Here is a 56,020-nt window from a genome sequence, read left to right as displayed (position 1 = left end):
CCGGCGCCTGCTGGACGATCCGGCACTGGCCGATGCCGCCGTCGACGTCGTCCGCGTCGACACCGTCGAGGGCTACCGGATCTGGTCGCGGACGTACGACGATCCCAACTCGGCGTTCTCCTACGACGAGCCGATCATCGAGGAGATCGTCGGCACGTTGCCGGTGGGCCTCGCCCTGGACGCCGCGTGCGGCACGGGCAGGTTCGCCGCGGCCCTGGCCGGTCGCGGCCACCAGATCATCGGCGTCGACAGCTCGCCCGACATGCTCGCCCGCGCTCGCGAGCGGGTGCCGGAGGGCGACTTCCGGCTCGGCCGGGCACGCCCGTGGAGAGCGTCCCAGGACCCTCCGTCCCGCCCAGGACGGGACGGAGGACCGGACCGTCGCACGCCTACGGCAGGCCGTCGAGCCCGCCGGCGAGGGAGCGCAGGGCCACGGGCGGGGGGCGTTCGCAGGTGCTCGCGATGGTCACCGCCGTGCCGGAGCGCGCCGCGTCCAGCAGCGACTCCATGACGTCGAGCACGTGGAAGGCCAGCGATCCGCCCGCGCGCGGCTCCGCGCCGCCGGCCGCGTGCAGGCGGGTCGACGCGAGGTCCGCCAGTCCCACGCCGCGCCCGGCCTCGACGTAGCCGGCCGCCGCCGGCAGCTCCCGCCAGCCCTCCTCCCCCAGCACCGACGCAAGGACGGCGCCGTCGAAGTGGTTCGGGTCGGGTACGACGAGCGAGCCCTTCTCCCCGTGCACCTCGATGTTGGGCGACCTGGTCGCGACCCCGTCGAAGCTCATCACGAGCGTGGACAGCGCCCCTGACGCGTGCACGAGCACCCCGGTGACGTGGGTGTCGACGCTGACCGGAATCTCCTCGCCCTGGCGGGGGCCCGAGCCGATCGTGCGTTTGGCCCGGGTGCGCCCGGCGGCGCCGACGACGGTCACGACCGGCCCGAGCAGCGTCACCAGGCAGGTGACGTAGTAGGGGCCCATGTCGAGCAGCGGGCCGCCGCCGGGGGCGTAGTAAAAGTCGGGGTTGGGGTGCCAGCGCTCGTGGCCCGGCGTCATCATCGTCGCGGTGGCCGCGACGGGCCGCCCGATCAGGCCGTCGTCGATCGCCTTGCGCGCGGTCTGCGTGCCCGTCCCTAACACCGTGTCGGGCGCGCAGCCGACGCGCACCCCGGCCTCGCCGGCCGCCTGCAGCACCCGCGCGGCGTCGGCCACGTTCGCGGCCAGGGGCTTCTCGCAGTAGACGTCCTTGCCGGCGGCGATGGCCTGCAACGCGACCTCGGCGTGGGCTGCCGGGACGGTCAGGTTGAGCACGACGTCCACGCGCGGGTCGGCCATCAGCTCGGCCACGCTCAGCACGTCGGTGCCGGGGTAGGGCCGTACCGCCTCCCGCGCCCTGTCGAGGTCGAGGTCGGCCACCGCGACCAGCCGCACCTGCGGCAGCCGTTCGATGGTGCGGAAATACTGGGCGGAGATCGCGCCGCACCCGACGACGCCCACGTTCACCGGCTCGCCCACACCATGCCCCTTTCGATGACCGTGCGTACGCTGTCGTGCTGGAGCACGTCGACGCTGTGCCCCGGGGTCGCGACGAAGATCCGGCCGTTGCCCCACCGCCGGGTCCAGATGGCGGGCGAGGTCACCTCGCGGTGCCACGGGTCCCACGGGCGCACCCGCTGCGTGGTCGTGGCCAGCACGTCGACGTAGTCGTCGGTCAGCACCCAGTACTGCTCGGTGACGAGGTCGAAGTCGGCGATGCCCTCGGTGATGGGGTGGCCGGCCGCCTCGGGCGACATGTTCACGGTGTACGGGACGAAGTAGTGCTCCTGCGTGCCCGCGTCCTCCGCGTCCGGGCCCTTGCCCGGATGGCAGGCGAACTGCCCGCCGATGAGGTGCAGGTAGTCGGAGGAGTTACGGAAGGAGTCGGCGATGCCGCCGTGCCAGCCCGCCATCCCGGTGCCGGCGCGGATCGCGGCCTCCAGCCCCTGCAACTCGGCCCGCTCGATCGTGCCCATGGTGTAGCACTGCACGACGAGGTCGACGCCGGACATGAACGCGGGGTCCGCGTACGGTGCGGGAGAGTCCGCCTTGACCACCTCGAACCCCTGCTTCTCCAGGAAGGGCACGAAGAGGTCCGTGGCCTCGACGGGGGCGTGCCCCTCCCAGCCTCCCCGCACCACAAGGGCTTTCCTGCCGTTCTCACCTGTCATGCCATCACCCATCGTTCTGTGGTCAACGACTCCGATGGTCGCATCCCGCCCCGCGTTCCAGGAGGCCGGGCCGGTGAAAGGATCGTGACCTCAGCTGAGTGAAAGGCACATGAGATGGCTCCGAACATCGCTACCGCACGCCGCGTCGAGCTGCCCGAGCTGCTCGAGTTCCTCCGCCCCAGGCATCACGGCCTGCTGTCCACCACCCGCGCCGACGGGCGGCCGCAGCTCTCGCCGGTCTCCTGCGGCGTCGACGCGGGCGGCACGATCGTGGTCTCCACCTATCCCGACCGGGCCAAGGCGCGCAACGCCCGCCGTGACGAGCGGGCGTCGATCTGCGTGCTGTCCGACGACTGGAACGGCCCGTACGTCCAGGTGGACGGCCGCGCCGAGGTGCTCGACATGCCGGAAGCCCTGGAGGCGCTGGTCGAGTACTACCGGTGCATCGCCGGCGAGCATCCCGACTGGGACGAGTACCGGGCGGCCATGCGGCGCCAGGACAAGTCGCTGATCCGCCTGCACATCGAGCGCTGGGGGCCCATCGCGACCGGCGGGTTCCCCGCGCGCCTGGTGTCCGGGGACTGAGACCCGGACGTCCTGACGGTCGGGCGGCGGCGCCCGATCCCCTGCCCACGGCGCGCGAGGCCACGACCTGTCGTCGGAAATGTCCGCGTAGGTCCCTTGACATCCGCAATTGGGCGAGTTAGCGTCCTCGAAACCTGAAATTAACGTTCACGTGAACGTTCATCCTCCCAGGTAATTGTCGACGAGAAGGACGCCCCCTTGAGCGTGGACACCTCCCGTGTTCCGGCCGATGACCTCCGGCGCGCGCTGATCGCAGCAGACCCCAAACTCTCCAAGTTCAACCCGCTCCCCCGCATACTCGCCTTCGACGAGTTCACCACAGGAACGCACGGCTGGTGCGAACTCATCGGAAACCACGACGGCCACGGAAATCTCGACACGGTCGACGTGCACATGCGCGACTTCCGCCCGCCGCAGCTCAGCGCGTGCGATTTCTTCGACATCGGCACGCACGCCGCGATGAGCGGGAATTACGCGCTCAAGGTCGCCACCCGGCCGGTGACCGGCCACACCGCGGTGGCGATCCGCCGGCTGACCATGGCCAGGCGCGGGGTGGTGCAGTTCGAGACGTACTTCACCTACAAGAGCGAGGCGGCCACCGCCGAGTCCTCGCTCGGCAACAGCTTCGGCGACATCGAGTGGGACGGCAACCTGCACCCGTCCGAGGCTCAGTTCGGGGCGTTCACCGTGGCCACGGACCTGTGCGACGGCGAGGGCATCCGCTATCACTGCGTCGCCCGCTACCAGAACACCGACCTGGACCACAACTTCACCAGGCGCTGGATGTACCCCGTGGTGCCCGAGCCGACGCCCAGGGAGAACCTGCACAACCAGGAGAACCTGTCGCCCACCGAGGACTTCACCGCGCCGAACCCCGAGGACTGGCGCCCGCTCGACGAGGAGCCGCAGTTCCTCTGCTACAACGAGGTGCCGACCAAGGTCAACTGGCACTATCTGCGCTGGCAGTTCGACACCAGGACGCGGACGAACATCGAGTTGCAGGTCAATGACCGGATCATGGACATGCGCCAGGTCCCGGTGCCCGCCTATCCCGACAAGTACGACGGCCTCGAGAACCTGCTCAATTTCTACGTGAGCGTGCGCACCCATTCCCCGGTGCGCAACTTCCTTTTCCTTGATTCCGCACTGATTTCCGTGGATTGGTGAACACCGGCATGAGGCACGCTCTTACCGCCGTTCTTGAGCGCAACACCACTTTCACCGCAGATTTCGTGACCGAGCCGTACGAAGCCGGGTGGGCCGCGGAGGCGCGCTGGTTCGTACGGACCCTGGCCCTGGAGGGCGACACGCCCGCCCTGCGGCTGACCGCCCAGATCTCCCCCGACGGGCTGCACTGGTGCGACGACGACGGGAGCACCGAGCAGGTCGCCACGGAACCAGGGCTGGTGTCCATGCGGGTGCGCGAGTTCGGCCACTGGTTGCGCCTGCGGGCCACGCTGACCGGCGGCGACCCGAAGGCCAAGGTCCTGATCTACCTGGCACTCAAGAGCTGAGAGGAGTTCGACATGACGGCAACGGAGGGAGTGGGCAGGCGGCGGTTCCTGGCCCTCCTGGGAGCCGGGGCCGCCGGCGCCTCCCTCCCCGCCCTCGTCACCGGGTGCGCCCCCGGCGGCAAGGAGACGGGACCCGCCGCAGGAGGGAACCGGCCGCTCAGCGCCGCGTTCTACCAGGCGATCAACGACCTGGACCCGCACGGCCCGAGCGCCGTGGACGAGGCGTCGCTGCTGGCCAACCGGCAGATCTACGACACGCTCGTCGCCTGGGACGGCCAGAAGGCGGCGCCGAGCCTGGCCACGTCGTGGCGCCAGCCCGACGACACGACGTGGGAGTTCACCCTCCGCGACGGCGTCGTCTTCCACGACGGCGGCAAGCTGACCTCGGCCGACGTCAAGGCGTCGCTGGAGCGGCTGGCCGCCTCCGACGGCCCGCAGAAGCCGCTGTGGTCCACGGTGGACACGATCAAGGCCCCCGACCCGCGCACCATCACGATCACCACGAAGGAGCCCGCCGGCACCCTGCTGGTGAACCTGGCCCTCGCCTTCATCCTGCCCGCCGCCCAGATCGGCAAGGGCGACCTGTCGCGCAACGCGATCGGCAGCGGCCCCTTCGCCGTCGAGTCGTTCACGCCCTCGTCGCAGCTGGTGCTCAAGCCCGCGCCCGGCTACTGGGGCGGGGCGTCCAAACTGGCCGGCCTGCGCCTGCCGTACATCCCCGAGTCCTCCACGCGCATGACGTCGCTGCAGAACGGCGAGGTGGACGTCACCTGGATCATCCCGCCCGACGAGCTCGAACGGCTGCGCGGCGTCGACGGCGTGAAGATCGAGAGCAAGCCGGGCGTCAACTACTTCCTCACCTGGTTCAACTGCGGCAGGAAACCCTTCTCCGACCCGCGCGTGCGCCGCGCGCTGCTCCACGCGCTCGACGTCAAGACCATCGTCTCCAGCCTGTACGGCGACGCCGCCGCCGTCATGGACGCCCCGATCCCGTCCGCCGTCTTCGGTCACGCCCCCCAGAAGCCCTACGCGTACGACCCCGACCTGGCCAGGCGCGAGCTGGCCGAGGCCGGTCACGGCTCGGGGATCCGTACCTCGATGATGTGGTTCAAGGACACCGGGCCCCTCGCCACCGAGCTGGCCCAGTCGATCATCTCGGCCTGGGCCAAGGTCGGCGTGGTCGTCGAGCCGCAGCAGATCGAGAAGGCGGCCTGGCTCAAGCGGCTCACGGCGCTCGACTGGGACATCGAGCTCCAGGTCAACACCGTGACCACCGGAGACGCCGACTACACCCTCGGCCGGCTCTACACCAGCGAGGCCAACCGCATGGGCTATGCGAACAAGGAGCTCGACGGCATCCTCGCCAGGGCCAAGGCCACCTCCGACCAGGACGAGCGAAAGTCGCTGTACAGCCGGGCATGCGAGATCATCTGGCGTGACGCGGTCGGCGTCTTCCCCGCGGCGCTGGCCGCCACGTACGGGCTGCGCTCCTCCGTCGCGGGCTTCGTCCCCGCGGCCAACAGCCAGCCCGAGTTCCGCACGGTGTCGGCCACCGGGTGACCCGTGCGAGACCAGACCCCAGCCCGGGAGCGCCATGCGTGAGGCACGCCGTACGACACTGAAGGACATCGCCGAGAGCCTCGGCGTCTCCGTGAACACCGTCTCCAGAGCCCTCGCCGACAAGGACAGCGTCGGCCTGGAGACGCGCCAGCGGGTGAAGGCCGAGGCCGAGCGGCTGGGCTACGTGCCCAACTCCACGGCCAGGTCGCTGGTCCTCGGCTCCGCGAGCACGCTCGGCATGGTGATCACCAATCCGTCCAACCCGTTCTACGCCCAGCTCATCAGCGGGATGGAGCAGCACTGCCGGCGGCACGGCTACTCCTTACTGCTGATGGCGACGGAGGAGAGCCTGGCCAACGAGCGGCGCGCGGCCGAGGAGCTGCTGCGGCGCGGCGTGGACGGGGTGCTCGTGGTGACGGTGCAGGAGGGGGCCGAGCACTGGCGGCGCTTCCGCGCGGCCGGCGTCCCGCTGGTCCTGATCAACCGGGACGTGCCCGAGCTGAACGCCGACCTGGTGGGCGTCGACCACGTCAAGGGCGGCTACGAGGCCGCCAGGCACGCCGTCGCCCAGGGCGCCAGGAAGATCTACTTCCTGGAGGAGGATCTGGGCGTCTCGGCGGTCGACGACCGCGTCGAGGGTTACCGGCGGGCCATGGCCGACAGCGGCCTGCCCGTCGAACCCGACACCATGATCAGGGTGCCGACCCGGCGGCTGGAGCAGAGCGCGATGCCGTGGGACCCGAGCGAGGCGTACCGGCTGGCCAGGGAGGTCGTGCGGTCCGCGCAGCGCCCGATGGCGTTCGTGGCCGGCAACGACTATTTCGCGCTCGGCGTCTACCGGGTCGCCGACGAGGCCGGGCTGCGGATCCCCGACGACATCCTGGTCGTCGGCTACGGCGGCCACCCGTTCGCCCCCTACGTGATCCCCTCGCTCACCACCGTGGAGCTGCCCGCCGCGGACATCGCCGTGTCGGCCGTCGACCGCATGTTGCGGCGGCTCGGCGCGGCGGCGGGGACGCCGGAGCAGGTCCTGTTCCCGCCCCGGCTGGTCGTGCGGGCGTCGAGCGGCGGTGGTGGCACATGACCGCCTACCTCGGACGTCGGCTCGCCCAGGCGCTGCTCCAGATCTGGGGCGCGATCACGATCGTCTTCGTCGCCCTGCGCGTGCTGCCCGGCGACCCGGCCGAGCTGATCCTCGGCAGCCAGGCCACGCCCGAGGCGCTGGAGGAGCTGCGCGGCAGCCTCGGGCTCGACGAGCCCCTGCTCGTCCAGTACGCCGCCCACATGCGGGACGTCGTCGCCCTCGACTTCGGCCACTCCTGGCGGCAGAGCGTCAGTGCCCTGGACGCCTGCCTGGAGCGTCTCGGCTCGACCCTGTCCCTGTCGGCGTGGGCGATGGTGATCACCATCGTGCTGGGCTTCGCGGCCGGCACGTTCGCCGCCCGCCGCGCGAACACCTGGGCCGACCACCTGGTCTCGGTGTCGTCGCTGGTCGGCCAGGCGCTGCCGCCGTTCTGGATCGGCATCATGCTCTCGCTCATCTTCGCGCGCTGGTTGCAGATCCTGCCCAGCACGGCCGACGGCACCATGGTCAGCCTGCTGCTGCCCGCGTTCACGCTGGCGCTGCCGTTCGTGGGCTGGCTGGGCCGGCTCGTACGCACCGGGATCCTCGAGGAGATGAACCAGGACTACGTCCGCACGGCCCACGCCAAGGGCCTGAGCCCGCGGGTGGTCTTCTCCATCCACGTGCTGCGCAACACCCTGGTGCCGGTGGTGACCATGCTGGGCCTGCTCATGGGCTACTTCATCGCGAACGGCGTCATCGTCGAGGTGATCTTCGCCTGGCCCGGGATCGGGTCGCTGCTGATCGACTCGATCACCTTCCGCGACTACGCCGTGGTCGAGGCCGTCCTGACCGTGATCACGGTCTGCTACATCCTGCTCAACCTGCTGGTCGACGTGCTCTACGTGTATCTCGACCCCAGGATCCAGTTGGAGAACGCCTGATGACAGTGAACGTGCGAGGCGCGACGCTCGCCGGCCGGCTGGCCGGGCTGCCCCTGCGCGCGCACCTGGCGCTCGGGACCGTGCTGCTGTTCGTGCTGGCCGGACTGCTCGGGCCGCTGCTGGCGCCGTACGACGCGGCCCGCACCAGCCCGGTCGACCGGCTGCTGCCGCCGGGCACCCGGCTGTCCGACGGCGCGATGGCGTGGCTCGGCACCGACCAGGTCGGGCAGGACCTCCTGGCCGAGGTGCTGGCCGGGATGCGCACCTCGCTGACCGTGGCGCTGGTGACCGTGGCCGTCGGCGGAACGGTCGGGCTGCTGCTCGGCCTGCTCGCGGGCTACTTCGGCGGCTGGGCCGACGGGATCATCTCCAGGGTCGGCGACATCCAGCTCGCCTTCCCCAGCCTGCTGCTGGCCATCCTGCTGGCCGGGGTCCTGGGCCCCAGCATGGTGAACGTGATCATCGCCCTGGCGGTCACCCGATGGGTGATCTTCGCCAGGGTGGTGCGCGGCTCGGCGCTCGCCGTGCGCGACCGGGAGTTCGTGGACTCGGCGCGGGTGATGGGCGCCTCCCACGCGCGCATCCTCGCCGGCTACATCCTGCCGTCGTGCCTGCCTCCGCTGATGGTCGCGGCCACCGTGCAGGTCGGCCTGACCATGGTCGCCGAGGCGTCGCTGAGCTTCCTCGGCCTCGGCGTGCCCGCCGGGCAGGCGTCCTGGGGCTCGACGATCGCCGAGGGCCGCGACTACCTCGCCTCGGCCTGGTGGATCGCCGCCGTGCCGGGCGCCGCACTGGCGCTCGTCGTGGTCAGCATCGGCGTCCTCGGCGACCTGCTGCGCGACGCCTCCGACCCGATGACGGAGCTGTGACGATGAGTGAGAGGGCGAACGGATCCGCGGCACCGCTGCTGAAGGTCGAGGACCTGGCCGTGGAGTTCGACACGCCGGCGGGGCCGCTGCGGGCCGTGCGCGGGGTGTCCTTCGAGGTCGGCGAGTGCGAGACGCTCGCGATCGTCGGCGAGTCCGGCAGCGGCAAGAGCGTGACCGCGCAGGCGCTGATGGGGCTGGTGCCGCAGGCGGCGCGCATCGCGGGAGGGCGCGTCTCGATCGAGGGCCGCGACGTCGCCGGGCTGTCCGGCCGCGAGTGGCAGGCGCTGCGGGGCGAGCGCATCTCCATGATCTTCCAGGATCCGCTGAGCGCGCTGAACCCGTCGCTGACGGTGGGTTACCAGATCGCGGAGATGTTCCGCAGGCACCGCGGCACCGGCCGGGCGGAGGCCCGCCGCCGGGCGGCGGAGCTGATGGCGCAGGTGGGCATCCCCGATGCCGAGCGGCGGCTGGACGACCATCCGCACCGCTTCTCCGGCGGCATGCGGCAGCGGGTGATGATCGCGATGGCGCTGGCGCTCGACCCGCGGCTGCTCATCGCCGACGAGCCCACCACGGCGCTGGACGTGACCGTCCAGGCGCAGATCCTGCGGCTGCTCCGGCAGCGGCAGCGGGCCGAGCGGCTCGGCATGGTCCTCATCAGCCACGACCTCGGCGTGGTCGCGCGGGCGGCCGACCGGGTGGCCGTCATGTACGCGGGCCGCATCGTCGAGACCGGCACCGTGGCCGAGGTGTACGAGCGGCCCGCCCACCCGTACACGCTGGGCCTGATGCGGGCGGTGCCCGACCCCCGCGACCTCGGCGCCCCGCTGGAGGCGATCGAGGGCCGGCCGCCCGACCTGGCCGCGCGGCCCGCCGGCTGCGCCTTCCACCCGCGCTGCCCGTTCGCCAGGGACGTCTGCCGCACGGACGACCCCGCCCCGCGCGAGCTCCGCGCTGGGCGGGCCAGTGCCTGCCACTTCGCGGAGGAGGTGATCGCGCATGGCCGAAGCTGAACCCCTGCTGGAGCTGTCCGACCTGGTGACGAGCTACCGCCTGCGGCCGGGGATCGGCCGGCCCGGGGGCGAGGTGCGGGCCGTGGCCGGCGTGAGCCTGACCGTCGGCGCGGGCGAGACCGTCGGGCTGGTCGGCGAGTCCGGGTGCGGCAAGTCCACGATCGCGCGGACCATCGTCGGCCTGGTGCGCCCGTCCGGCGGCAGGGTCCTGTTCGACGGCCGCGACCTCGGCGCCCTGCCCGCCAAGGAGCTGCGCAGGCTGCGCCGCGACATCCAGCTCGTCTTCCAGGACCCGTACGCCTCGCTGAACCCGCGCATGACCGTCGACGCCCTCATCAAGGAGGCGTGGCGCATCCACCCCGGGCTGGTGCCGCGCGAGCGGTGGGACGACGAGGTGCGCGCCCTGCTGGAACGCGTCGGCCTGCGCCCCGAGCACGCCGGCCGCTACCCCCACCAGTTCTCGGGCGGGCAGCGCCAGCGCATCAGCATCGCCAGGGCACTGGCCGTGCGGCCCCGGCTGATCGTCTGCGACGAGGCCGTGTCCGCGCTCGACGTCTCGGTGCGGGCGCAGATCCTCAACCTGCTGCAGGAGCTGCAGCGCGACCTGGGCGTGTCGTACCTGTTCATCTCGCACGACCTGGGCGTCGTCCGGCACCTGTGTGACCGGGTGGCGGTGATGTACCTGGGCAAGATCGTCGAGACCGGTTCCAAGGAGGAGATCTACCGGAACCCGGCCCACCCGTACACGCAGGCCCTGCTGTCGGCAGCGCCCAGCCTGGACGACTGGCGGGCCGACGGCGAGCGCGACGAGATCGTCCTGACCGGAGATGTTCCCTCACCGTTGCGCCCGCCGACAGGCTGCCGTTTCCGTACGCGCTGCCGGCGGGCCCAGGATCGGTGCCGCGACGAGGAACCGGCGCTGGTCGAACGGGACACGGGTCACCCGGTCGCCTGCCACTTCCCCGGAGCGCTTCCGCCCCCCGCCACGACGGCGCCCGAGAGCGGCCGTCTCACGAAGGAGTGATCCATGCCAGGCACGTTCCTGCCCGCGCTCGCCGCAGGCGCCCTGATGGCCACCGCCGTGCTCGCGGGCGCGGCCCCGGCCGCCGCCTCCGCGAGCACCTGCGCGGACGCGCCCGCCACGCCGGTGACGACGGCGGCCGTCTTCAACGATCCGGTGAGCGGGGAAGGGGCGGCGCTCGTCCGAAAGCTCTGCGGCCTCGTCAAGCAGACGCCCGCGGGCGCCCGCATCCAGGTCGCCCACTTCGTCATGTCGGGCGCCGCGGGCGCCGAGTTCGCCGACGAGCTCGTCAAGGCGCACCAGCGCGACGTGGACGTGCAGGTCGTCCTGGACGGCGACAGGCGCGGCGCGGCCGTCGCGGAGAAGCTGGCGGCGGCGCTGGGCACGGACACCTCGGCGCGCTCCTGGCTGCACGTGTGCACCGGCCCGCCCTCCGGCGGCACCGCCGCCTGCATCGGCAACAAGGGCCAGCACAACAAGTTCTACCTGTTCTCGCGCACCGGCGACGCCTCCGCGGTGGTGGTGCAGTCGTCGGCCAACCTGACCAACCTCAACTCCACGACGTACTGGAACAACGCGGTCGTCCTGCCCGGCAACCGGCGCCTGTACGACGCCTACGCCGGCTACTTCGCCGACCTGGCCGCCGAGCGCAAGAACCTCGACTACTACCGGGTCGTCCAGACCGGCGGGCCCGGCGGCTCCGTACGGGCGCACTTCTTCCCCAAGGCGAGCGGCGACCCCATCGTCGACGAGCTCGGCAAGGTGTCCTGCCGGGGCGGGACGACGATCAGGGCCGGCATGTCGGAGTGGGACGCCTACCGAGTCGCGATCCCGCGGCGGCTGCGCGACCTGGCGGCCGAGGGCTGCACGGTGCGGATCGTCTACGGGATCATGGACGACGAGGTCAAGGAGCTGCTGCTGGCCGAGCCGCGCGTCGAGCTGCGCGCCCTCGGCGACGGGGGCGCGCTGCCCGGCCGCGTGCACTCGAAATACCTGCTCGTCGAGGGCTCGTACGACGGCGACCGCCACGCCCGCTGGGTGTTCACCGGCAGCCACAACTACAACGAGACCTCGCTGCGCCGCAACGACGAGGTGCTGCTGCGGCTGAACAACCGGAACGTCTACGGGCGGTACGTGGCGAACTTCGAGCGCATGCGCGAGGTGGCCGCACCGGCCACGCCCCAGCCATAACCGGCACGGCACGGACGGCACGGACGGCCTGGTCTAGCCGCTGCGGCCCTCCAGGGCCGTGATGGCGATCGTGCCGGACGTGCCGCGCAGGCCGAAGCCGTGGCGGAAGCCCTCGCGGGCCTGCGGGGTCGCGAGCGTGCCGCCGATCGAGGCGGTGCGCAGCCGCCGCCACTCGCCGGCCGCGCCACCCATCCCCGCCTCGCCGGGTGCGCGGCCCGTCGTGGCCGCGTCGGCCGTCCGCGCCGTCCGGGCGAAGGAGGTGATGGTGTCGCCGGACAACACCAGCGCGAACCTGTCGCCGGGCTCCAGGGCCAGCGCGGTGTCACCGGGCGTGTCGAGGAACCGGCCGCCGACCCGCACGTTGATGCCCGACTGCTTGCGGGTGTGGTTGTACCAGGCGGTCACGTAGTTGTCCCGGTCCTTGACCCAGCCGACGAACACGCTGTCCTCGGCGCTGCCGGTGCCGGCGAAGGTCCCGGCCGTCACCATGCTGATCGCGTCGGCCGACGACGGCCCCGCCGGTCCCGCGACCACGCCGAAGAACGGCCGGGTGCCGCTGCCGGTGAACCTGCCCCCGCCGACCGTGATCTGCGGCTCGGCCTCGCCGCCTTCCGGCCGGTGCACGGTGTAGCCCGCTGAGGTGTCGGTGGCGAACGTGTCCTCCACCTCGGCCTTCGCGTACGCGGCCGGGTCGAGCTCCCGCTCCACGTGCGCGTACGCGCTCACCGCCCGCGCCTGCCGGTCGTAGGTCGCGAAGGCGCGCACGGGGTGGACGTCGGGGCGCGGCCCCTGGCCGTCCGGCGGCGACACCCGCCAGCGCACCGTGAACTCGCCGCCCGGCCGCACCACGGAGGTCTCCGTCCTGCCGCGTGGCTCGGCGGACCAGCCGGGCGGCACGGCCAGCTCCACCTTCACCTTCGTGGCCGGCCTGCGGCCGTGGTTGGCGAACGTCGTGGTCACGGCGGCGGGCGTGCCCTGCCCGGTGACGGTCGCGTCGAGGCTGGTGTCGCCGGCGGCGGGCGACCACGCCTGCAGCTCGGTGACGCCGACGTACGCGCCGGGCTGCGGCACGAACACCAGCCGGATCGCGGTCGTCGTCAGCTCGGGGAACGTGACCCGGTTCAGCGCCGCGCCGGCGGGCCGCTCCGGCGTGCGCGCCTGGCCGGGCACCTCGCGCCACACCCCGCCGTCCAGGAACTCCAGCCGGTACGACGCCGGCGCCCGCACCTCGCCGCCGTCGTCGTAGGTGTGGAACCGCACGTCGCTCACCCGGGTCGGCACGCCGAAGTCGACGCCGAGATGGTCCTCGGCGTTCGGCGAGCGGTGGTTCGTCCACCGGCTGTGCGGGATGTCGTCGTAGAAGATCCGCCCGTCCACGGCGTCCCACACGCTGTCGATGGCGCCCGTGTAGGAGGCGAACGGCTTGGGGTGGCCGGTGCCGTGCGGGTTGGCGGCGTCGTTGCTCGGGCGCGTGGAGCGGCCGGGAGCCGGGGCCGGCACGCGGGCGGCCAGCTCGCCGAGCCCCGGCCGGGTGGCGGCGAGCCTGCCGTCCACGTAGAGGCGCAGGCCCTTGCCCTGGCCGTACCTCGTGCCGTCGCGGTCCCACAGGACCGTCACGTTGTGCCCGTGGTAGGGCACGTTCTCCAGCGCGAAGTGCGTCCACCCGGCGGGGGCCAGCGGGTTGACCACGACCTTGCCGCCCGCCTGCGGGCGCAGCCCGATCAGGCCGCTGATCACCAGGTCGTTGAAGGTGGAGTGGTTGTAGTGCTCGCTGTGGCCCTTGCCGTCGTAGATCCAGCGCGGCTCGTCGGGGTGGTGCGCCTCGGCGACGTACGGGCGGCCGTCCTTGTACTGGGTGAGCGCGTAGCCGCGCAGCAGGCGGTAGTAGTCGGCGGCGGTCACCACGTCCTGGTCGCGCTCGTTGAGCAGGTTGGCCAGCCCGGTCAGCGTGGTCGACGTCGAGTACGGCCAGCTCGGCCCGTTCCAGCGGCAGCAGCCGCTCAGCGCGTCCTTCATGAACAGCGGGCTGCGCCGCTCGGCCGTGGCCGGCCCGTACGGCGCGGCGAACCCCTGCGGGTCGAGCAGTTGCGCCCACGCCCGCTCGGTGCCGGGCCTGGCCATGCCGAACGCCCACGGCACGAACCCGATCTGCTCCCTGGTGGACACCAGCTTCTGCTCGGGGTCCAGGTCGGCGCGGGCCTTGTGGTAGAAGAACCGCCGCTCCTCGTCCCACAGGTGGCGGTGCAGGGCGTCGCGCAGCGCGTCGGCCCGCCGCCCGAACGTCTCGGCCAGCGCCCTGTCGCCGCGCATCTCGGCGATCGCCGCGATGGCCCTGGCGTCGCCGTACTGGTAGGCGTTCAGCGTCGGCCGGTAGCCCGCGCCGCCGTGGTAGGGGTCCTCGGGGTCGGTCTCGTAGGAGGAGGCGGTGTACTCCATCGCGTCCCACACCGGCACCGACCAGTAGAGGCCGAGCCGCTCGTCGTACTGGCCGCCCCACTTGTCGTACTGGCGGACCAGGTCGGGCAGCAGGTTCTCGACGAAGGACGCGTCGCCGGTCACGAGGTAGCGCTGGTAGGCGGCGTCGGCCGCCCACCACGCGTACTGGTGGGCCCAGTCGTCGGTGTCCTCGTTGACGAAGTCCTCCTTCGGCTTGGGCCCTGCGCCGGGGCCCCGCAGCCAGTAGGTGAGGTAGTCGTCGATCGGGCGGGGGTCGCGCAGCCAGCGGCCCTCGTACACGTGGTGGCCCGCGGCGGCGACGATGCCGCCGAGCGGCGCGGCGTAGCCGGGGGCGTTGTGGAACTCGGTGATGATGTGGCCGGTCGCGGAGTCGGTGTAGCGGACGTGCCGCTTGAAGGTGCTCCAGCGGTAGTAGTAGACGTCCTGGATCTCCTGGTCGGGCACGTCCAGGAAGGGGATGTTGGCTTCGTACCACTCCGGTTCGGCGAGGCCGGTCAGCAGCGCGCGGTGGTCGAGGAAGTCCGTGCCCCTGCCGACCTCCGGATACGTCGGCTGGGGCTCGGGGGCGGCGGCCGCCGGGGCGGGGATCAGGGCGTGCGGCGCGGCGAGCACCGCGAGCATCGCCAGCGCAGCGGCCGTGCGTCTCATGGTCACCTCGGGCGTTCTCGGGGGGTGACGGCGACCGGGCGGCACCCGGGCCCGCTCAGTTCCGGTCACCAGATCGACCGAACCTGACCGATATTGCTCAACTATTGACCACTCGCCGGCGATGCGCAAGATTCGCCCGCTTGCCGGAAAACCGCTTTCGCCGCGCGTGGCCGGCGGCCGGCCTGCCACGGACGGTACGCACGCCCCCGAGGAGCTTGAGAGATGCCCGTCCGGCGGGCCCGGTCACGCGCGGTCGGTGCAGATCGTGAGCGGCGGATCCGGGTAGACCAGGCAGATCGGGCGGGCCAGGTCGTTGCGCACGGGGTAGGCGGCGTCCTCGCCGCACAGCTCCTTGTCGGCGGTCCCGTCGACCCGCTTGACGATCTTGTACGTCGCCGACGGCCCGCACGCCACCTTGGTCGCCTTGCCGGTGGGGAAGCCGACCTCCTGATGGAAGCATTCGCCCACCTCGGCGTTCAGCGTCAGGCACAGATGCCAGCGGCCGCCCCTGACGTATCCGCTGCTCGCGTAGCCGTAGGCGGTGCTCCCGCACGACCGCTCGCCGCGCTTGAGCCGCGTGGCCACCCGGTACGCCGCCTCCGGCGCGGCACAGCCGACGATCCGGAAATCGGTGGTCTTCCTTCCCTCCCCGACCGCCTCCAGGCAGTCGCCCGGCTGCGCCCGCGACGGGTCGTTCTCCGCGGCGCACCCGGTGAGGACCGACGCGCCGATCACCGCCACTAACACGATCTTGCCCTTCACCACCGTCCCATCCTGGCAGCAAACCGGAGCGGATCCTCATCTTCGGTTAAGAATGACCGTTTACCGTGCGACTGTGCGTGGCACGCCGGGGTCGCCGCGCTGCTCCCGCGCCCGCCTCCGGGCCGCCGCGCATCGGGGGCTGCCCCCGCTGGTGGCCATCGACCACGTGCCGGCCGACGGCCGGGCCGGCGCGATCGCCGTCGAGGTGCACGACCCGCCGGGCTCCGACCACCGGGCGCTCTTCGCCGACCTGCGGCTGCGGCCGTAGCCGGCCGTCATGTCCCCCGCGGGCGGTCGCCGAAACTCCAGCGCTTGAGCAGCAGATCCCTGACGGGAGGGAACTCCTCGAGGGCGCGGCCCGGGGCGAAGGCCACCACCTGGGTCATAAGGAGCACGTCGAGCCCGATCAGGATGAGCCCGAACTCGACGGCGACACCCGCCACGAACGCGATGGCCGTGACGAAGACCAGGAGGACGAGCGCGGTGATCACGATCTGCCGCCGCGCGGCCCGGCCCTTGCAGCGGGCGCAGCGCGGCACCTGGATCGTGGCCGTCCGCCAGGTGGTCCTCCACTGCAGGTGGTTGACATCCCCGAACATGTTCCGCACCAGGACGGCCGACGGGTCCGCATCCCGGCCACAGAAGAAGCAGGCGTGCAGGGAGAGGTTGTCGCTGATGATGTCGATGTTCTCCTGGACCCGGTCGCGGACGGGGTCCGTGACCGCCAGGGCCAGCGCGTGATCGAGCAGCTCCAGGGCACGCCGGTTCTCCTTCGTCGCGTTGACGAAGGCCACCACGCAGGCGAGGGCCGCCTGGGCGAGATCGTCGCCGGCGTCCCGCACCGCCCAGTGGTCGTCGGGCAGCACCTCGGTGAGCACCCTGAGCAGGGGCTTGGCCTCGTCGAGGAGCCGCTCGGCGAGCTCGTCGCCGCGGCCGGGATCCGGCTTGAGCTGCTGGTACGCGCCCTCGCAGAGCGCCTTCATCCTGGACGCCTCCGGCTCCAGCGCGGCCCGCAGGGCGTCGTCGACCAGCTGGGGGGCCTGCCCCGACCTGCTCATGACTCCGGCGTGCCTGCGCGCGTCCCGCAGCCGCCCTTCCCTGACGGCCCTGGCCGCGAGCTGGGCGCTGATCGACAGCAGCGCCGCGGGCAGGTCGTCGCGCATCCGCCGGACCGTGCGCGCGGTCAGCCGCGGATCGTCGAACTCCTCCGCCCGGGCCCGCACCAGGTCCCAGAAGGTGTCGTCGGCGATCACCTTGGCCCAGCACGCGTACGCCCGCCGCCACGACCGCAGGCAATCGTCGTCCAGCTCGTCCGATTCGAGCGCCTTGACCAGGGAGAACACCGCGAGGTTGTGCGTGGCGACGGCCCCGGCCGGTCCGGCCTCCGTGTGCTCCCACAGGTGGAGCGCCTCGTCCGGCTCGCCCCGCAGCAGCGCGGCCATGGCGGCGTCGTCACCGTCCACGGGCCACAACCAGAAGAGCTCGTCCACCAGCCGGACCACCGGATCTCTGAGGCGCTGCACCGCACGCTTCGTGGCGTCCTCGTCGAACGGCCGCTCCGGCGGTAGCATCCCCTGGGTCGTGCCCGCTTTGCCGAGGCGTTCCATGAGGAGCAGCCGGTCGGTGTGCCGCCGGACCTCACGCGCCGTCGCGCGCACGGGCAGCCCGGTGACCCGGAAGGCGTTCTGCCGGTAGAGGTCCGGCTTGAGCTCGGCAAGCGTCATCGGGTGGCTCCGGCTCCGGAGATGCGCAGGGTGACCGTGCGGTTGCGCGCGTCGTCCCGGAACGGCGGCATGAGCCCGCCCATCGACGACACCGCGAACCTGGTGGTGGGGATGCGCGACGCGGCGCGCAGCACCTCCCGCACGTAGACGGCTCTGGCCAGGCCGAGGTCGGTGTTGCTGGCGTACTCGCCGCCCGGCAGGATCGCGTTCCTGTCGGTGTGGCCGATGACGGCGACCTCGATCTCGCCCGCGTACGGGCGCAGGCGCGCTCCCAGATCGCCGAGCACGGCCCTCCCCCGGCGGGTCAGGGTGGCGCCCTCGCTGAACAGGGCCTCCTCGAAGGCGACGGAGATCTCCTGCCGCGACCGGCTCACCCGCACGCCCGGAACCTGGAGTCGTACGCCGGTCAGGACCTCACGTCCGGCCGGCGGGGAGGGCGAGGCCGGGACCGTCCGCGTGACGACGACCGGCGCGGCAGGCGGCTGCGCCGCCCCCAGCCTGGCCGTCTCCATCCGGATGTCGACGAGCAGGGCCAGCGCGCCGGCCGTGACCAGCACCGCGCAGCCGGCCAGCAGCACCCGGCCGGTCCTGCGCCGCCGGCCGGCCGGGCGCATGGCCGCGATCCGGCGCCGCCCGGCCGCGATCTCGGTGGCGCCGGGCGCGATCTTCTCCGCCTCCGCCCAGTACCGGTCGGCGCGGTCCAGGTCGCCCTGCTGGGCGTGCACGCGGGCCAGCAGGTCCAGCACCGCCACGCTGGTGTCTCCCTGAAGGTCCTCCAGCAGGTCCACGGCCTCGGCGTACCGTCCGTCCCTGGCCAGGGCCCTGGCCTGGGCGAGGGTCAGCTCGCGGGTGATCGACGGCGGCATGCTCACGAGCCGTTCACGACGGTGCTGCTGAGGTCGAGCGGCGGGGGCTCCGGCAACATGCGCTCCAGCTGGCGGTTGACGTCGCGTACCGTCCTGAAGTCGCCCTGCTCGACCGCCTTCCTGGCGGTGGCGATGAGCTGCGCGGCCTCGTCCCTGTCACGCATCTCCGGCTGCAGGCTCCGGAGATGGTCGAAACGGATCACCGGCAGCTCGTCCGTGCGGTCCAGCACGTCCACCGCGAGCTCCCAAAGGTCCCGCATACGCCTGCTCAGCAGGGCGGTGTCGTGCGCCGTGATGGCCTCCCGCGTCGCCGACTCGAGGGAGGACAGCGTTCGCTCGTCGTTCGAGTCGCCCCTGGCCAGGACGATCGCCCTGACGTGCGTCATCGCCTCCTTCGCCTCCGCGACCAGCTTCGGCCACTCCATCACCGCCTCCACCCCGTCGATGGCGGCCTGGAGGTCGCGCAGCCGCTTGCCGCAGGCCGTCGCCGCGTCCGGATCGGCGCGTGCCGCGTCGGCCAGCGCCTCCACGTCCGCGACCGTCGCCTCGGCGTCGATCGTGGCGAGCAGCGCCTGGGCCCGCGCGTCGCCGAGGTCGGCGGCCTGGGTGCGGGCCTCGCTCAGGCGGTGCTTCTCCGCGCGGATCCTGCCCGCCAGCTCGTCGTACGTGGGGGCCGTCTCCGTACGGAGGTTGGCGACGTGCTCGAACTCCTCGTCGAGCAGGGGGATGTAGGCCCGGGCGACGACCAGCCTCGACTGGTCGATCACCACGGAGAACTCCACCTCGCTGCCCGCCGGCACGTCGCGGGTGACCTGGCCCGGATCGATCTGCAGCCGGCCGATCCCCCGGTTGCGGTCGGCGCGCGGGTGCTCACCCTCCAGAATGGGGATCCTGATGAAGCCCTCGTTCTTGCTCCTGCTGAGCGCGACCGTGGTCCACAGCCGGTGGCTGCGCCGCGCCGGCAGCGGGGTGCCCCGCTTGACCAGCTCGCTGAACTCGTTGTTCTCCAGGCCGACGCCGATGGAGTTGGTCAGCACCGGCTGGGAGTCGACGGTGCCGACGCGGTAGGTGAGCCGGTCGGGAGTGACCTTCCGGCGCGTCCCCGCGGCGTCGGTGAGCTCGATGTGGAACGTGTTGGCACGCCCGCGCTCGGCCCAGAGCGTGGTGGTGAACGTCCCGTCGGGGTCGAGCACGATCTTCCCGCTCGACCAGGGCGGCTGCGCCTCGGGGTTGACCAGCTGGATCGCGAACCCCTCGGTGTCCGCCCCCGACACCCGGCCGCCGATGAGCGGCTCGGTCTCCGGCCCCATCGGCTCATAGGCCAGGTCGACGGCGTACTCGCCGGCGGCCGGCACGTGCAGCGGCTCCATGCTGTCCAGACGCTGCGTCCCGGCGAAGACGGCGGCGCCCGTGGCGACGGCCGTGATCGGGTCCCTGCTGTGGTCGAGCGGAATCCCGAGCCCGTCCCTGGGGTCGGCGAGCCGTTCCCTCAGGTAGGGCGACAGGGTGGGGCCGCCCACCAGCAGGACCTTCTCGATGTCGGCCGCGCCGAGCCCGCGCTCCTCCAGCGCCTTCCTGCACAGGTTCACCGACCGCACGACGAACGGCTCGGTGAGCCGCTCCACGTCCGCCCGCCGCAGGTCGTACTCGAACTCGACCAGCTCGCCGCGGTCGTCCTTGAGCTCGATGGTGATGTCCGCGAACTCCGCCCGTGACAGCCGGATCTTGGCCTGCTCCGCGGCCTGCTTGAGCTGGGCGATGACGGCGAGCGACTGCGGGTTTCCCCTGCGGAGGTCGGCGAACCGGTGCTGCCGGGCCAGCGCGGGGATGAGCAGCTCCTCGACGATCTTCCAGTCGATCAGCTTGCCGCCGAGGGTGTTGTCGCCCCGGTGGTTGACGACGGTGAACTCGCCGTCCCTGATGTTGACCACGGCCGCGTCGAACGTGCCGCCGCCCAGGTCGTACACCAGCCAGAAGGCGTTGTCCGCGGTCGACTGGAACCCGTAGGCGAGCGCGGCGGCGGTCGGCTCCTGCAGCAGCGGGGCGTGCGCCAGTCCGGCGAGCCGGGCGGCCTGCTCGGTCGCCTCGCAGGCGCTGAGCTCGAACGCCGCGGGAACCGTGATGACCGCCGCCCGCAGGTCCTCGCCGTACCGCTGCGCGACGTCGCCCTTCAGCGACTTCAGCACCTCGGCCGACAACTGCTCGGGCGTCATCGACCGGCCGCCGTTGGGGAAGACCTTGGCCTGGCCGGTCATGCCCATCTTGCTCTTGAACTCGATGCAGGTGTTCGCGGGGTCGATCTCGCTCTTCTTCTTGGCCCGGTCACCCACGTAGAGCCGGTCCCTGCGGTCGATCCAGATCGCGGAGGGAGTGCTCTCGGACTGGTCGTCATTGTTCTTGATCACCTCGACGTCGACGCCGTTCAGCACGGCGATCGAGCTGTTCGTGGTGCCGAGGTCGATGCCGTAGTCGATCGTGGTCCTGGTCACTGAGCGGCTTCCTTCGCGACGGGGTCGGGGGTGCCCACGATCACCTCTCCTCGCTGGATCATCTGGTCGTTCAGGTAAATGCTGGGCCGGATCGTCTCGACCACGCGGTCGCGGTCGAGCTCCGGCGTGGGCTGGTAGGACAGCACCTTGATCGAAAGTCCCGGGTCGAAGGGGTCGTTCAGATGGTCCTGGATCTTGACGCCGGCCTGGACGAGCGTGTCCCACGCCATTTCCAGATGGCGGGTCGCGGATCGGGTCACCCCGGGCACGCGTCGTACCCGCCGGTCGAGCCGCCAGATGCTCGTCACCACGTCGGCGACGGATGAACCGGAAAGGGTGTCGTGCTGGATCCGCTCGGAGTTGCCCACGATCGGGATCCGCGCGGGTTCCTCCGGCACGGGCTCATCAGCCGTTTTCACGAGCTCGCCGGCTGCGAGCCGTTCGAACGCCGCAAGGGCGTCCGCCGGCCAGACGGCGGCGTGGATCCTGAATTCCCGAGGGTGCTGCAGTTGCCGCACGTGCGCTCTGATGGAGCTCAGCAGGGCCACGTCAGCCCCCCTTTTCTGTTTGTGCAGGTTGGCAAAGCAACATAGTGCGGTGGCTCTGGGACCGGTCCCAGAGCCACCGTGCTATGAAGGAAAGTTCAGGTGCGTCAGGTGGCGGACCGCCGGCAACGCGCGTGTGGAGGACTCGGCCAGAACGGCTTGGGGCGTTCGCCTATGTCATCGGAGAAACCAAAATCCCCAGCTGAGCATGCTTTACCCGGTTTTATACATATATATGTCCCTTTTGCGGTGCATCGGGCAGTGAGCCAGAGGGCTGCGACAAGCCACCCGAGGGGAAGACATGTCCGATAACCTGCCGGAGTCGGCTGCACGCCGCCCGGCACCGCCCGAGGCCAACTCGTCAGGCGGCGCCGTGGACCCGGACGTCTACCTCGACGTGCCGATCGTCAAGGTCGACGAGATCAAGCTCGAGGTCGAGGACCTGCGGGCACGCGTGTCCCTGGACGCGGACGTCCTCGACCTGCTGCATCTGCACGTAGGGGCGGACGTCGCCCTGGGCCGGGTGAACCTAGAGATTCTGGGGGTCGAGGCGCAGGCGCTGCTCAAGGTCCGGCTCGACAACGTCGCCCTCATCATCAGGGACGTCCTGGAAACGATCGACAACAATCCCCAGCTGATCGAGAACATCACCCGGGGAGTGGGGGCCGCCGTCCGCGACGTCGGTTACGGCGCGGGCCGGGCGGTGCGCGACGTCGGCACGGGCGCGGGACAGGCCGTGGGAGACGTCGGAGCGGGCGCCGGACGCGCTGTGAGCGACGTCGGAGCAGGCGCCGGACAGGCCGTAGGAGACGTCGGAGCAGGCGCGGGCCGCGCGGTCGGCGACGTGGGCGCGGGCGCGGGACAGGCCGTGGGAGAGGTGGGCGCGGGCGCCGGACAGGCGGTCGGCGACGTGGGCGCCGGTGCCGGACAGGCCGTAGGCGACGTCGGTGCGGGTGCGGGCCGCGCGGCCGGCGACGTCGGAGCAGGCGCAGGACAGGCGGCCGGCGACGTCGAGGCAGGCGCCGGGCGAACCGTCGGCGACGTCGGCGACGTCGCCGAAAGCACGGGCGCCACGCTGCGAGGCACGGCGGAGCAGGCGGCGAGCACTGCCGGTGGCGCGGCGCGAGAAGTCCCGGCCACCGCTCAGCAGGCCGCCGAGAACGCGAAAGGCACCACCCGAGCGGACACAGAACCCGCGAAACCCCAGGGCGCGGACGAGCAGCCCGGCGAGGACGAACAGCCACGCACGCCGCGGGACGAGGAGCCGAGGCCCCGGGAACCGCAGGACGAGGAACCACAGGACGAAGAGCCGCGGAAACCGGCACCGACCACGCTCGGCCCCGCCCTGCGCGAGCTGGGGAGAGCCGCGCGGCGCGCAGGCGTACGCCGGCTACGCGACCTGGCTCAGAGCCGCGGCCGCAAGTGAGGGCAGGACGGCGGCACGACCGGAGGAGGCGGAACGGATGTGGGTGACAAGCGCCGCGACAGGCGAGCCGGCGAACCGCGGGAAAAGCGTCCCGACAGGCGGCCCGATGCGCGGCTTGTCGCGGATGCGGACATCGTCTTCTCCGCGACGGTCCGCGCCGACAGCGTGGCGTTCGAGGAGGCGCCCTCGGTGGCGGTCACCTTCACTGGTGAACCGGCCCACGACTCAGGGTCCGGCAGCCGCCGTACCGGCCTGCCCGAACACGTCTCCGAGGGAGAGACCTACCGCGCGGTCCGCGTCGACTACGTGATAGCGGCCAAGGTCGTGGCCGACGAGACGGCGGCGGCGGACGAGGATGACCCGTGACCCGGCTCACTCCTCGGGCCGCTGCGCGAAGAACACGAACTCCCGCCCGGGCCGGTCCGGAGCCCCGCGCGCTCCGCTCTCCCGGCTCCAGGAAGACCGCGCTCGAACGGTGCAGGACCTCGCCGGCGTGGTATCCGACCGCGGGGAGAGCCCGTCACGCCTGGCGGCGCAGCCCGTCGACGAGGTCGGACAGCGTGAACGTGGCCGCGGTCAGCGCCGCGGCTCCCGGCGTGCTGACGTAGGGAACGGTCATGAAGTCGGCGGTGAGCGCGCCGGGCGTGACCACGACCATGAGGTAGCCCCTGCGCCGCAGGTGGAACTTCAGGTGGGGGTTGGCGGCCAGCAGCGGGTCCGTGGCCGGGTCGTCGTCGCGGCCGTCCCCGCCGCTGGCGATGGAGGTGACCGCGAGCTCGGCCCCGACGGGACGCGCGCCGGGATCGTCGTAGTCGAGGACGAGGTCGCCCGCCCAGTGCGCGTGCACGTCGCCCGTGAGCACGACGACGTTGCGCACGCCGGCCGTGACCCAGCCCTCGCTGATCCGCTGCCGGCTGCCGGTGTAGCCGTCCCAGGCGTCCTGCCGGACCAGCCGGTCCTCGCCGGGGTCGCGGTCGCGCTGGCCGAAGAAGACCTGCTGCCCGACGAGCTCCCACCGGGCACGGGAGCGCCGGAACCCCCTGAGCAGCCAGTTCTCCTGGTCCAGGCCGATCATCGTACGGGCGGGGTCGGCCGGCGCCGGGCACGAACTGTAGCCCGCGCCGCACAGGTGCGGGTCGCGGTACTGGCGGGTGTCCAGCATGTGCAGCGTGGCGAGCCTGCCCCAGCGCAGCCGCCGGAAGAGCTGGACGGCGGTGCTGCCGGGACGGGCGGGCGAGCGCAGGGGCATGTGCTCGTAGTAGGCCCGGAAGGCCGCCTCGCGGCGCTGCGGCGGGATCAGGTTGGTCCAGTTGTTGAGCACCTCGTGGTCGTCCAGGATGGCCGTCCACGGGGCGGCGGCGTGGGCCTCCCTGAGGTCGGGGTCGGTCTTGTAGAGCGCGTGCCGGCGGCGGTACTGGGCCAGGGTGACGGCCTCGGGGCCCTCGTGCGCGCGGACGTTGCCGCCGGGCAGCGCCACGTGGTCGCTGCCCTGCTCGTAGATGTAGTCGCCGAGGTGCACGATCAGGTCGGGGCGCTCGCGCGCCATCCTGGCGTACGCGGTGAAGTGCCCGTGCTGGTAGTTGGCGCACGAGCAGACGGCCACGCGCAGCGACCTGGGCATCGAGCCGGGCACGGGAGCGGTCAGCGCCCGCCCGGCCGGCGAGACGTAGGGGCCGGCCTTGAACCGGTACCAGTATTCCCGTCCCGGCAGGAGGCCGGTGACCTCGGCGTGCACGCTGTGCGCCCATGCGCGGTACGCCACCTGCACGCCGTGGCGCACCACGTTCCTGCCGCCGGGGTCGCTGCTGACCTGCCAGTGCACGGGGACGGGCGCCGCGGGCATGCCGCCGAACCCGTCCTCGGCCAGCGGTTGCGGGGCCAGGCGGGTCCATGCCACGAACCCGCCGGGCTCGGGGTCACCGCAGGCCACCCCCAAGGTGAACGGCTCGCCGAAAGCGGCGGACGGCACCAGGGACGGCAGGCCCGACGCCAGCCCCGTCGCGAGAAACGACCTCCGGTTCAGCACAGGAAGAATGATCGCCACAAGCGGGGGTTACCGGTGCGCGGACACGCCAGCCGGCGCCGCCCCGCATGACACCCGTCACGGCCATGCGCGATCACCCGGCAAGATAGGACGATGACCGACATCAGGGAGGAAGGCCGCCGCCGCCGGACGTTCGCCGTCATCAGCCATCCGGACGCGGGCAAGTCCACGATGACCGAGGCGCTGGCGCTGCACGCCTCCGCCATCACCGCGGCGGGGGCGGTGCACGGCAAGGCCGGCCGGCGCGGCGTCACCTCCGACTGGATGGAGCTGGAACGTTCTCGCGGCATCTCGATCACCTCCGCGGCGCTCCGCTTCGACTACCGGGGCCACGTGTTCAACCTGGTGGACACCCCGGGTCACGCCGACTTCTCCGAGGACACCTACCGGGTGCTGGCCGCCGTCGACTGCGCGGTGATGCTGATCGACGCGGCCAAGGGCATGGAGCCGCAGACCATGAAGCTGTTCCAGGTGTGCCGCCATCGCCGCATCCCGGTCATCACCTTCGTCAACAAGTGGGACCGTCCCGGCCGCGACGCCCTGGAACTGCTCGACGAGATCGAGGAGCGCACCGGCCTGCGGCCCACCCCCATCACCTGGCCCCTCGGCGCCGCCGGACACTTCCACGGCGTGATCGACCGGGCCACCGGGTGCGCCGTCCGCTACACCCGCACTCCCGGCGGGGCCACCAGGGCCCAGGAGGACGTGCTGACCGCCGAGCGCGCCCGCGCCGAGCTGGGGCATGACTGGGAGCAGGCGGGCGAGGAGGTCTCGCTGCTGTCGGCCATCGGCGCCGACCACGACCAGAAGTCGTTCGAGGCCCACGAGTCCACCCCGGTGCTGTTCGGCGCGGCTCTGCCCAACTTCGGGGTGGCCCGGCTGCTGGACGCCATGGTCGAGCTGGCTCCCCCGCCCGCCGGCCGGACCGACGTCGCCGGGACCGTGCGCCCGCTGGACGCGCCGTTCTCCGGGCTGGTGTTCAAGGTGCAGGCCAACATGGACCGGGCGCACCGTGACCGGATCGCGTTCGTACGCGTCTGCTCGGGCCGGTTCGAGCGGGGCATGGTGCTCACCCACGCCGCCACCGGGCGGCCGTTCGCCACCAAATACGCGCAGAGCGTGTTCGGCCAGGAGCGCACCACGCTGGACGAGGCGTACCCCGGCGACGTGGTCGGCCTGGTCAACGCGACCGCTCTGCGTCCCGGCGACACCCTCTACGACGGGTCCGCGGTGACCTTCCCGCCGATCCCCAGCTTCGCGCCCGAGCACTTCGCCGTCGCCCGCGCCCGCGACTCCAGCAAGGCCAAGCAGTTCCGGCGCGGCATCGACCAGCTCGACGCCGAGGGCGTCATCCAGGTGCTCCGCTCCGACCTGCGCGGCGACCAGGCGCCGGTGCTGGCGGCGGTCGGGCCGATGCAGTTCGAGGTGGTGCAGCACCGCCTGTCCGCCGAGTTCGGCGCGCAGATCAGCCTCGACCGGCTCGACTACACCCTGGCCCGGCGCACCGAGGCCGCCTCCGTGCCGCTGCTGGCCGGCCGGCGGGGCGCCGAGGTGCTGCAGCGCGGCCGCGACCAGGCGCTGCTGGCGCTGTTCACCGACCAGTGGCGGATGCGCTCCATCATGCGCGAAAGTCCCGGGATCGTCCTGGAGCCGCTGATCGCCGACACCAGCCAGGAGCCGGGGTGATTCCCCGCCCGTCTGGTGTCGCGCCCGGCGCAGTGATATGAACCCTTTCGGAGAGCCCGGCCCGCAAGGGGAGTGAGACGTTGGTCAAGATCGCGTTCCTGCTGCTCCTCGTCGGGCTCGGCTGGGCGGCGGCCGATCTCGGCGACGTCACGGGCCTGGAGCATTCGGGCGCCTACCTGCTGCTGAGCAGCCTGCTGCTGGCGGTGGGGCTGTACGGCAGCACTCACGGCATCGACCGCACCGAGGCCCGCCAGCACGGGAAGCTGATCCTGCTCGCGGTGACCGTCGGCGTGCTGCTGAAGGCGGCCTTCATCGCCGGCGTGATGTATCTCGTCACCGGCGATCCGCGGGCGATGATCCTCGCGATCGCCGTGGCCCAGATCGACCCGCTGTCGGTCGCCGCGGTGATGGCCGACAACCGGTTATCGTCACGGGCCAAGACCATTCTCGGGGCGTGGTCCTCGTTCGACGACCCCGTCACGGTGATCCTCGCGTTCTACGCCGTGTCGCTCACCAGGCCCGCCGAGGGCGGGCTCACCCTCTCCTACCTGGCCGACCTGGGGCTCAACGCGCTGTTCGCCGCCGCGGCGTACGGTGTCTGGCGGCTGATCAGGAAGGCGCCGCCGCTGCTGAGCTACCTGGCGGCGGCCACCGCGGTCGTCTCCGCGGCCTGGAGCTCCCTCATGCTGGGCGTGGCCACCGCCGGCCTCTACCTGCGGATGCCCGACTCGCGATGGCTGGCGCGAGCGGTGACCGCGGCGTTCGCGCTCTCCGCGTTCCTGATGGGGCTGCTGCTGGTGGGCGGGGCGAGCCTGATGAAGGGCATCCTGCTGGGCCTCGCCGCGTTCGCCGCGCAGATGCTCGCGGCGCTGGTGCTCACCCACGGGCTGCCCGTCACCGACCGTGTGCACCTCGGGCTGGCGCAGCAGAACGGGATCACGGCGGTGATCCTGGCCGTGGCGTTCGAGCGGGAGTTCGCCGGCTTCGTGGGGGTGATCGCCCCGGCGATCGTGACGGTCAACCTCATCTACGTCGTGGCCAACCGCATCGCCGACCGCTGGGGTCCGCCGTTGCGTCCCCTGTCTTCGTCCCCGGAGTGATCCGGTGGCGCCCGCCGCGGCTCAGCCGACGATCACGGGTTCCCCCGGAAGTTCGATCGCGAGCATCAGCAAGGTCGAGACCATGACCAGGAAGACGCCCGGCAGGCTGATGGACAGCGCCCGTCACCTGGGAGTCTGCCCCTTCTGGGGCTTACGGAGGGTTGTACGCGGATCATGGCGCCATGTCCATGACTTCCCGGCTCCGTTGCACTGTGCAATCATGGAGGCGACCCCGATCGCCGCACGTCCCGGGCGGGGACGGCGCGGATGCTGGGAGCGGAGGAGCGGCATGGGGAGCGAAGACCGGACCGGGTTCACCTGCGTCGTCACCCAGCGCGATGGAGCCGCCGTCCTGACGGTGACGGGCGACCTCGACATGACCTCGGCGGCCGAGTTCCGCCGCGGCCTGCTGCAGGCGATGTCACGCCGCACGCCGCCCTTCATCATCGCCGACCTGCGCGAGGTGGGCTTCTGCGACTCCTCGGGGCTGGGCGCGCTGATCTCGGCCGCCAACACCGCCGAGGCCGCGGGCGGCCGCCTCGTGCTGAGCGGGGTCCAGTCCCGCCTGGCCCGGCTGCTCAAGGTGACCGGGCTGGACAAACGTTTCCAGTTCTGCGATCCGCCCGGCGGTCTCCTGGCCACGCTGACCCGGGTCCACAGCGCCGGCACGGCGGCATGGAACTGACGGGGGCGCCCCTCACCGTCCGCCGGTGAAGGGACACCCCCGCGGCGGTGCATCCCGGAGGTGTCCTCGCTCACGCGAGCTCCACGTCGTGCGCGAGCATCGCTGGTCTTTTCGTGGCGCGCCTGGACGGCCGCGGCCTACCGGAGCGCGATCAGGTCGGCGTACCCGGAGTTCCACAGGTCCTCGGCCCCGTCGGGCAGGAGCAGCACCCGGTCGGGCCGCAGCGCCTCGACGGCCTCGGGGTCGTGCGTGACCATCACCACGGCCCCCCGGTACGCCCCGACCGCCGCCAGCACCTCCGCCTTGGACGCCGGGTCGAGGTTGTTGGTCGGCTCGTCGAGCAGCAGCACGTTGGCCCGCGAGCTGACCAGCCCGGCCAGCGCCAGCCGGGTCTTCTCCCCGCCCGACAGCACTCCGACCGGTTTGTCGACGTCGTCGCCGCCGAACAGGAACGACCCGAGCACCGTCCTGGCCTCGCCGCCGGTCAGGTGCGGGGCGACGCCGGCCAGATGCTGGCCGACGGTGTGCGCCGGATCCAGGGTGTCGTGCTCCTGGGCGAAGTAGCCGAGCCGGAGCCCGTGGCCGGGCACGACCCGGCCGGCGCTGGGACGTTCGTGCCCGGCCAGCAGCTTCAGCAGCGTGGTCTTGCCGGCGCCGTTGAGCCCCAGCACCACGAGCCTGCTCCCCCGGTCGACGGCCAGGTCGATCCCCGGCAACACCTGCACCGTGCCGTAGGACTTGGTCAGGCTGATCGCGCCGAGCGGCATCCGGCCGCAGGGCGCGGGCTCGGGCAGCCGGATGCGCGCCACCTTCTCGTCACGCCGTACGGACTGCGTCCGGGCGAGCATGCGGTCGGCGCGGCGGGCCATGTCCCTGGCGCGCACGGCGGTGGCCGACCTGGCGCGCATGCGCCCGGCCTGTGCGTGCAGCGCGGCGGCCTTGCGCTCGGCGGCGGCCCGCAGCCGGGCCCTGCGCCGGTCGTCGGCCTCGCGGTCGGCCAGGTAGGTGTGCCAGCCGGTGTTGTGCACGTCGAGCGCGGCCCGGTCACCGTCCACGTGCCAGATCCGGTTGGCCACGTCGGCCAGCAGCCCGGTGTCGTGGCTGATCATGACCAGGCCGCCCGGGTAGCCGGTCAGGAAGGAGCGCAGCCAGGCGATGGAGTCGCCGTCCAGGTGGTTGGTCGGCTCGTCGAGCAGCAGGACGCCCTGCTCGGCGAAGAGCGCGCGGGCCAGCTCGACCCGGCGGCGCTGCCCGCCGGACAGGGTGCCGACCGGCTGGGCGAGAGCCCGGTCGGGCAGGCCGAGCCCGGCGGCGACCCTGGCGGCCTCGGCCTCCGCCGCGTAGCCGCCGCGGGCCTGGAACTCGGCCTCCGCACGGGCGTAGCGGGCCATCGTCCGTTCGTCCGCGGCTTCCGCGAGGGCGCTCTCGGCCGACCGCAGGGCGCGTACGGCCTGGTCGAGCCCGCGGACCGAGAGGATGCGGCCGAGGACGGAGGTGTCCGGATCGGCAGCGGCGGGGTCCTGCGGGAGGTGGACGACGGGGCCCGAGCGGGTGACGGCGCCGGCCGCGGGCTGCGCCTGACCGGCGAGGATCTTCATGAGGGTGGTCTTACCGGCGCCGTTGCGGCCGACCAGGCCGACGCGGTCGCCGGGGGCGACGTGGGCGGTGACACCCGACAGCAGAAGGCGGGCGCCGACGCGCACGTCGACACCACGGAAGGTGATCATTGGTTGACGCTCCGGATAAGCTCAAGGACACACGGGTGACGCGGAAGCGGGTGTCCTGGCTAAGAGATCCGGGGCGTAGACATGCGGCCAGTGTACCGGCCGCTTCGCGATCCTTCCTCTCCATTACCGCGGCGGCTGGCATCACCGACGTGGCGGCCGGCAAGCAGGGCTCGGCCGGCGGTGACGTGTTCTACCTCAGCGACCACACCGGGTCGGACTTCACGTACGAAGGCGACGTGCGGCTGGTCGACGGCACCGCGGCGGCGCTCACGTTCCGGGCCGACCCGCGGGTGAGCTGACCCACGGCGGCCACGGCTCCAGGGCGGCGAGGCAGCCCGCCACCTCCGCGAACCCGGCATCGAGTCCCCGGCCCACCGTGCCGAGGTCCCGGTGCCGCGTTCGGGGTCACGGGCTCGGCCTCGTCACTTCCAGGACAGCAGGCGGTTCTTGAACTTCGGATGCTTGGTCTCCCAGTAACGCCAGCCCTCCACCCTGGAGGGGACGTTCGCGATGCCGGTGCCGACCTCGACGTGGCGGCACGTTCCGAGCACCCGCCAGGCCGACCAGCCGACGCGGTAGCCGAAGACGCGGTACCACATGTTGCCGTACTTGCCCTTGGTGATCTCCCGGGTGTACTCGTGCCCGGTGAAGACCATGTGCCGCTCCTCAAGATGGGGCAGCCCCATCTTGCGCAGGCCTCTGACCACCTCGCTGACGTTGAAGCGCGAGGTGTCCTCGGGAGTACGCGTGGAAGTGAGCTGGAGCGTCCTCTCCCGCTCGGTCTCGAGGAAGGCGAGCACCTCGTGCTCGCGCGTGACGGACACCGTCATCGAGCCGCCGGGGCCGTCGATGAAGCGGGTGCGGGGCACGAAGAAGTTGCGCGGCGAGAGGCGCTTGACCCTGAAGAACGTGTGCGGGCTGCAACGACCGTGGTGGTCGTGGTGACGGAACTTGCGGAGGCGGTCGTCGTCGTCCTTAGCGAGCGCCGCCGGAGCCATGGTGACGACCAGGGCCATGGTCAAGGTGCCATGTACGGTCGATTTCGTCATACGCCGCAGTGAATGTCCCACTTTGGACCGGGCGGACATGGATGTTGTTCGGGGAATAAGCGTGAACATGTACCGTTCCTTTCGGAATGCGACCCGCGGCCGCGACTGTCGGCCGGGCAAGCCAACGAGATCGGTACGATGCTTACAGTTGCCTCGACCTGCTCCACAACGCCACGCCGGGCCCGAAGTCCCAGCACCGGGAAAGAACCAGTGAAAAAAAGCCAATATCGACTCATCAGCTCGATACGGGTACTCCATGCACCCCTACCGAAGACAAGTCGACATGACACGAAATAGCGGACATTCTCCTCTATACGTTAGGCGCGACGAGATAGCCCCAGTAATTCCGATAACGCTTGATGACTGCGATGGCGCGGAAACAAGAAAGGGCCGCGAGCGGATCGGACGCTCCGCTCGCGGCCCGCGGCGGCGCTAGGCCGCCGTGGACAACATGTTGTGCGGGTCGAGCACGTACTTGCGCGCGGCGCCCTCGTCGAACTCGTGGTAACCCTGCGGCGCCTGGTCCAGCGAGATGGGCGTGGCGTTGACCGCCTTCGCGATCTGCACCCGGTCGTGCAGGATCGCCATCATCAGCTCCCGGTTGTACCTCATGACCGGGCACTGGCCGGTGACGAAGCCGTGCGACTTGGCCCAGCCCAGACCGATCTTGATGGACAACGATCCGTGCTTGGCGGCCTCGTCGGCCGCACCCGGGTCTCCGGTCACGTACAGGCCGGGGATGCCCAGCGCACCGCCCGCCCGCGTGACGTCCATGAGCGTGTTGAGCACCGTGGCCGGATGCTCCTCCCCCGACTCGCGCCCATGGCCGCGGGCCTCGAAGCCCACGGCGTCGACTGCGCAGTCGACCTCCGGCACGCCGAGGATCTGCTCGATCTGGTCCTTGGGCTCGCCGGCGGACACGTCGATGGTCTCGCAGCCGAAGCTGCGCGCCTGGTCCAGGCGCTCCTTGTTCAGGTCGCCGACGAACACCACGGCGGCGCCGAGCAGGAACGCCGACGCGGCGGCGGCCAGCCCCACCGGCCCGGCGCCGGCGATGTAGACGGTGGATCCCGGGCCCACGCCCGCGCTCACGCAACCGTGGAAGCCGGTCGGGAAGATGTCCGCGAGCATGGCCAGGTCGAGGATCTTGGCCATGGCCCGGTCCTTGTCCGGGAACTTGAGCAGGTTCCAGTCCGCGTAGGGAACCAGCGCGTACTCCGCCTGTCCTCCGACCCAGCCGCCCATGTCGACGTAGCCGTACGCTGACCCGGGACGGTCGGGGTTGACGTTCTCGCAGACGCCTGTCTTGCGCTCCTTGCAGTTGCGGCAGCGCCCGCAGGAGATGTTGAACGGCACGGACACGAGGTCGCCGGTCTTGATGAACTCGACGTCCGGCCCGGTCTCCACGACCTCGCCGGTGATCTCGTGGCCCAGCACGAGGCCCGCCGGAGCCGTGGTGCGGCCGCGGACCATGTGCTGGTCGCTGCCGCAGATGTTGGTCGCGACGGTTTTCAGTATCGCGGCGTGCGGCAGCTTGCGCCCCACGTTGGCCTGGTTCACCCCCGGACCGTCCTTGAGCTCGAACTCGGGGTAGTCGGTCTCGTGTACCTCGACCTTGCCTGGACCTTCGTAGACGACGGCTTTGTTGCCAGGCATGACGTTCCTTCCCTCGCGCAGTGGAGTGACGGTCTTCTCGGAGAGAGGGCATCACCTCCAGCCGCCGCGGCCGTGCCGCGATATGCGAAATTCATACCTCAATGCCCGATTCTACCCGTCACGGTGGGAGTCACCCTTGAGCCGGACAGGCCCGGCCCCGGCGGCGCGAGCGGACCGCCGGTTTCGCCGAGCCGGCACGCATGCCTTTTCCCACCGTCTGGGCTATGGTCGGCCTTATGACGGGACCGTGGAGAACACCACGAGGGCCCATCGCGTTCACCAGCGTGATGGGCCTGGTCCTGCTGTCCCTGTTGCTGGTCGGATCCACCTACAACTGGCACGGCGGCGGCCGTGCGTACCAGCCCGGCTTCGGCGCCACGCAGACGTGGACACCGGAGGCGTGGGACGCGCAACTGTCGAGCATGCCGCCGCAGACGGCGACCGGCGAGCGGCAGGTGCTGCCGTTGTGGCCGCCCCTGCGCGGTGAACGCCACCACGAGGCCGGCCGGCTCGCGATGTCGCCCGCGCCCGGGCTCGACCCGGGCGGGATCCGCGATCCCCAGCAACTCGCGCACCGCACCGCAGGGTCGCGCAGCCCGCCGCTGATCTAGCGCTCCTCTTCTCCTGCCGCTCGCGCGGCGCCAGGCCCCGTCACGCGTGCCCGGGCCCGCCCGCGAGCGCCCCCTTCGGCCACCCCCGAGGTGTGCCGTTTCCCGCAAGCAAGGAGCCGAACATCGACATGGCCGACGTCAGATCAGTCCACACGCACCTGCAGCACTACGAGCGGCACCTGGCGCGGCTGGAGGAACTCCGTGAGCTGCTGCAGGACCAGCTCACGGCCACCCTGTCCCGCCCCCGGCCGGCGGACGCCACGGCTGATGTCACGGCCGATCCGCGCACGTCCGAGATCGAGGCCGCGCTCGACCGCATGGACCGGGGCACCTACGGCACGTGCCGGTGCTGCGGGACTTTCATCGCCTACGAACAGCTCCTGCGGAGGCCGTACCGGAGCATCTGCGACCGGTGCGCGCTCCAGAGAGGACATCAGCGTGACTGACACCAACGGAACGACCCACCTCAGCAGCGTGCAGGCCGAGACGCTGCGTCAGGAGCTCCAGGAGCAACTGGCCCGGCGCAGCAACCAGCTGACCGGCCTGCAGGTGGCCGCGCGCGAGGGCAGTGGTGCCGACGACACGTGGCAGGAACTGCTCGTCAACATCGCCGCCGCCGACCGTGCCATCGCCGAACTCGGCCAGGCCCTGGAACGGCTGTCCGAGGGCACCTACGGGCGCTGCTCGCACTGCGAGGCGGGCATCCCGTTCGAGCGGCTCAAGATCCGGCCGCTGGCCCGCTACTGCATCGGCTGCCAGCGTCGGCACGAAGCCGCCTGACGGCGCCGGGCCGGGAAGAGCGGGGTCAGCCCCGCTCTTCCCGGTGCGACCATCGGGGCGCCGGCCGGCCGTACGGTTCGGCGCGCGGGACGTACGCGTACCACGCGCCCGGCCGGGCCCCGGGCAGCCGCCCCTTCTCCCATTCCAGGAGGAACGGCGCGGGAACCGGCCGGCCCTTGTCGACGGCCACCACCCGCTTGCCCGCGTCCTGGGCGTCACGCACGGCGGACGGCGTCTCGTCGCCACGCGGCCAGTCCAGGACGGTGTGCCCGTCGCAGCCCAGCCGGTAGGCGATGATCACCGCGTGCTCGCCGTACACCAGGCACGGGCCGCGTACACCGGCGGCCCGCAGGGCGCCGGCCACCTCGACGTCGGCCTGCCGCTTGGTCACCCGGAGGGCCACGACCTTGTCGAGCGTGAGCCCCTGCAGCGTGAACTGGGCGAGCAGGCCGGTGGCGACGAGGCCGAACCCGGCCCGCCGCGATCTCTCCAGTGCCCAGACCGCACCGTACGCGATGGGCAAGGCCAGCAGCGCGTACGCGGGCAGCAGGAACCGGGGCGCCGCGTAGCCGACGAAGAAGACGTACGGCACGACCAGCGCCAGCCCGGTGACCGCGGGCAGCGCGCACTCGGCCAGGAGGGCCGAGCGCCGCGCCGCGTACAGGCCGAGCAGGACGAGAACCGGGATCATGCTCCACCACAACAGCCAGGGCAGTACGACGGGCCCGCAGTGGGCGGGCGGCCGGCACAGCAGCGGCCCGTTGAGTGCCCGAGCGTGCTCGTACAGGGAGACGTGCAGGCCCGTCTCGTTCGCCGCGCCGGCGGCCTGCCAGCGTGCGGCGAGCCCGCCGAACCGCACGTACGCCTCCACGATCCAGTCGGCCCAGCCGGCGGCCAGGCCCGCTCCGAGCGCGATCACGGCCTTGACCCGCCGCCGGCCCGGCGTGACCAGCAGCGCCACAGCCAGCGGAAGGGCGAGCCAGACGCTGTCCGGCGGGCGCAGCAGCCCCACCGCGGCCACACTCGCCGCCAGCCCCAGTGGCGGGCCGAGCCCGCCGTCCTGGCGCAGGCAGCGCACGCACCACCCGGTCGCCGCGACCGCCGAGAACGCCACCCACAGGTTCGGCATGGCCTCGTTGCCGTAGAACAGCGACAACCACAAGGACGCGAACAGCAGGGCCGCCATCGGCACGACCGGTCCTGGGCGCACCCGCAGCCAGGTGCCGAACGACACGGCCAGCGCCAGCGCCGACAGCACGCAGAGGTAGATTCGCAGCGCCTCCGTCGACGACGTGACCAGCACGACGGGGGCGACGATCAGGGTGATGCCGCGGGCGCGCGGCGCGATGAACTCAGCCGCGGGCACACGCGGGTCGACCTGGCTGACGTAGACGACCTCGTCCCAGCCCAGCCCCATTCCCGGGCCGACCAGGAGCAGTTGGGAGATCCCGTAGGAGGCGGCCACCAGAACGAGCAGCACGCGCCACGGGTCGGCGCGCAGCCGTGAACGCAACGATGAACTCACCGGCATGTTCATAGCGCGCGACGCGGGTGCGGGACGGTCGTGACGGCAGGACTTTTCCGAACGTATGCCCGCCGGTGACGCTCACCCTCGATGGGCGCGCATGTCGAGGTACAGATGCGAGCGGTGCAACCGCCGCGTCCGCAGCAGCCGCTTGATGTCCTCGGCGGTCTGATGGCTGAGCTGCCAGTGGAAATAGTTCACGTACTCGGCCACCGCCAGCAGATAGAACAGCAACCCCGGCATCGACCCGAACCCTGTCGTCCCGCGCGCCACGGACACCGCGACGATGACGAACCCGACGACCAGGCCGGCCTCGCACAACCGGCGCAACCACCCGAAAGCGCCGATCAGCGGCGGCCTCCGGAGCCGCGCGCGCAGTTGCCTCACCTTGATCGCCCAGTAGGCGCCGCCGATCAGGAGATGCACGGTCACCAGGACGAACCCCGTCACGTTGACCGTGTCCAGCGGCGCGGGCAGGAGCACGAACGCCACCACGCCGAAAAGCACGACGTTCACCGGTTCGAGCACCGCCAGGTTGCGCATACGTCGTACGAGCGTGGTGCGGGGGCTGTTGCCGGACATCATCCTTGACAGGATGCCTCACACCTTCCCGCGGCGCACCCGGGCGCTCACTACAGCAGGTCGCCGGCGCCGGAGCGGGTGAGCTCCGCGAACGCGTCGTCGACGGACTCCACCAGGTCGAGGGCGCCCAGCTCCAGGCGCAGCGCCCCGCCGCCACCCGCGACGATCATGCGCCCGCCCGACGCCCGTGCGTGCCGGTCGGCCGAGCGCAACGTCTCGCGCCCCGCGTCGTCGGTCTCGGTGAGGCCCTCGACGTTCACGATGAACAGCGGCGGGATCCGGGCGACCAGCACCTTGACGAGGTATTGCTGGAGGACGAGCGATGCGACCCCGGCGAGGCGGCCCTTCAGGTGCAGGAGCGCGATGCGGCCGTGGCGGTCGAACCCGATGTCGAAGTCAGGATGAGCCCCGTAGGCGCCTGGTTCCATCGGGTTCATGGCATCCGTCCAGGTGGGGGGAGCGTGTTGTGCGAGCCCACCCTAGCAGTCCGTTGCTTCGCGCAACGGACTGTCGCCACATTCCGGCTCCGCGCCTCGCCCCTTTCCGGTCCGGCGCCTGAACGCTTCTCGCGGACGCCGCGTATCCCGTAGTGACCCGGCACAGCCCATGCAGGGCCGAGCCCTGGAACCCAGAGGGGATGACGGCACATGCGACTCCGACGCAGCCGTCCGGTTATCGTCGTCTGCGGCCTGGCCGCGATGGTCCCGCTCGGCGCGTGCGCCCCGTCGTTCCCCGCCCAGAACGTCGGCCTGCCGGATGTCGCCGCCGCGCAGACCACCGCCCCGCTGCCGACGGACACGGCGTTCCCCGAGGAGACGCAGGACGCCGCGGAGACCCCCAAGGCGGATCAGGAGGATGATTCGGGCACGTGGCTCACCAAGTGGGGGCCGCTGTCGGAGACGGACCGCTCGCTGATCAAGAAGGTCCGGCTCGCCACCCTGTGGGAGATGGTGATCGCCCAGGAGGCCGTCCAGAAGGCGAGCACGGCCAAGGTCCGCAAGATCAGCTCCGAGATCGCGTCGCAGCACCACGAGCTCGACGAGGCGGCGCGCGACCTCGCGGCCAAGCTGAACGTGGAGTTGCCCGTCAGGCCCACCGACGACCAGCAGAGCTGGATGTCCGACATTTCCGGGCGCACGGGGATCGACTACGACACCACGTACGTGAAGTGGCTGCGCCTGGCCCACGGCCAGATCTTCGGCCTCATCGGCACGGTCCGCGGCAGCACGCAGAACACCCTGGTCAGGACGTTCTCCGAGCAGTGCAACGCGGCCGTGCTCAACCACCAGCGCCTGCTCGAGAGCACCGGACTCACCACACCGGAGAGCTTCCCGACCCCGAGCGCCTGACGCCGGGAAGCCCCTGTCACGGCGACCCCTCCGTAGGCGACATGACCGGGCGGCCGTCCGGCGCCAGGCCCAGCGAGATGGACAGCTGGCGCGCCGCCTCACCGACGGCGGCGCCGATCTCGTGCAGCCGGACCACCGCGTGCGTCCGGGTCACCGACACGCTGATCGCCGCCGTGATCAGCCCTCGATGATCGCGTACGGGCGCCGACACCCCGGCCTTGCTGTCCTCCAGCTCGACGTCCGTCACGGCGTAACCGCACGACCGCACGTGGGCCAGGTCGGCCAGCCACTCCTCCGTGCCGCTGACCGCCGAGTCGAGCCCGGAGGGCAGGGTGGTGGCGCGCAGCAGCTCGCGTATCCGCTGGTCGTCCCAGTCGGCGACCAGGGAGCGGCCCGCGGCGGCCATGAGCAGCGGCACGGAGATGCCCTCCCAGACCCGGTGGTAGACGCGCGACGACGGCACCGACATCAGCGTCAGCACCAGGTTGCCGCGCAACACGCACAGGTAGGCGTCCTCGTCGAAGGCGGTGGCCAGCCCTCGCAGGTAGGGGGCGGCGACCTGGACCAGCCTGGCGTGCTGGGTGCGTGCGGCCAGCGCGAACAGCCGCCACCCGAGGCGGTAGCGCCGGGTGATCGGGTCGCGCTCGACCATGCCTTCGAGTTCGAGCGCCCGCAGCGCTCTGGACACCTGGCTCTTCTCCCGGCCCAGTCGCTGCGCGATCCAGCTGACACCGAACCCGTCAGCATCACGGTCATCCCCGTGACCTGCGAGAACTTCGAGGATCTCCATGTCGCGGCGTAGACCTGCCGAGGGCACCATCGGCTTGTCCGTCATCCCTATCCGTTCATAACAGAACCATTGCACTACTGTTGCGCTAGTTGCACCTAGTTTTGCGCTCACCGCAACTAATCGCATACGTTTGCGAACCCATGCAAGCGTAAAGGAAGCCGGTACCCCCATGAATTTCAGCGAGTACGTGGTCTCGCGCTGGGACACCCTCTCGCTGGCCGCAGCCGAGCACGCCCTCGTCGTGGGGATCGCCATCGCGATCGCCACCGTGGCGGGCGTCGGCATCGGGCTCCTCGCCTACGACGCCCCGAAGGTGCGGAGCGCCTCAGTGGCGATCTCCGCCGGGATCCTGACGGTCCCGTCGCTCGCGCTGCTCACCCTCCTCATCCCCATCGTCGGACTGGGCTGGGGATCCACGCTGGTCTCGCTGACCGCCTACGCGTTCCTGCCGATCATCCGCAACACCGTCACCGGGATGCGCGGCCTCGACGCGGCCACCGTCGAGGCGGGCCGCGGGATGGGCCTGAGCCGCACCCGGCTGCTGCTGCGGGTCCAGCTTCCGCTGGCCTGGCCGCTGATCCTGACCGGCGTGCGCATCTCGGCGCAGATGCTGATCGGGATCGCCGCCATCGCCGCCGTCGTCGACGGCCCCGGCCTCGGCACGCAGATCTTCGAGGGCCTGTCCCGGCTCGGCTCGGTGAACTCGCTCAACGCGACCCTCGCGGGAACGCTGGGGATCGTGGTCATCGCCATCCTGTTCGACCTGTTCTTCTTCGCCGTTCGCTACATCACCACCCCGAGGGGGCTTCGTGTTCGACCGTGACACCGAAGGCGTGCGCATCGAGCTGCGCTCGCTGACCAAGCACTATCCGGGCCAGCCTGCCCCAGCGGTCGACAACGTCACCCTCGACATCCCGGCCGGCGAGCTGGTCGTCTTCGTCGGTCCGTCGGGCTGCGGCAAGACGACCACCATGAAGATGATCAACCGCCTGGTCGAACCGACGTCCGGCGAGATCCGCATCGGCGGGCAGGACGTGCTGAGCCTCGACCCCGACCAGCTGCGCCGCCACATCGGGTACGCCATCCAGCAGGTGGGCCTGTTCCCCCACCAGACCATCGCGCAGAACATCGGGCTGGTCCCCGGCCTGCTCGGCTGGACGGCCGACCGGATCTCCGCCCGCGTCGACGAGCTGCTGTCGCTGGTGAACCTGGAACCGTCGGCCTTCCGCGACCGCTACCCCCGCCAGCTCTCCGGAGGCCAGCAGCAGCGCGTGGGCGTGGCCAGGGCGCTGGCCGCCGACCCGCCCGTGATGCTCATGGACGAGCCGTTCGGCGCCACCGACCCCATCACGCGCGAGCACCTGCAGAACGAGTTCGTCAAACTGCAGAAGCAGCTGCGCAAGACGATCATCTTCGTCACGCACGACTTCGAGGAGGCCATCAAGCTGGGCGACCGCATCGCCGTGCTGCGCGAGGGCTCGCACATCGCGCAGTACGACACGCCGGCCGCCATCCTCGCCGACCCCGCCGACGACTACGTCGCGAGCTTCATCGGGCAGGACGCCACGCTCAAGCGGCTCGCGCTGATGCGCGTGTCGGAGGTGCCCGCCACGGACGCGCCGGCCGGCCCGGGCCTGCCGCGGGTGTCCGCCGACGCCAGCCTCCGCGAGGCGCTGGACACCATGATCGCCCATGGGGCCGACTGCTGCGCCACACCGGCCGGGGTGCTCACCTACTCCGCCCTGTGCGAGGCCGTGGGCACCCGGTCCGGCGAGCAGGAAGACGTGGTGTCCAGTGACCGCTGAGACCCTGGCCGTCGGGCGGTCCCGGAAGCTCGGCCGTACGTTCGGCGCGCGCCACCTGTTCACGCCCGTCGCCATCTGCGCCGTCCTGGTCGCCCTGTACGCCTGGGTCGGGACGCTGGAACTCGACTCGATCGAGCAGCGCAGCCTCAACCGGGCGGTGATCCTGGCCAAGGCCGTCGAGCACATCCAGATGACCGTGGCCGCCACCACGCTCGTGGTGATCATCGCGATCCCGCTGGGCATCGCCGCCTCGCGGTCCAGGAACCGGCTGATCACCCCGATCATCCTCACCGTGGGCAACCTGGGCCAGGCGGTCCCGTCCATCGGCCTGCTCGTGCTGGCCACGTTCCTCATGGGCGTCGGCTTCCAGACCGCGCTGGTCGGCCTCGTGGCCTACGCCGTGCTGCCCGTCCTGCGCAACACCATGGTCGGGGTCCAGCAGGTCGACCCGGCGCTCATCGAGGCCGCCCGCGGCATGGGCATGACCAGGGGCCAGATCCTGCGCCGGGTCGAGCTCAAGCTGGCCGTGCCCGCCATCCTGGCCGGCCTGCGCACCGCGCTCGTGCTGACCGTGGGCGTCGCCACGCTCGGCGCCTTCGTCGCGGCCGGCGGCTTCGGCGAGCTGATCGTCAACGGCCTCAAGCTCAACCGCATGCCCGTGACCATCGTCGGAGGCGTGCTCACCGCGTGCATCGCCTTCTTCATCGACTGGCTCGGCGGGCTCGCCGAGGACCTGCTCAAGCCACGCGGCATGTGACCACGCTTTCGGTAACCATCCGATCACATAGCAAGAAGGTGCTTCAATGTTCTCCCGCCCGCTTCGACGGACGTTCACCCTGCTCGCAGCCGCCGCCCTCTCGATCACGACCCTGAGTGCCTGCGGTTCCTCCGACGCCGTCGAGGCCGGCAGCGCGGGCGACGAGCTCAAGGGGACCAAGTACATCGTCGGTTCCAAGGACTTCACCGAGAACATCGTGCTCGGCAAGATCGCCGTGCACCTGCTGAAGGCGCACGGGGCCGAGGTCGTCGACAAGACCAACCTCGGCGGTACGGTGCCCAACCGCAAGGCCCTGGAGTCCAAAGAGATCGACATGTACTGGGACTACTCCGGCACGGGCTGGATCGAGTTCCTGAAGAACACCAAGCCGATCCAGAACTCCGCCGAGCAGTTCAAGGCCACCGCGGAGGCCGACCTCCAGAAGAACAAGATCCACTGGATCGGTCCCACCCCGCTGAACAACACCTACGCCCTGGCCATCCGCTCCGAGAAGGCCACGGAGCTGGGCGTCAAGACGGTCTCCGACGTGGCCGAGCTGGCCAAGACCAACCCCAAGGAAGTCACGATCTGCATCGAGACGGAGTTCTCGACCCGTGACGACGGGCTGCCCGGCCTGAGCAAGGCGTACGACATGACCATCCCCAAGGACAACATCTCCCTGCTCGACACCGGCGTCGTCTACACCGAGACCGACAAGGGCGAGACCTGCAACTTCGGCGAGGTGTTCACCACCGACGGCCGCATCGCCGCCCTCGGTCTCACCGTGCTGGAGGACGACAAGAAGTTCTTCCCGATCTACAACGCGGCCATGACCCTGCGGGAGGAGACCTACCAGAAGAACCCGGCGATCGAGAAGGTGCTCCAGCCCGTGATCGCCAAGCTGGACGACGCGACCATGCAGCAGCTCAACGCGCAGGTCGACGTCGAGGGCATGGAGCCGGGCAAGGTCGCCGCCGACTGGCTGGACAAGCAGGGTTTCCTCGGCAGCGCGTCCTGACCCCCTGATCGCGCGGTCCGCCACCTGGGGTCCATCAGGTGGCGGGCCGCCGGACCCCGGTGGCTCACGTCCCCGGTCCCCGCCCAGGTGGGAGGCCAGCCGGGCCGGGTGGCCACGTGGCGGGCCCGCTCAGGCGTCGGGCCAGCCGAGCGGGTGGCTGCCGGCCCTCAGGGTCGGCGCCGGCTCGCCGCCCGCCTCGTTGAAGGCCGTCATCGCCGAGACCAGCGCCTGGCGCTCCGCCGGCGACATGCGCGAGACGATCGCCGCGATCTCGTCCCGGCGGCGGGCTGTCACCTGGTCCACGATGCGCCTGCCCTCATCGGTCAGGCGCATCAGGCTTTCCCGCCGGTTCATCGGGTTGACCTCCCGGACCACCAGTCCCGCGGCGGCGAGCCGGTCGGCCATCCGCATGGCGGTGGAGGAGTTGACGGCGAGCAGCTCCGCCATGGTGACGAGTTTGGTCTCGCCGTGTCCTGAGAGCACCACGAGCATCCGGAACTGCGGCACCGTCACCCGGTCGGCGACGGCGCCGAGCGAACGCGCCGCGATCGCGACGAGCAGCCGCGAGCCCGCCAGGACCGCCGAGATGACAGCGGCCTGATCCTCACCGTTCATCTGGGCGGATTGACGCTCTGGCATAGAACTGTTCTACACGGTCGGGGCCGTGGATCGGCGGGGTGACCCGGCTGCCGGTCCCGTGCATCCGCAGGTCGCATGATCGCGGGCCGGCCTCGACGACCAGGAGGCACCCCCGCGCCACGCCCGGGGAGACGATCCCGGAACTCCGCCCGCCGTGACAGCGGACTCGCTAATGTTGCATACTGCAAGAATGTGGAGAGCCACGTTGGGAGTCCCTCAGGTGCATGTGCCCCCTCTCCGGACCGGCCACCGTTCCCGTCACGCCCTGGAGACGGCCTGAGAACATGGCAATGTCCAGAGACGAGCGGCGAGCGCTCGCGGAGATCGAAGAGCGGCTGGCGCACGAGGATCCCGTGCTCGACAAGCTCCTGGCGGGGCCGCGGGGCAAGGGCGTCGAGCCCGATCCGCCCCGCGGGCTCGACGCCCTGAGCACCCCCGCGGTCGTGTTGTGGGCGCTGGCCGCGGCCACCAGCGTCGTCCTCGTGCTGGCGGTGGCCATCCTGCTGTCCTACCAGGACTGGTCGGGCACGCTACGGCCGTCCCCGACCGCGATCCCCTTCAACGGCCCCTTCCCCGGCCCCGGCGCCACCGAGCTCAACGACCAGATGAGCTGATGCCGCGCTAGGGAGCGGCGGTGGAGGCGCGTTCGACCAGGTCGGGCTGGTAGACGACCTGGCGATGTTCGTGGCCGGCCGGCTGGTTGGCCTCCTCCAGCAACATCAGCGCGGCCGTGTGGCCCAGTTGCTCGCGCGGCTGCCGGATCGACGACAGCGGCACGGCAGCCGCGGCGGCGAAGTCGATGTCGTCATAGCCGAGGATCGCCACGTCGGCCGGCACCCGCAGGCCCCGCTGGGTCATCTCCTGCAACGCCCCGATCGCGACCAGGTCGTTGGCGCAGAAGAGCGCGGTGGGGCGTTCGCCGGGAGGCAACTCGGCGATCTCCGCGCCGGCCGTGCGCCCGGTGGCCACCGTGAGGTCGGGCAGCGGGATGACGGTCAGCGCGTCGGCCGGGCCCAGCACGCCCGCCAGACCGTGGTGCCGCTCGCGGACCTGGCGGACGGTGAACGGCCCGCCGGCGAAGGCGATGCGGTGATGCCCCCGCTCGCGCAGGTGCAGCCCGGCCAGCCGCCCGCCGAGCACGTCGTCCACGGCGACGGCACAACCGTGGCTGTGCGGGGCGGAGCTGTCGAAGCGCACCACCGGGATGCCGCGGGAGACGAGCCGGCTCAGCCGTTCCTCCTCGCCGCTGTCGTTGACCGGCGTGATCAGAACGCCCAGCGGTCGCTGCTCCTCGAACGTCTCCAGCAGCCCCGCCTCGCGGGCTGCGTCCTTGTTGCTGTTGAAGACCATGACGTTGACGTCGAGGGGTTGCGCCGCGGTCTCCACGCCCCGCAGCACGTCGATGAAGAACGGGTTGGCCAGGTCGAGTGCGACGACGCCGAGGGTCCGGCTGCGACCGGCCCGTAACTGCCGGGCGGAGCCGTTACGGACGTAGCCGAGCCTGGCGATCGCCGCCTGCACCCGCAACCGCGTCTCGGGGGCCACCATCTCGGGCCGGTTGAGCACGTTGCTCACGGTGCCGACGGAGACCCCGGCGAGCCGGGCGACCTCTTTGATGCTCGACATCGTTCCTCGTGTCCGGTGGTCACCGCTGATCCTACCGCTTCTTCGCACGGTTGTTCCCGAACGCTGCGCCGGCCCCCGTCACTGCGTGGGCGTGCCTTTTGTGGGTACGTGGAGCGGACACTCGTACTGTGGGGAGGGCGGATGCGCTCATCCATCAGTCTCGGCCGGATCGGGGGGATTCCGGTCGGGCTCAACGCCAGCGTGCTGGTCATCGTGGTGATCCTGCTCGTCGGGCTCGCCTTCGGCCGGTTCCCTGCGGTCTTCCCCGGCTCGTCTCCCGTGGCGTACTGGCTGGCCGGGCTGGCCACGGCGGTGTTGTTCCTGGCCTCGTTGCTGGCCCACGAGCTCTCCCACGCGCTGGTGGCCAAGCGCCATGGCATCGACGTGGCGCACATCACGCTGTGGCTGCTCGGAGGGGTGGCGGAGCTGCGCGGCGAGCCGCGATCGCCGGGCGCCGACCTGAAGATCGCGGCGGTGGGCCCGCTCACCAGCCTCGTGTGCGGCGTGGGCTTCGGCGCCATCGCGCTCCTGGTCGCCGCCGCCGGCGGGGCGCCGCTGCTGTCCGGGATGTTCGTCTACCTCGCCGCGGTCAACGTGATCCTGGCCGTGTTCAACCTGATCCCGGCCGCGCCGCTGGACGGAGGGCGCGTGCTGCGTGCCGCCCTGTGGTGGCGGTGGGGCGACCGCACCAGGGCGGCGGTGACCGCCGCCCGCGCGGGCCGGGGCTTCGGCTTCGTCCTCATCGTTCTGGGCTTCCTGGAGATCGTCACCGGCAGCGGGTTCCAGGGGCTCTGGCTGGCCCTGATCGGCCTGTTCCTCGTCAACGCCGCCAGCGCCGAGGAACAGCAGGCGCAGCTCGGCTCCACGCTGCACGGCATCAGGATCGGGGACGTCATGTCGGACCGGCTGGTCGTCGCCCATCCGGACGAGACCGTGGCCGAACTCGTCGACCGGGTCGTCATGCGCGAGCGGCTGTCGACCTATCCGCTGGTGGAGCACGACATGCGCTTCCTCGGGCTGGTCACGCTCAACCGCATCCGCCGGGTGCCGCCGGACGCGCGGGCGGTGACGCGGCTGCGCGACATCGCCTGCCCTCCCGACCAGGTGCCCGCCGCCCGGCGGGAAGAGGCGCTGACCGACCTGCTGACCAGGATGAACGGCTGCGCCGACGGCCGCGCCGTGGTGCTCGACCCGGACGGGCGGCTGATCGGGCTGCTCACGCCCAGCGACATCAGCCGCGTGATCCAGACCGCCGGGCTGCACGCGGGCGACCCGTACCACGGCCCCCGGGGCGCCGACCTGACGACGCACCGTCCGGACCGGCCCCTGGACCCCTCCGGCCGCTGACCCGCCGCCGCGGTCAGCCGGCGAACCGTGCCCTTCCTGGTGTCGGGGAAAAGGAAAGCGGCCACCGTGCGGCCGTCGGGGTCAGGCCTGGCGCCACTCCGCGACGCCGCCCGGCTCGTGCAGCGTGAGGTCCGGCGCGGCCTCCAGCGCCTTCTCCTCTCCCCCGGGCGTGTACGTGACGATCAGCCGCAACGGCCGCCAGGTGGTGTTGTACGTCGAGTGGTAGACGCCCGCGGGGATGTGCACCGTGTCGCCCTCCTTGATGGTGAACTCCGCGCCGTCGTCCACCATCTGGCGGCCCTCGCCCGAGATGACGTAGATGATCTCCTCGGCGCCGGGGTGGTGGTGGCGGGCGTGCCCGCGGCCCGGGTTGACGATGACCTCGCCCAGGGTGCTGCTCGCCCCCTCGACGGCCGACGGGGTGACGAACCACTTGATCGACCCCCAGTCGAAGGCCATCGTCGGCACGCTGTCGGGGCTGACGTGCATGTCGGTTCCTCGCTTTCAGAAGGTGAGTGACTTGAAGGCCCGTACCTGCTCGGTGATGGCGCGCTCGGTCGGCAGCCGCTCGACGGACGACGCGCCGAAGAAGCCGACCACGCCCTTGGTCCGCGACAGGACGTACGCGGCGTCGTCGGGCTCGGCGATCGGGCCGCCGTGGCAGAGCACGAGCACGTCGGGCCGGACGGCCACGGCCGCGTCGCGCATGGCCTGCACGCGCTCGGCGGCCTCGTCGAGGGTCAGCGCGGTGCCGGCGCCGATGCTGCCCTTGGTGGTCAGCCCCACGTGCGGCACCAGCACGTCGGCGCCCGCCTCGGCCATGGCCCGCGCCTGGGCCTCGTCGAAGACGTAGGGGGCGGTGACGAGGTCGCGTTCGCGGGCCTGGCGCACCATCTGCACCTCCAGGTCGTAGCCCATGCCGGTCTCCTCCAGGTTCTGGCGGAAGGTCCCGTCGTACAGGCCCACGGTCGGGAAGTTCTGAACGCCGGCGAACCCCATCGCCTTGAGCTGGTCGAGGAAGAGCGGCATGACGCGGAACGGGTCGGTGCCGCACACGCCGGCGAGCACCGGCGTGTCACGCACGACCGGCAGCACTTCGGAGGCCATCTCGACGACGATCTGGTTGGCGTCGCCGTACGGCAGCAGCCCGGCCAGCGAGCCGCGCCCGGCCATGCGGTAGCGGCCCGAGTTGTAGATGATGATCAGGTCGACGCCGCCGGCCTCGGCGCACTTGGCCGACAGGCCGGTGCCGGCTCCCGCGCCGACGATCGGCTGCCCGGCCGCGACCGTGCTTCGCAGCCTGTCGAGGACGTCCTGCCTGTTCACGTGGCACCTCCAGTGATCATGTGGTGCAGCCGCTCCGCCATGGCGCGGCCGAAGGCGGGGTCGTTGACGTGCAGGTCGAGCTCCTCGACGGGCACGCCGGAGCCGCGCAGCCCTTCGGCCATGGCCTCGAAGCAGGCCTCGTCGGCCTTCGGGTCGGCGAAGGCGCCGCCGGGCGCGTCCAGGGCGGACACGCCCCGGCGGGGCACGAACAGCACGGTGGGCCCGCTCGCGTCGCGGAGCTTGGCGGCCACGCGGCGGCCCAGCTCGGCCATCTCTCCTGCCGTGGTGCGCATCAGCGTCACGGTGGGGTTGTGCACGTACAGCAGGCGCTCCTCGAACTCGGCGGGCACGCTGTCGCGGGGGCCGAAGTTGACCATGTCGAGCGCGCCGGGCGCGACGACCTGCGGCACGCCGTGCGCGCCGGCCGCGGTGAGCCGGTCGGGCCCCGCGGACAGGACGCCGCCCACGAGGTCGTCGGCCAGCTCGGTGGTGGTCAGGTCGAGCACGCCGGCCAGCATCCGGCTCGCCGCGAGCCCTTCGAGCGCCCGCCCGCCCGCGCCGGTCGCGTGGAAGACGAGCACCTCGTAGCCGAGCTCGGCCAGCCGCTCGCGCGCGGCGTCGACGGCAGGGGTGGTCACCCCGAACATCGACGCTCCGACCAGCGGCCGGTCGGATCCGCCCGCGGTCAGCTGGGCCCTGGCGAGCTGGTGCGAGCGGGCCATCCCCGCGGCCGCGGCGGCGGCGTTGCCGAGGACGGCGCGGGAGAGCCGGTTGATGCCCGCGATGTCGACCACGCTGTACATCATCGTGACGTCCTTCGCCCCGACGTACGGCGAGACGTCTCCTGCCGCCATCGTGGACACGATCAGCTTGGGCAGGCCGATGGGCAGGTCGCGCACGGCCCGCGCGGCGATCGACGAGCCGCCGCTGCCGCCCAGCGCCAGCACGGCGTCGGCGCGGCCGTCGGCGTGCAGCCGGGCCAGGATCTCCGCCGCGCCCTTGCCCATGGTGGTCACGGCGGCGCCCCGGTCGCCGGCGTCGCGCAGCGCCCGCAGGTCGCCTCCTCCCGCCTCGGCGACCTGCTCGTTGGAGACGTCGGCGAGCAGCGTCTGGCTGGGGACGCCGACGCCGGCGTCCACCACGACCACGTCGCTGCCCAGCTCCACGAGCCGGTTGCGCAGCCACGCGTACTCCTCGCCCTTGGTGTCGAGTGTGCCGATCAGCACGACGGACGGCATGTCCTGCCCCACCCCTCTGTTCGGAGACCTCCTGGATGTTGCCCGCCCCGGCGGCATCCCACGCCTGGGCGGCAGGGCGGGCGGGCCGTGCCCGTGCCGCCGGCACCCGCCCGATAACCGGTGTCGGCGGCACGCGGCCTTCGGATAGATTCGGCACCCCGCCGGCCCAGACCCCCAGGAGCGCGCATGGCCTACGATCGGGCGGCCGACTTCGCCGACGTCTTCCAGCACTTCGCCGTCGGGGAAGAGGGCAGGCCTGAGCGCTCCTTCTATCCGTACGCCCCTGTCTTCCCCGTCCGGTTGAACGGCGCGAAGGCCGTGATCAAGCGGACCACCGGCCCCGTGACGGCCGCGGCCGCGATCGCCCGATGGGTGGAGGCGCTCGCCGGGGAGGACGTCGGCGTGGTCACCCCGCTCCCCCTGCCCGTCGACAACCCGGCCCAGGTCGGCGACCGGGTCTGGGTGGCCTACCCGTGGGTCGACGGCCGCCCGTACACCGGCTCCCCTGACGACATCGCCGCGGCCGGCGACCTCCTCGGCCGCATCCACGCCGCCCGGCCGGCCGGCGACGGCATGCCGGAGTTCGGCTGGCCCGATCACGACGCCGCCTCGGTCGAGGAGGACGTCACCGGGCTGCGGCGGGTGCTGGGCGAGCACGCGCCCGACCTGTGCGACGAGGTGATGGCCCGCCTCGGGCCGTGGCTGGAGTCGTTCATGGCGCGGACGCTGCCGCCGGTGCGCGACGGCGGGCTCCCGCGGGCCGCGGTGTCCATGGACTACAAGGCGAACAATCTGGTCTACGCCGACGGGGCGCCCGTGCTGATCGACCCCGACAACGCCGAGTACGCGCCACGCATCCTCGACCTGGCGCTGGCCGCGCTATTGTTCCACAACGAGATGGCCACCGCGCCGGCTCGGCTCTTCACGGGCGGCGAGTGGTCGGCCTTCTCCTCGGCGTACCGGCGGCACGTCCGGCTCACCGGGGCCGAACTGGCGCTGTGGCCGGTGGCCGTGCGCTACATGCTCCTGGAATGGGGCGTGTGGACGCTGATCGACGCCGCCGAGTGGAACGACTGGGACGACCCCCGCAAGCGCGGCTTCCTGCGCGACCTCGCCACGGTGGACCCCGGCCGGTTCCCGCTGCGCTGACGGGCAGGCGCCCGGCGTCACCGGAGCGCGACGTCCCACAGGGCAAGGGCGCGCTCCTCCCCGAGCCGGAATCCGGTCTCGCGGTGCACGGCGAGGGCCTGCCCGGCGCACTCCGCCGAGCGCCTCAGGTCGCCGAGGGCGCGGTGGATCTCGGCCATGGTGGTGAGGGCGTTGCCTTCCTCGACCCGGTATCCGGCATCGCGCGCCATGGCGAGGGCCCGGCTGACCTGCGGCATCGCCGCGTCCATGGAGCCGAGACCGAGGTGGGCGCGGCCCAGGCCGAGCAGCGTTCTGACGATCACGTAGTCCATGCCGGCGGCACGCGCCTGGCTCAGCACGGCGGTGTGGACTCCGGCGGCCGCGGCATGATCACCGGCGGCGGTGTGCACCGTGCCGAGGATGGTGGTGACCAGGCACAGCGCGTAGCCGTTCCTGACCTCCCTGGCCAGGCGCTCGGCCTGCCGCGCGTGGTCGAGCGCCAGGTCGAGGCGGCCCGCGTCGCGGTGGATCTGCGCCAGGACGCCGAGGCTCTTGGGCACCTCCACGGAGCGGCCGCTCCCGCAGTTGCTCTCGAGCCCCAGTCCGGCGAGCTGGAGCGCCTCGTCGAGGTGCCCGAGCAGCCGACGGACGCTCGCCAGGTTGGTGAGCTCGATGCCGTTGAGCCCGTCGCCGGCCGCCTCGCGCAACCTCTCGGCGTCGCGGATGTGCCTCTCCGCCTCATTGAGCGCGCCGAGCTGCAGGCAGACCGCGCCCAGGTTGGAGGCGACGACCGCCTGGGGTCTGGGCTGCCCGGCGGCGCGGTAGATCTCGCGGGCGGCGTGCAAGGTCCCCTTCGCCTCCCGCAACGCACCCCGTTCCAGGTGAACGGCGGCCAGGTTGTTGTGCGCCGCGGCCGCGCCCTGCGGCCAGCCGGCCCGCCGGGCCAGCGCGGCGGCCGCCTCGAAAGCCGCCACGGCCTCGCCGTAGCGGGAGCGCAGGCGGCTGGTCATGGCCAGGCTGAGCTGGGCCGTCACCTGACCCAGCGGCTCGTTCTCCGCGGTGGCGGCCCGCATCGCGGCCTCGGCCAGCGCCTCCGCGTCGGCGGGCTCGGCCCCGAAGGCGAAGTACGGGCGCAGGATTTCGGCGATCTGCCAGGCGAAGCGGCGTGGCCCCTCGTCCGCGGCGTGCGCCGCGACGGCGACGAGGTTGGCGCGCTCGGCGTCCAGCCAGGCCACCGCGCCGGCGCTGCTCACCGGCTCGGGACCGGGTCCCGCGGAGCGGCTCACCGGCTCCTGGCCGGACCCCGCGAGCCGGCTCACCGGTTCGGGGCCGGGCCCCGCCGCTGTTGGTGAGGTGGTGGGCGCCCAGGTCCGTGACGGGTAGGCGACGCGGGCGACGTGCGTCGCCGTCGAGACGTACCAGGAGCAGAGCCGCTCGACCGCCGCGAGCCGGTCGGCGGGCGAGTCGTCCTGCTCGGCCTGGCTTCTGGCGTGCCGGCGCATCAGGTCGTGGAAGGCGTAGCGGCGTGGCAGGTGCTCGTCGATGAGGTGCGCGGCGGCGAGCCGGTCGAGCAGGCGGGCGGCCTGCTCGGTGCCGGAGCCGGCCAGGGCCGCCGCCGCCTCGGCGGTGATGTCGGGGCCGGGCGCGAGCCCCAGCAGGCGGAACAGCCGCTGGGCGTCGGGGGTGAGCCGCGCGTACGACAGGCCGAAGGCGGCGCGCACCGCCGACTCTCCGTCGATCTCCAGGGAGTCCAGCCGGTCGGCGGCCAGCGCCGCCGCGTAGCCGGCGATCGACCGGTGCGGGTTGACGGCGATGTTGGCGGCGGCCACTCCCAGGGCCAGCGGAAGGTGGGCGCAGAGCCGTACGAGCTCCGCCGCGGCCTCCGGCTCGTCGGCCACGCGGTCATGGCCGACCGCCGAAGCCAGCAGGGCCAGCGCGTCGGCATGGCCGAGAACGTCGAGTTTGAGCTGCCGGGCGCCGTGGCTGGCGACGAGCCCGGCCAGCCGGCTGCGGCTCGTGACCAGCGCCAGGCAGCCGGGCGCGGCGGGCAGCAGGGGGCGTACCTGCTCCGCGGTCAGGGCGTTGTCGAGGAGCACGAGCACGCGCCTGCCCGCCAGGCACGACCGGTAGAGTCCGGCGGCGGCCTCCTCGTCCGGCGGGATCTGCTCGGCCGGCACGCCCAGCGAGCCGAGCATCCGGATGAGCGCCTCGACCGGCGCCATCTCCGGGCCCTGGGAGTGGCCGCGCAGGTTGACGTACAGCTGCCCGTCGGGGAACGAGGCGGCGTGCCGGTGGCCGAAGTGCACGGCGAGGCTGGTCTTGCCCACGCCCGCGGTGCCGGCGATGGCCACGACCGCGGGCGCCGTCTCCGCCGTCAGGCACTCCGCCAGCACGGCGAGCTCGCCGTCGCGGCCCACGAACCCGCCCGAGCCCGCGGGCAGCTCCGCGGGGACCAGCAGCACCGGCGCGCCCGCTTGCCGCGCGGGACGCGGCGGCGCGCGGAGCTCGGGGTCGTCGGCCAGGATGGCCGCCTCCAGCCGGCGCAGCTCCGGCCCGGGGTCGAGCCCGAGCTCGTCGGCCAGCAGCCGCCGCCCCATGCGGTAGGCCTCCAACGCGCCGGCCCGCCGTCCCGACCGGTAGAGCGCCAGCATGAGCAGGCCGCGCAGGCGCTCGCGCAGCGGATGCTCGGCCAGCAGCGCCTCGAGCTCGGCCGCCAGCTCGCTGTGCCGGCCGAGCCGCAGCTCCAGCTCGGCCCGCTCCTCGGCGACGGCCAGCCGCATCTCCTCCCACCGGGCTGCGGCGGCGCGGACCTCCTCCGTCTCCATCTCGGTCAGGACGGGGCCGCGCCACAGGGCCAGTGCCTCGCCGAACAGCGTGCTCGCCTCAGCCTCCCGCCCTTCCTCGGCGGCGCGTCGCCCCTCCGCGATCCTGCTCTCCGCGACCGCCGCGTCGGTCGCGGGGGCGCGCAGGCGGTAGCCCGAGCTCTCCGTCGCGATGACACCGGGATCGGCGTCGGCCTCCCGCAGCGCCCGGCGCAGCACGGCCACGGCGATCGTCACCTGGTTGCGCACCGACGCCGGCGGGTCATCGCCCCACGCCGTGGCCAGCCGGTCGGTGCTCACGATCTGCCCCTCGGCCACCAGGAGCATCGCCAGCACCGCCCTGGCCCGTTGCCCCCGCAACCGCACCGGCCGCCCGCCGGCCACGGCCTCGAGAGGACCCAGAATCTTGAACGCCACCTCATGCCGCGCCATCCCCGACATGCTATCGCCGGTCCCGGAAGTCCTGAGGCGTCGCGCGGGCCGGAGCCGTGACCTGCCGTGTTCCCGCCGCGTCAGGAAAGGGTAGGAGTCTGGCGGGCTCGCGAACCACCGTGAACGGCGTCATCGGGGGATAAGTCGCAATGGATGGTGTCTACGGCCAGCGGGTGAGTGCTCTGACCTTCGAGGTGCTGGAGCCGGCGCCCGTGGGGGTCGCGGTGACCCGCGGGCCCGACCACCGGCTGCTGTACACGAACGAGACGTACCGGTCCCTGTTCGGAGAGCGGCCGATCGGGTCCCCGCTCAAGGTCGTCTTTCCCCAGGTGCCCCAGGAAGACTACGTCCCCATCTTCGACCAGGTGCTCAGGACGGGCACGCCGGTGGTCCGCACCGACGCCCCCGGTGGCGAGGCTCCCGAGGACCGTGAACGTTTCTTCACCTTCAGCCTCTCGCGGGTCTCCTTCGACGACGGCACGTACGGCGTCCTCGCGGTCTTCCTGGACGTCACCGATCCGGCCACCGTGGCGCAGCGGCTCCAGGCGGTGGCCGACGAGCGCCGCCGCATCCTGCGGCGTTACCAGAGCCTGGTCCGGGTCAGCGCGCAGATCGTCTGGGTGGCCGATCCCGGCGGCCTGGTGATCGAGCCGAGCCTGGGATGGGAGCGGATGACCGGCCAGTCATGGGACGACTTCCGCGACGACGGCTGGATGAACGCCGTCCACCCGGACGACCGCGCCGCCACGCAGGCGTCGTGGACCCGCGCGGTCAAGGAGGTCTCCGAGGTGTGGGAGCACGTCTACCGGCTCCGCACGGTCGACGGCACGTACCGGCATTTCCAGGTGCGCGCCGTGCCGATCCAGGAGAACGGCCGTCTCGTGGAGTGGGTCGGCACCTGCACCGACATCGAGCAGCAGTGGCAGGAGCAGCGGCGCCAGCGGCTGCTCGACTCGGCCGCCGCGGCGACGGCCGACCGGACGAGCCTGGAGGGCATGCTCGGCGCGCTGGCGAACGCCATCGTGCCCGACCTGGCCGACGGATGCGGCGTGCACCTGGTGATCGACCTCGCCGACGGGCTGGCGAGAGGCGGCGACTTCGTGGCCGAGCGCATCGCCACCGCCGCCCGCGCCGGGCTGCCCAGGCTCCCGCCGTTCAGCGAGGAACGCCTGGCCGCGGACAGCGGGTTCGCCGCCGTGGTACGCCGGCGAAGGCCGTTCCGCACGACGTTCGCCCCCGGGTCGCCACTGGGGGATCTCGTGCCGGCGGGCACGCGCACGTGGCTGGAGGCCACCGGGGCCAACAGCATCGCGCTCCTGCCCGTCGTGGTCGACGGCACGCTCGCGGCGGTGGTCACGGCGGCCGCCTGCGGTGACCGCGCGCCGATCGGCCAGAGCACCGTCGCCCTGCTACGCGAGATGATCGAGCAGGCTCATGACAACCTGAGCAGCGCGATGCGGTTCCAGCGCACGCACAAGGTCGCGGTGGCCCTGCAGCACAGCCTGCTGGCGCAACCGCCGCGGGTGGCCGGCATGCAGATCGCCGCACGCTACCGCGCCAGCCCCGCCGCCGCCGACGTGGGCGGTGACTGGTACGACTCGTTCGTGCTGCCCGACGGCGCCACCGTGCTGGCCATCGGCGACGTTGCGGGGCACGACCTGCGCGCCGCGGTCGCCATGGGCCAGCTGCGCAACATGCTCAGAGGGCTGGTCGTGGACCGGCAGGAACCTCCCGGGGAGATCCTCGCCCGGCTGAACATCGCGATGAAGACCCTCTACTGCGAGGAGACCGCGACCTGCGTGCTGGCCAGGGTCGAGAAGGGCGAAGGCGGTCACCGGCTGAACTACGCGGTGGCCGGCCACCCGCCGCCGCTGCTGATCACCGGCGAGGGCGCGGGCCGTTTCCTCGAGGACGGCGCCAACCCGCTGCTCGGCATCCCGTACGACGCCCGGTGCGTGTCCGCGCGCGAGCCGCTGCCCCCGCTGAGCACGTTGCTGCTCTACACCGACGGCCTCGTGGAACGGCACGACGAGCACCTCGACGAGGGCCTGGAGCGGCTGCGCAGGCACGCGTGCGCGCTCGCGCGCCAGCCTCTCGACCGGTTCTGCGACGAGTTGCTCAGCGCTCTGCCGCTGTCGGCCGACGACGACGTGGCCATGATCGCGCTGCGGCTCCCGGAGCCGGCCGCCCGGCACGAGGTGAAAGGCCGGGCGCTGGTCGAGGACCGGTGAAGCGGTCGTCCTGACGGACGGACGACTCCCATGGGGGCGTAACGGATCAGTCGCCCCCCGGTATGGCGGTGGTTCGGGCGGGAGCGCCCGGGTAGCGAACGCTGGTCGGGCAGGTGGCCGGCGGCACGCTCGTACAGGGGCCCTGGTCAGCCGATACCCGTTGAGCTGGAAAGACGGAGACCGTACATGACCACCTTCAAGCCCCGGGACGAGCCGATCGCCTCGACGGCGGAGCCGCCACGGCTCCGCCGCAAGGGCAGGCTCATCGCGGCCTGGCTGGCCTCGACCGATCACAAGGTGATCGGCTACATGTACCTGATCGCGTCATTCGCCTTCTTCCTCCTCGCCGGTCTGATGGCGCTGGTCATCCGGGGCGAGCTGGTCCAGCCGGGCCTGCAGCTCGTCAACTCGCAGCAGTACAACCAGCTGTTCACCATGCACGGCACGCTCATGATGCTGCTCTTCGCGACCCCGCTGTTCGCCGGGTTCGCGAACGTCATCATGCCGCTGCAGATCGGAGCGCCCGACGTCGCCTTCCCGCGGCTGAACGCGGTCAGCTTCTGGTTGTTCCTGTTCGGCGGGCTGATCGTGGTGAGCGGGTTCTTCACCGCCGACGGGGCGGCCGACTTCGGCTGGTTCGCCTACACCCCGCTGTCGGACGTGGTCTACAGCCCCATCACGGGCGGCGACCTGTGGATCATGGGGCTGTCGTTGGCAGGTCTGGGGACCATCCTCGGCTCGGTCAACTTCATCACCACGATCATCTGCATGCGCGCTCCCGGCATGACCATGTTCCGCATGCCGATCTTCACCTGGAACGTGCTGCTGACCAGCATGCTCGTGCTGATGGCGTTCCCGGTGCTGGCCGCCGCGCTGCTGGTGCTGGAGGCCGACCGCAAGCTCGGCACCCAGGTCTACCTGGCCGAGAACGGGGGGCCGATGCTCTGGCAGCACCTGTTCTGGTTCTTCGGCCATCCCGAGGTCTACATCGTCGCGCTGCCGTTCTTCGGCATCATCACCGAGGTCATCCCGGTCTTCAGCCGCAAGCCCATCTTCGGCTACATCGGGCTCGTGGGCGCCACCATCGCGATCTCGGGGTTGTCGATGACCGTGTGGGCGCACCACATGTTCGGCACGGGGCAGGTGCTGCTGCCGTTCTTCTCGTTCATGACGTTCCTCATCGCGGT

General features: G+C 71.8%; 52 protein-coding genes and 1 pseudogene (2 of these 53 only partly in view). 31 read left to right on the top strand and 22 right to left on the bottom strand.

Annotation, left to right across the window (positions count from 1 at the left end):
• Window positions 1-310 (top strand): annotated as a pseudogene (locus ABGA98_RS34545) (methyltransferase domain-containing protein); its annotated part reaches 68 nt to the left of the window's first position; the annotation flags it as partial.
• Between the two features lie 79 nt (window positions 311-389).
• Here the strand turns inward: ABGA98_RS34545 and ABGA98_RS34540 are convergent.
• The gene (locus ABGA98_RS34540) at window positions 390-1,511 is read right to left on the bottom strand and encodes a Gfo/Idh/MocA family oxidoreductase (protein WP_347622625.1); all 1,122 of its coding nucleotides are present in this window, start codon (window positions 1,509-1,511) and stop codon (window positions 390-392) included.
• A complete protein-coding gene (locus ABGA98_RS34535) occupies window positions 1,496-2,203 on the bottom strand; it encodes a ThuA domain-containing protein (RefSeq protein WP_347622624.1) in 708 nt (235 codons plus the stop codon). The genes ABGA98_RS34540 and ABGA98_RS34535 overlap by 16 nt, the downstream gene beginning before the upstream one ends.
• A gap of 114 nt (window positions 2,204-2,317) precedes the next feature.
• On the opposite strand from ABGA98_RS34535, the gene ABGA98_RS34530 reads away from it, so the two are divergent.
• The 10 genes from ABGA98_RS34530 (at window position 2,318) to ABGA98_RS34485 (ending at window position 11,963) form a co-directional block, all read left to right on the top strand.
• Window positions 2,318-2,788 carry a PPOX class F420-dependent oxidoreductase gene (locus tag ABGA98_RS34530; RefSeq protein ID WP_347622623.1) on the top strand — a complete coding sequence of 157 codons (471 nt, stop codon included), beginning with the start codon at window positions 2,318-2,320 and terminating at the stop codon, window positions 2,786-2,788.
• Between the two features lie 204 nt (window positions 2,789-2,992).
• Window positions 2,993-3,955, top strand: a complete 963-nt coding sequence (locus tag ABGA98_RS34525) for a DUF6772 family protein (RefSeq protein WP_347622647.1) — start codon at window positions 2,993-2,995, stop codon at window positions 3,953-3,955.
• Window positions 3,956-3,963: 8 nt separating this feature from the next.
• On the top strand, window positions 3,964-4,302 hold the full coding sequence (locus ABGA98_RS34520; protein ID WP_347622622.1) for a hypothetical protein: 339 nt from the start codon (window positions 3,964-3,966) through the stop codon (window positions 4,300-4,302).
• 12 nt (window positions 4,303-4,314) lie between these two features.
• Entirely contained in the window at window positions 4,315-5,862 is a 1,548-nt protein-coding gene (locus ABGA98_RS34515) for an ABC transporter substrate-binding protein (protein WP_347622621.1), read from the top strand.
• 34 nt (window positions 5,863-5,896) lie between these two features.
• Entirely contained in the window at window positions 5,897-6,946 is a 1,050-nt protein-coding gene (locus tag ABGA98_RS34510; RefSeq protein ID WP_347622620.1) for a LacI family DNA-binding transcriptional regulator, read from the top strand.
• Window positions 6,943-7,869 (top strand): ABC transporter permease, encoded by a 927-nt coding sequence (locus ABGA98_RS34505; protein ID WP_347622619.1) that lies wholly within the window; start codon window positions 6,943-6,945, stop codon window positions 7,867-7,869. The genes ABGA98_RS34510 and ABGA98_RS34505 overlap by 4 nt, the downstream gene beginning before the upstream one ends.
• The gene (locus ABGA98_RS34500; protein ID WP_347622618.1) at window positions 7,869-8,738 is read left to right on the top strand and encodes an ABC transporter permease; all 870 of its coding nucleotides are present in this window, start codon (window positions 7,869-7,871) and stop codon (window positions 8,736-8,738) included. Before ABGA98_RS34505 ends, ABGA98_RS34500 begins: the two co-directional genes overlap by 1 nt.
• Window positions 8,739-8,740: 2 nt before the next feature.
• On the top strand, window positions 8,741-9,751 hold the full coding sequence (locus ABGA98_RS34495) for an ABC transporter ATP-binding protein (RefSeq protein ID WP_347622617.1): 1,011 nt from the start codon (window positions 8,741-8,743) through the stop codon (window positions 9,749-9,751).
• Entirely contained in the window at window positions 9,738-10,775 is a 1,038-nt protein-coding gene (locus ABGA98_RS34490; protein WP_347622616.1) for a dipeptide ABC transporter ATP-binding protein, read from the top strand. Before ABGA98_RS34495 ends, ABGA98_RS34490 begins: the two co-directional genes overlap by 14 nt.
• Window positions 10,776-10,778: 3 nt before the next feature.
• The gene (locus ABGA98_RS34485) at window positions 10,779-11,963 is read left to right on the top strand and encodes a phospholipase D-like domain-containing protein (RefSeq protein ID WP_347622615.1); all 1,185 of its coding nucleotides are present in this window, start codon (window positions 10,779-10,781) and stop codon (window positions 11,961-11,963) included.
• 33 nt (window positions 11,964-11,996) lie between these two features.
• Here the strand turns inward: ABGA98_RS34485 and ABGA98_RS34480 are convergent, their stop codons facing one another.
• Both ABGA98_RS34480 and ABGA98_RS34475 read right to left on the bottom strand, forming a co-directional pair.
• On the bottom strand, window positions 11,997-15,068 hold the full coding sequence (locus ABGA98_RS34480; RefSeq protein WP_347622614.1) for an NEW3 domain-containing protein: 3,072 nt from the start codon (window positions 15,066-15,068) through the stop codon (window positions 11,997-11,999).
• A 243-nt stretch (window positions 15,069-15,311) separates the two neighbouring features.
• Entirely contained in the window at window positions 15,312-15,833 is a 522-nt protein-coding gene (locus ABGA98_RS34475) for a hypothetical protein (protein ID WP_347622613.1), read from the bottom strand.
• 70 nt (window positions 15,834-15,903) lie between these two features.
• On the opposite strand from ABGA98_RS34475, the gene ABGA98_RS34470 reads away from it, so the two are divergent.
• Window positions 15,904-16,098, top strand: coding sequence for a hypothetical protein (locus tag ABGA98_RS34470; protein WP_347622612.1), 195 nt, complete (start codon window positions 15,904-15,906; stop codon window positions 16,096-16,098).
• Between the two features lie 7 nt (window positions 16,099-16,105).
• On the opposite strand, the gene ABGA98_RS34465 is transcribed toward ABGA98_RS34470, so the two are convergent.
• The 4 genes from ABGA98_RS34465 to ABGA98_RS34450 are packed head-to-tail and all read right to left on the bottom strand — an operon-like array spanning window position 16,106 to window position 21,457.
• Window positions 16,106-17,554 carry a hypothetical protein gene (locus ABGA98_RS34465; RefSeq protein WP_347622611.1) on the bottom strand — a complete coding sequence of 483 codons (1,449 nt, stop codon included), beginning with the start codon at window positions 17,552-17,554 and terminating at the stop codon, window positions 16,106-16,108.
• A complete protein-coding gene (locus ABGA98_RS34460; RefSeq protein ID WP_347622646.1) occupies window positions 17,551-18,420 on the bottom strand; it encodes an OmpA family protein in 870 nt (289 codons plus the stop codon). Before ABGA98_RS34460 ends, ABGA98_RS34465 begins: the two co-directional genes overlap by 4 nt.
• A 2-nt stretch (window positions 18,421-18,422) precedes the next feature.
• Window positions 18,423-20,909, bottom strand: coding sequence for an Hsp70 family protein (locus ABGA98_RS34455; protein WP_347622610.1), 2,487 nt, complete (start codon window positions 20,907-20,909; stop codon window positions 18,423-18,425).
• Window positions 20,906-21,457: a hypothetical protein gene (locus tag ABGA98_RS34450; protein ID WP_347622609.1), complete on the bottom strand. Its 552-nt coding sequence runs from the start codon at window positions 21,455-21,457 to the stop codon at window positions 20,906-20,908. The genes ABGA98_RS34455 and ABGA98_RS34450 overlap by 4 nt, the downstream gene beginning before the upstream one ends.
• Before the next feature lie 298 nt (window positions 21,458-21,755).
• Here ABGA98_RS34450 and ABGA98_RS34445 point away from each other — a divergent pair, with 298 nt between their 5' ends.
• Window positions 21,756-22,880, top strand: a complete 1,125-nt coding sequence (locus tag ABGA98_RS34445; protein WP_347622608.1) for a hypothetical protein — start codon at window positions 21,756-21,758, stop codon at window positions 22,878-22,880.
• 39 nt (window positions 22,881-22,919) lie between these two features.
• Window positions 22,920-23,246, top strand: a complete 327-nt coding sequence (locus ABGA98_RS34440; protein WP_347622607.1) for a hypothetical protein — start codon at window positions 22,920-22,922, stop codon at window positions 23,244-23,246.
• Window positions 23,247-23,400: 154 nt separating this feature from the next.
• Here ABGA98_RS34440 and ABGA98_RS34435 read toward each other — a convergent pair whose 3' ends face one another.
• On the bottom strand, window positions 23,401-24,906 hold the full coding sequence (locus ABGA98_RS34435; protein ID WP_347622606.1) for an alkaline phosphatase D family protein: 1,506 nt from the start codon (window positions 24,904-24,906) through the stop codon (window positions 23,401-23,403).
• 111 nt (window positions 24,907-25,017) lie between these two features.
• On the opposite strand from ABGA98_RS34435, the gene ABGA98_RS34430 reads away from it, so the two are divergent.
• The 3 genes from ABGA98_RS34430 to ABGA98_RS34420 all read left to right on the top strand — a co-directional run bounded on the left by ABGA98_RS34430 (window position 25,018) and on the right by ABGA98_RS34420 (window position 28,395).
• Window positions 25,018-26,610, top strand: coding sequence for a peptide chain release factor 3 (locus tag ABGA98_RS34430; RefSeq protein WP_347622605.1), 1,593 nt, complete (start codon window positions 25,018-25,020; stop codon window positions 26,608-26,610).
• Window positions 26,611-26,690: 80 nt separating this feature from the next.
• Window positions 26,691-27,710, top strand: coding sequence for a hypothetical protein (locus ABGA98_RS34425; RefSeq protein ID WP_347622604.1), 1,020 nt, complete (start codon window positions 26,691-26,693; stop codon window positions 27,708-27,710).
• A gap of 289 nt (window positions 27,711-27,999) precedes the next feature.
• On the top strand, window positions 28,000-28,395 hold the full coding sequence (locus tag ABGA98_RS34420) for an STAS domain-containing protein (RefSeq protein WP_347622603.1): 396 nt from the start codon (window positions 28,000-28,002) through the stop codon (window positions 28,393-28,395).
• Window positions 28,396-28,532: 137 nt separating this feature from the next.
• Here ABGA98_RS34420 and ABGA98_RS34415 read toward each other — a convergent pair whose 3' ends face one another.
• The gene (locus tag ABGA98_RS34415) at window positions 28,533-30,122 is read right to left on the bottom strand and encodes an ABC-F family ATP-binding cassette domain-containing protein (RefSeq protein WP_347622602.1); all 1,590 of its coding nucleotides are present in this window, start codon (window positions 30,120-30,122) and stop codon (window positions 28,533-28,535) included.
• 149 nt (window positions 30,123-30,271) lie between these two features.
• Here ABGA98_RS34415 and ABGA98_RS34410 point away from each other — a divergent pair, with 149 nt between their 5' ends.
• Entirely contained in the window at window positions 30,272-30,421 is a 150-nt protein-coding gene (locus ABGA98_RS34410) for a hypothetical protein (protein ID WP_347622601.1), read from the top strand.
• 123 nt (window positions 30,422-30,544) lie between these two features.
• Here ABGA98_RS34410 and ABGA98_RS34405 read toward each other — a convergent pair whose 3' ends face one another.
• Together ABGA98_RS34405 and fdhA are read right to left on the bottom strand one after the other, a co-directional pair.
• The gene (locus tag ABGA98_RS34405) at window positions 30,545-31,171 is read right to left on the bottom strand and encodes a hypothetical protein (protein ID WP_347622600.1); all 627 of its coding nucleotides are present in this window, start codon (window positions 31,169-31,171) and stop codon (window positions 30,545-30,547) included.
• 432 nt (window positions 31,172-31,603) lie between these two features.
• Complete coding sequence (gene fdhA / locus ABGA98_RS34400) at window positions 31,604-32,827, bottom strand: formaldehyde dehydrogenase, glutathione-independent (protein ID WP_347622599.1); 1,224 nt, start codon at window positions 32,825-32,827, stop codon at window positions 31,604-31,606.
• A 236-nt stretch (window positions 32,828-33,063) separates the two neighbouring features.
• On the opposite strand from fdhA, the gene ABGA98_RS34395 reads away from it, so the two are divergent.
• The 3 genes from ABGA98_RS34395 to ABGA98_RS34385 all read left to right on the top strand — a co-directional run bounded on the left by ABGA98_RS34395 (window position 33,064) and on the right by ABGA98_RS34385 (window position 34,218).
• Complete coding sequence (locus ABGA98_RS34395) at window positions 33,064-33,438, top strand: hypothetical protein (RefSeq protein WP_347622598.1); 375 nt, start codon at window positions 33,064-33,066, stop codon at window positions 33,436-33,438.
• 128 nt (window positions 33,439-33,566) lie between these two features.
• Entirely contained in the window at window positions 33,567-33,884 is a 318-nt protein-coding gene (locus ABGA98_RS34390; RefSeq protein ID WP_347622597.1) for a hypothetical protein, read from the top strand.
• Window positions 33,877-34,218 carry a TraR/DksA family transcriptional regulator gene (locus ABGA98_RS34385; protein ID WP_347622596.1) on the top strand — a complete coding sequence of 114 codons (342 nt, stop codon included), beginning with the start codon at window positions 33,877-33,879 and terminating at the stop codon, window positions 34,216-34,218. Before ABGA98_RS34390 ends, ABGA98_RS34385 begins: the two co-directional genes overlap by 8 nt.
• 25 nt (window positions 34,219-34,243) lie before the next feature.
• Here the strand turns inward: ABGA98_RS34385 and ABGA98_RS34380 are convergent, their stop codons facing one another.
• From ABGA98_RS34380 to ABGA98_RS34370, 3 genes are all read right to left on the bottom strand, one after another.
• Complete coding sequence (locus tag ABGA98_RS34380; RefSeq protein ID WP_347622595.1) at window positions 34,244-35,743, bottom strand: hypothetical protein; 1,500 nt, start codon at window positions 35,741-35,743, stop codon at window positions 34,244-34,246.
• An 81-nt stretch (window positions 35,744-35,824) separates the two neighbouring features.
• Window positions 35,825-36,328, bottom strand: a complete 504-nt coding sequence (locus tag ABGA98_RS34375; protein WP_347622594.1) for a hypothetical protein — start codon at window positions 36,326-36,328, stop codon at window positions 35,825-35,827.
• Window positions 36,329-36,375: 47 nt separating this feature from the next.
• The gene (locus ABGA98_RS34370; protein WP_347622593.1) at window positions 36,376-36,753 is read right to left on the bottom strand and encodes a hypothetical protein; all 378 of its coding nucleotides are present in this window, start codon (window positions 36,751-36,753) and stop codon (window positions 36,376-36,378) included.
• A 219-nt stretch (window positions 36,754-36,972) separates the two neighbouring features.
• Between ABGA98_RS34370 and ABGA98_RS34365 the strand changes: the two genes are divergently transcribed.
• Window positions 36,973-37,674 (top strand): DUF4142 domain-containing protein, encoded by a 702-nt coding sequence (locus ABGA98_RS34365; protein WP_347622592.1) that lies wholly within the window; start codon window positions 36,973-36,975, stop codon window positions 37,672-37,674.
• 16 nt (window positions 37,675-37,690) lie between these two features.
• On the opposite strand, the gene ABGA98_RS34360 is transcribed toward ABGA98_RS34365, so the two are convergent.
• Window positions 37,691-38,509, bottom strand: coding sequence for an IclR family transcriptional regulator (locus ABGA98_RS34360; protein WP_347622591.1), 819 nt, complete (start codon window positions 38,507-38,509; stop codon window positions 37,691-37,693).
• Between the two features lie 124 nt (window positions 38,510-38,633).
• Here ABGA98_RS34360 and ABGA98_RS34355 point away from each other — a divergent pair, with 124 nt between their 5' ends.
• From ABGA98_RS34355 to ABGA98_RS34340, 4 genes are read left to right on the top strand one after another with little or no spacing between them, the layout of a single operon-like run.
• Entirely contained in the window at window positions 38,634-39,287 is a 654-nt protein-coding gene (locus ABGA98_RS34355; RefSeq protein ID WP_347622590.1) for an ABC transporter permease, read from the top strand.
• Window positions 39,274-40,269: an ATP-binding cassette domain-containing protein gene (locus ABGA98_RS34350; protein ID WP_347622589.1), complete on the top strand. Its 996-nt coding sequence runs from the start codon at window positions 39,274-39,276 to the stop codon at window positions 40,267-40,269. The genes ABGA98_RS34355 and ABGA98_RS34350 overlap by 14 nt, the downstream gene beginning before the upstream one ends.
• On the top strand, window positions 40,259-41,026 hold the full coding sequence (locus ABGA98_RS34345; protein WP_347622588.1) for an ABC transporter permease: 768 nt from the start codon (window positions 40,259-40,261) through the stop codon (window positions 41,024-41,026). The genes ABGA98_RS34350 and ABGA98_RS34345 overlap by 11 nt, the downstream gene beginning before the upstream one ends.
• 46 nt (window positions 41,027-41,072) lie before the next feature.
• Window positions 41,073-42,044 (top strand): glycine betaine ABC transporter substrate-binding protein, encoded by a 972-nt coding sequence (locus tag ABGA98_RS34340; protein ID WP_347622587.1) that lies wholly within the window; start codon window positions 41,073-41,075, stop codon window positions 42,042-42,044.
• A gap of 129 nt (window positions 42,045-42,173) precedes the next feature.
• Here ABGA98_RS34340 and ABGA98_RS34335 read toward each other — a convergent pair whose 3' ends face one another.
• Window positions 42,174-42,659, bottom strand: coding sequence for a MarR family transcriptional regulator (locus tag ABGA98_RS34335; protein ID WP_347622586.1), 486 nt, complete (start codon window positions 42,657-42,659; stop codon window positions 42,174-42,176).
• Between the two features lie 308 nt (window positions 42,660-42,967).
• Here ABGA98_RS34335 and ABGA98_RS34330 point away from each other — a divergent pair, with 308 nt between their 5' ends.
• Window positions 42,968-43,297, top strand: a complete 330-nt coding sequence (locus tag ABGA98_RS34330) for a DUF3040 domain-containing protein (RefSeq protein ID WP_347622585.1) — start codon at window positions 42,968-42,970, stop codon at window positions 43,295-43,297.
• Between the two features lie 7 nt (window positions 43,298-43,304).
• Here the strand turns inward: ABGA98_RS34330 and ABGA98_RS34325 are convergent, their stop codons facing one another.
• On the bottom strand, window positions 43,305-44,309 hold the full coding sequence (locus ABGA98_RS34325; RefSeq protein WP_347622584.1) for a LacI family DNA-binding transcriptional regulator: 1,005 nt from the start codon (window positions 44,307-44,309) through the stop codon (window positions 43,305-43,307).
• Window positions 44,310-44,450: 141 nt separating this feature from the next.
• On the opposite strand from ABGA98_RS34325, the gene ABGA98_RS34320 reads away from it, so the two are divergent.
• Window positions 44,451-45,656 carry a site-2 protease family protein gene (locus ABGA98_RS34320; RefSeq protein ID WP_347622583.1) on the top strand — a complete coding sequence of 402 codons (1,206 nt, stop codon included), beginning with the start codon at window positions 44,451-44,453 and terminating at the stop codon, window positions 45,654-45,656.
• Window positions 45,657-45,737: 81 nt separating this feature from the next.
• Here the strand turns inward: ABGA98_RS34320 and ABGA98_RS34315 are convergent, their stop codons facing one another.
• The 3 genes from ABGA98_RS34315 to ABGA98_RS34305 are packed head-to-tail and all read right to left on the bottom strand — an operon-like array spanning window position 45,738 to window position 48,220.
• On the bottom strand, window positions 45,738-46,145 hold the full coding sequence (locus tag ABGA98_RS34315) for a cupin domain-containing protein (protein ID WP_347622582.1): 408 nt from the start codon (window positions 46,143-46,145) through the stop codon (window positions 45,738-45,740).
• A gap of 15 nt (window positions 46,146-46,160) precedes the next feature.
• Window positions 46,161-46,982 carry a phosphoenolpyruvate hydrolase family protein gene (locus ABGA98_RS34310; protein ID WP_347622581.1) on the bottom strand — a complete coding sequence of 274 codons (822 nt, stop codon included), beginning with the start codon at window positions 46,980-46,982 and terminating at the stop codon, window positions 46,161-46,163.
• Complete coding sequence (locus ABGA98_RS34305; protein WP_347622580.1) at window positions 46,979-48,220, bottom strand: Tm-1-like ATP-binding domain-containing protein; 1,242 nt, start codon at window positions 48,218-48,220, stop codon at window positions 46,979-46,981. Before ABGA98_RS34305 ends, ABGA98_RS34310 begins: the two co-directional genes overlap by 4 nt.
• Window positions 48,221-48,406: 186 nt before the next feature.
• Here ABGA98_RS34305 and ABGA98_RS34300 point away from each other — a divergent pair, with 186 nt between their 5' ends.
• Window positions 48,407-49,369 (top strand): phosphotransferase, encoded by a 963-nt coding sequence (locus ABGA98_RS34300; RefSeq protein ID WP_347622579.1) that lies wholly within the window; start codon window positions 48,407-48,409, stop codon window positions 49,367-49,369.
• Window positions 49,370-49,386: 17 nt separating this feature from the next.
• On the opposite strand, the gene ABGA98_RS34295 is transcribed toward ABGA98_RS34300, so the two are convergent.
• Entirely contained in the window at window positions 49,387-52,602 is a 3,216-nt protein-coding gene (locus ABGA98_RS34295; RefSeq protein ID WP_347622578.1) for a BTAD domain-containing putative transcriptional regulator, read from the bottom strand.
• 149 nt (window positions 52,603-52,751) lie between these two features.
• Here ABGA98_RS34295 and ABGA98_RS34290 point away from each other — a divergent pair, with 149 nt between their 5' ends.
• On the top strand, window positions 52,752-54,833 hold the full coding sequence (locus tag ABGA98_RS34290) for a SpoIIE family protein phosphatase (RefSeq protein WP_347622577.1): 2,082 nt from the start codon (window positions 52,752-52,754) through the stop codon (window positions 54,831-54,833).
• Between the two features lie 186 nt (window positions 54,834-55,019).
• On the top strand, window positions 55,020-56,020 hold the 5' portion of the coding sequence (ctaD, locus tag ABGA98_RS34285) for a cytochrome c oxidase subunit I (RefSeq protein ID WP_347622576.1). It continues 697 nt past the right edge of the window; only the first 1,001 of its 1,698 coding nucleotides appear in the window; its start codon is at window positions 55,020-55,022; its stop codon lies off the right edge, out of view.

Origin of the sequence: Nonomuraea sp. B1E8 (assembly GCF_039871515.1) — a bacterium.
Classification (GTDB): domain Bacteria; phylum Actinomycetota; class Actinomycetes; order Streptosporangiales; family Streptosporangiaceae; genus Nonomuraea.
This window is presented reverse-complemented; position numbering and strand designations above follow the sequence as displayed.

Bases quoted from the DNA above. Each gene is read 5' to 3' on its own strand.
- ABGA98_RS34460 (WP_347622646.1), bottom strand. From the start codon at position 18,420: ATGCCGCCGTCGATCACCCGCGAGCTGACCCTCGCCCAGGCCAGGGCC.
- ABGA98_RS34395 (WP_347622598.1), top strand. From the start codon at position 33,064: ATGACGGGACCGTGGAGAACACCACGAGGGCCCATCGCGTTCACCAGC.
- ABGA98_RS34420 (WP_347622603.1), top strand. From the start codon at position 28,000: ATGGGGAGCGAAGACCGGACCGGGTTCACCTGCGTCGTCACCCAGCGC.
- fdhA (WP_347622599.1), bottom strand. From the start codon at position 32,827: ATGCCTGGCAACAAAGCCGTCGTCTACGAAGGTCCAGGCAAGGTCGAG.
- ABGA98_RS34480 (WP_347622614.1), bottom strand. From the start codon at position 15,068: ATGAGACGCACGGCCGCTGCGCTGGCGATGCTCGCGGTGCTCGCCGCG.
- ABGA98_RS34500 (WP_347622618.1), top strand. From the start codon at position 7,869: ATGACAGTGAACGTGCGAGGCGCGACGCTCGCCGGCCGGCTGGCCGGG.
- ABGA98_RS34415 (WP_347622602.1), bottom strand. From the start codon at position 30,122: ATGATCACCTTCCGTGGTGTCGACGTGCGCGTCGGCGCCCGCCTTCTG.
- ABGA98_RS34295 (WP_347622578.1), bottom strand. From the start codon at position 52,602: ATGGCGCGGCATGAGGTGGCGTTCAAGATTCTGGGTCCTCTCGAGGCC.
- ABGA98_RS34485 (WP_347622615.1), top strand. From the start codon at position 10,779: ATGCCAGGCACGTTCCTGCCCGCGCTCGCCGCAGGCGCCCTGATGGCC.
- ABGA98_RS34535 (WP_347622624.1), bottom strand. From the start codon at position 2,203: ATGACAGGTGAGAACGGCAGGAAAGCCCTTGTGGTGCGGGGAGGCTGG.
- ABGA98_RS34495 (WP_347622617.1), top strand. From the start codon at position 8,741: ATGAGTGAGAGGGCGAACGGATCCGCGGCACCGCTGCTGAAGGTCGAG.
- ABGA98_RS34365 (WP_347622592.1), top strand. From the start codon at position 36,973: ATGCGACTCCGACGCAGCCGTCCGGTTATCGTCGTCTGCGGCCTGGCC.
- ABGA98_RS34390 (WP_347622597.1), top strand. From the start codon at position 33,567: ATGGCCGACGTCAGATCAGTCCACACGCACCTGCAGCACTACGAGCGG.
- ABGA98_RS34320 (WP_347622583.1), top strand. From the start codon at position 44,451: ATGCGCTCATCCATCAGTCTCGGCCGGATCGGGGGGATTCCGGTCGGG.
- ABGA98_RS34370 (WP_347622593.1), bottom strand. From the start codon at position 36,753: ATGGAACCAGGCGCCTACGGGGCTCATCCTGACTTCGACATCGGGTTC.
- ABGA98_RS34330 (WP_347622585.1), top strand. From the start codon at position 42,968: ATGGCAATGTCCAGAGACGAGCGGCGAGCGCTCGCGGAGATCGAAGAG.
- ABGA98_RS34520 (WP_347622622.1), top strand. From the start codon at position 3,964: ATGAGGCACGCTCTTACCGCCGTTCTTGAGCGCAACACCACTTTCACC.
- ABGA98_RS34490 (WP_347622616.1), top strand. From the start codon at position 9,738: ATGGCCGAAGCTGAACCCCTGCTGGAGCTGTCCGACCTGGTGACGAGC.
- ABGA98_RS34325 (WP_347622584.1), bottom strand. From the start codon at position 44,309: ATGTCGAGCATCAAAGAGGTCGCCCGGCTCGCCGGGGTCTCCGTCGGC.
- ABGA98_RS34315 (WP_347622582.1), bottom strand. From the start codon at position 46,145: ATGCACGTCAGCCCCGACAGCGTGCCGACGATGGCCTTCGACTGGGGG.
- ABGA98_RS34305 (WP_347622580.1), bottom strand. From the start codon at position 48,220: ATGCCGTCCGTCGTGCTGATCGGCACACTCGACACCAAGGGCGAGGAG.
- ABGA98_RS34510 (WP_347622620.1), top strand. From the start codon at position 5,897: ATGCGTGAGGCACGCCGTACGACACTGAAGGACATCGCCGAGAGCCTC.
- ABGA98_RS34465 (WP_347622611.1), bottom strand. From the start codon at position 17,554: ATGACGCTTGCCGAGCTCAAGCCGGACCTCTACCGGCAGAACGCCTTC.
- ABGA98_RS34430 (WP_347622605.1), top strand. From the start codon at position 25,018: ATGACCGACATCAGGGAGGAAGGCCGCCGCCGCCGGACGTTCGCCGTC.
- ABGA98_RS34335 (WP_347622586.1), bottom strand. From the start codon at position 42,659: ATGAACGGTGAGGATCAGGCCGCTGTCATCTCGGCGGTCCTGGCGGGC.
- ABGA98_RS34340 (WP_347622587.1), top strand. From the start codon at position 41,073: ATGTTCTCCCGCCCGCTTCGACGGACGTTCACCCTGCTCGCAGCCGCC.
- ABGA98_RS34360 (WP_347622591.1), bottom strand. From the start codon at position 38,509: ATGACGGACAAGCCGATGGTGCCCTCGGCAGGTCTACGCCGCGACATG.
- ABGA98_RS34300 (WP_347622579.1), top strand. From the start codon at position 48,407: ATGGCCTACGATCGGGCGGCCGACTTCGCCGACGTCTTCCAGCACTTC.
- ABGA98_RS34445 (WP_347622608.1), top strand. From the start codon at position 21,756: ATGTCCGATAACCTGCCGGAGTCGGCTGCACGCCGCCCGGCACCGCCC.
- ABGA98_RS34530 (WP_347622623.1), top strand. From the start codon at position 2,318: ATGGCTCCGAACATCGCTACCGCACGCCGCGTCGAGCTGCCCGAGCTG.
- ABGA98_RS34375 (WP_347622594.1), bottom strand. From the start codon at position 36,328: ATGATGTCCGGCAACAGCCCCCGCACCACGCTCGTACGACGTATGCGC.
- ABGA98_RS34290 (WP_347622577.1), top strand. From the start codon at position 52,752: ATGGATGGTGTCTACGGCCAGCGGGTGAGTGCTCTGACCTTCGAGGTG.
- ABGA98_RS34515 (WP_347622621.1), top strand. From the start codon at position 4,315: ATGACGGCAACGGAGGGAGTGGGCAGGCGGCGGTTCCTGGCCCTCCTG.
- ABGA98_RS34355 (WP_347622590.1), top strand. From the start codon at position 38,634: ATGAATTTCAGCGAGTACGTGGTCTCGCGCTGGGACACCCTCTCGCTG.
- ABGA98_RS34405 (WP_347622600.1), bottom strand. From the start codon at position 31,171: ATGACGAAATCGACCGTACATGGCACCTTGACCATGGCCCTGGTCGTC.
- ABGA98_RS34505 (WP_347622619.1), top strand. From the start codon at position 6,943: ATGACCGCCTACCTCGGACGTCGGCTCGCCCAGGCGCTGCTCCAGATC.